This window comes from Dickeya aquatica, from assembly GCF_900095885.1.
In the GTDB taxonomy this organism is placed as follows: domain Bacteria; phylum Pseudomonadota; class Gammaproteobacteria; order Enterobacterales; family Enterobacteriaceae; genus Dickeya; species Dickeya aquatica.
In genome coordinates this window covers 3,343,454-3,400,947 of sequence record NZ_LT615367.1, presented here as the reverse complement: position 1 = coordinate 3,400,947, position 57,494 = coordinate 3,343,454, and the positions used below count along the sequence as shown (strand labels likewise).

The 57,494-nt window shown below is 52.8% G+C and carries 53 protein-coding genes, 1 tRNA gene and 2 pseudogenes (2 of these 56 running past the window's edge); 31 read left to right on the top strand and 25 right to left on the bottom strand.

Annotated elements, in window-relative coordinates; all coding sequences use genetic code 11:
- From DAQ1742_RS20970 to solL, 5 genes are all read left to right on the top strand, one after another.
- Nucleotides 1-2,465: the 3' end of a non-ribosomal peptide synthetase gene (locus DAQ1742_RS20970; protein WP_035340239.1), read on the top strand. It extends 3,262 nt beyond the left edge of the window; only the last 2,465 of its 5,727 coding nucleotides appear in the window; its start codon lies beyond the left edge, outside the window; the stop codon is at nt 2,463-2,465.
- A 141-nt stretch (nt 2,466-2,606) separates the two neighbouring features.
- Nucleotides 2,607-3,887: a solanimycin biosynthesis cytochrome P450 SolI gene (gene solI / locus DAQ1742_RS15500; RefSeq protein WP_035340241.1), complete on the top strand. Its 1,281-nt coding sequence runs from the start codon at nt 2,607-2,609 to the stop codon at nt 3,885-3,887.
- A gap of 96 nt (nt 3,888-3,983) precedes the next feature.
- Nucleotides 3,984-4,685, top strand: coding sequence for a solanimycin biosynthesis MBL-fold hydrolase SolJ (solJ, locus tag DAQ1742_RS15495; protein WP_035340243.1), 702 nt, complete (start codon nt 3,984-3,986; stop codon nt 4,683-4,685).
- A gap of 178 nt (nt 4,686-4,863) precedes the next feature.
- Nucleotides 4,864-5,406 carry a MaoC/PaaZ C-terminal domain-containing protein gene (locus DAQ1742_RS15490; protein WP_067486617.1) on the top strand — a complete coding sequence of 181 codons (543 nt, stop codon included), beginning with the start codon at nt 4,864-4,866 and terminating at the stop codon, nt 5,404-5,406.
- A gap of 101 nt (nt 5,407-5,507) precedes the next feature.
- On the top strand, nt 5,508-6,923 hold the full coding sequence (gene solL, locus DAQ1742_RS15485; RefSeq protein WP_035340245.1) for a solanimycin export family MATE transporter SolL: 1,416 nt from the start codon (nt 5,508-5,510) through the stop codon (nt 6,921-6,923).
- A 122-nt stretch (nt 6,924-7,045) separates the two neighbouring features.
- Here the strand turns inward: solL and DAQ1742_RS15480 are convergent, their stop codons facing one another.
- From DAQ1742_RS15480 to DAQ1742_RS15445, 8 genes are all read right to left on the bottom strand, one after another.
- Nucleotides 7,046-7,717, bottom strand: a complete 672-nt coding sequence (locus DAQ1742_RS15480; protein ID WP_035340247.1) for a cupin domain-containing protein — start codon at nt 7,715-7,717, stop codon at nt 7,046-7,048.
- Nucleotides 7,718-7,761: 44 nt separating this feature from the next.
- On the bottom strand, nt 7,762-8,343 hold the full coding sequence (locus DAQ1742_RS15475) for a type 2 periplasmic-binding domain-containing protein (protein ID WP_067486620.1): 582 nt from the start codon (nt 8,341-8,343) through the stop codon (nt 7,762-7,764).
- A gap of 533 nt (nt 8,344-8,876) precedes the next feature.
- Nucleotides 8,877-9,026, bottom strand: a complete 150-nt coding sequence (locus tag DAQ1742_RS15470; RefSeq protein ID WP_158513806.1) for a hypothetical protein — start codon at nt 9,024-9,026, stop codon at nt 8,877-8,879.
- 10 nt (nt 9,027-9,036) lie between these two features.
- Nucleotides 9,037-10,323 (bottom strand): beta-ketoacyl-ACP synthase II, encoded by a 1,287-nt coding sequence (gene fabF, locus DAQ1742_RS15465; protein WP_035340249.1) that lies wholly within the window; start codon nt 10,321-10,323, stop codon nt 9,037-9,039.
- A gap of 45 nt (nt 10,324-10,368) precedes the next feature.
- Nucleotides 10,369-11,175 carry an oxidoreductase gene (locus tag DAQ1742_RS15460; RefSeq protein WP_035340251.1) on the bottom strand — a complete coding sequence of 269 codons (807 nt, stop codon included), beginning with the start codon at nt 11,173-11,175 and terminating at the stop codon, nt 10,369-10,371.
- A gap of 39 nt (nt 11,176-11,214) precedes the next feature.
- A complete protein-coding gene (locus DAQ1742_RS15455) occupies nt 11,215-14,280 on the bottom strand; it encodes an efflux RND transporter permease subunit (RefSeq protein WP_035340254.1) in 3,066 nt (1,021 codons plus the stop codon).
- On the bottom strand, nt 14,277-15,392 hold the full coding sequence (locus DAQ1742_RS15450) for an efflux RND transporter periplasmic adaptor subunit (RefSeq protein WP_067486623.1): 1,116 nt from the start codon (nt 15,390-15,392) through the stop codon (nt 14,277-14,279). Before DAQ1742_RS15450 ends, DAQ1742_RS15455 begins: the two co-directional genes overlap by 4 nt.
- Before the next feature lie 95 nt (nt 15,393-15,487).
- Nucleotides 15,488-16,105 (bottom strand): TetR/AcrR family transcriptional regulator, encoded by a 618-nt coding sequence (locus DAQ1742_RS15445; protein WP_035340258.1) that lies wholly within the window; start codon nt 16,103-16,105, stop codon nt 15,488-15,490.
- Nucleotides 16,106-16,228: 123 nt separating this feature from the next.
- Here DAQ1742_RS15445 and DAQ1742_RS15440 point away from each other — a divergent pair, with 123 nt between their 5' ends.
- A complete protein-coding gene (locus DAQ1742_RS15440; RefSeq protein ID WP_035340260.1) occupies nt 16,229-17,710 on the top strand; it encodes an efflux transporter outer membrane subunit in 1,482 nt (493 codons plus the stop codon).
- 101 nt (nt 17,711-17,811) lie between these two features.
- Entirely contained in the window at nt 17,812-19,158 is a 1,347-nt protein-coding gene (locus DAQ1742_RS15435) for an MATE family efflux transporter (protein ID WP_232046523.1), read from the top strand.
- Nucleotides 19,159-19,219: 61 nt separating this feature from the next.
- Here the strand turns inward: DAQ1742_RS15435 and DAQ1742_RS15430 are convergent, their stop codons facing one another.
- Nucleotides 19,220-20,110 (bottom strand): LysR family transcriptional regulator, encoded by an 891-nt coding sequence (locus DAQ1742_RS15430; protein ID WP_232046522.1) that lies wholly within the window; start codon nt 20,108-20,110, stop codon nt 19,220-19,222.
- A 136-nt stretch (nt 20,111-20,246) separates the two neighbouring features.
- Between DAQ1742_RS15430 and DAQ1742_RS15425 the strand changes: the two genes are divergently transcribed.
- A complete protein-coding gene (locus DAQ1742_RS15425; protein WP_071604059.1) occupies nt 20,247-20,429 on the top strand; it encodes a 4-oxalocrotonate tautomerase in 183 nt (60 codons plus the stop codon).
- A gap of 151 nt (nt 20,430-20,580) precedes the next feature.
- Entirely contained in the window at nt 20,581-21,534 is a 954-nt protein-coding gene (locus DAQ1742_RS15420; protein ID WP_035340261.1) for a DMT family transporter, read from the top strand.
- Nucleotides 21,535-21,816: 282 nt separating this feature from the next.
- On the opposite strand, the gene DAQ1742_RS15415 is transcribed toward DAQ1742_RS15420, so the two are convergent.
- The 6 genes from DAQ1742_RS15415 to DAQ1742_RS15390 form a co-directional block, all read right to left on the bottom strand.
- Nucleotides 21,817-22,290 (bottom strand): hypothetical protein, encoded by a 474-nt coding sequence (locus DAQ1742_RS15415; protein ID WP_035340263.1) that lies wholly within the window; start codon nt 22,288-22,290, stop codon nt 21,817-21,819.
- A gap of 72 nt (nt 22,291-22,362) precedes the next feature.
- Nucleotides 22,363-23,319, bottom strand: coding sequence for an HpcH/HpaI aldolase/citrate lyase family protein (locus DAQ1742_RS15410; RefSeq protein ID WP_035340265.1), 957 nt, complete (start codon nt 23,317-23,319; stop codon nt 22,363-22,365).
- Nucleotides 23,319-24,398, bottom strand: a complete 1,080-nt coding sequence (locus tag DAQ1742_RS15405; RefSeq protein ID WP_035340267.1) for a cysteine protease StiP family protein — start codon at nt 24,396-24,398, stop codon at nt 23,319-23,321. The genes DAQ1742_RS15410 and DAQ1742_RS15405 overlap by 1 nt, the downstream gene beginning before the upstream one ends.
- A gap of 1 nt (nt 24,399) precedes the next feature.
- Complete coding sequence (locus tag DAQ1742_RS15400) at nt 24,400-25,173, bottom strand: HAD family hydrolase (protein ID WP_035340269.1); 774 nt, start codon at nt 25,171-25,173, stop codon at nt 24,400-24,402.
- On the bottom strand, nt 25,166-26,308 hold the full coding sequence (locus DAQ1742_RS15395) for a phosphoribosyltransferase domain-containing protein (protein WP_035340271.1): 1,143 nt from the start codon (nt 26,306-26,308) through the stop codon (nt 25,166-25,168). The genes DAQ1742_RS15400 and DAQ1742_RS15395 overlap by 8 nt, the downstream gene beginning before the upstream one ends.
- Nucleotides 26,305-27,387, bottom strand: a complete 1,083-nt coding sequence (locus DAQ1742_RS15390) for an ATP-grasp domain-containing protein (RefSeq protein WP_035340273.1) — start codon at nt 27,385-27,387, stop codon at nt 26,305-26,307. Before DAQ1742_RS15390 ends, DAQ1742_RS15395 begins: the two co-directional genes overlap by 4 nt.
- Nucleotides 27,388-27,711: 324 nt before the next feature.
- Between DAQ1742_RS15390 and DAQ1742_RS15385 the strand changes: the two genes are divergently transcribed.
- From DAQ1742_RS15385 to DAQ1742_RS20910, 7 genes and pseudogenes are all read left to right on the top strand, one after another.
- Nucleotides 27,712-28,299, top strand: coding sequence for a TerD family protein (locus DAQ1742_RS15385; protein ID WP_035340275.1), 588 nt, complete (start codon nt 27,712-27,714; stop codon nt 28,297-28,299).
- The gene (locus tag DAQ1742_RS15380) at nt 28,299-29,465 is read left to right on the top strand and encodes a TerD family protein (protein WP_035340277.1); all 1,167 of its coding nucleotides are present in this window, start codon (nt 28,299-28,301) and stop codon (nt 29,463-29,465) included. The genes DAQ1742_RS15385 and DAQ1742_RS15380 overlap by 1 nt, the downstream gene beginning before the upstream one ends.
- A 24-nt stretch (nt 29,466-29,489) precedes the next feature.
- A complete protein-coding gene (locus DAQ1742_RS15375) occupies nt 29,490-29,945 on the top strand; it encodes a tellurite resistance TerB family protein (RefSeq protein ID WP_035340279.1) in 456 nt (151 codons plus the stop codon).
- A 25-nt stretch (nt 29,946-29,970) separates the two neighbouring features.
- Nucleotides 29,971-31,014 (top strand): TerC/Alx family metal homeostasis membrane protein, encoded by a 1,044-nt coding sequence (locus DAQ1742_RS15370; RefSeq protein ID WP_035340281.1) that lies wholly within the window; start codon nt 29,971-29,973, stop codon nt 31,012-31,014.
- 52 nt (nt 31,015-31,066) lie between these two features.
- Nucleotides 31,067-31,645, top strand: a complete 579-nt coding sequence (locus tag DAQ1742_RS15365) for a TerD family protein (protein WP_035340283.1) — start codon at nt 31,067-31,069, stop codon at nt 31,643-31,645.
- A gap of 85 nt (nt 31,646-31,730) precedes the next feature.
- Nucleotides 31,731-32,306, top strand: coding sequence for a TerD family protein (locus DAQ1742_RS15360; RefSeq protein ID WP_035340285.1), 576 nt, complete (start codon nt 31,731-31,733; stop codon nt 32,304-32,306).
- A gap of 165 nt (nt 32,307-32,471) precedes the next feature.
- Nucleotides 32,472-32,582 (top strand): annotated as a pseudogene (locus DAQ1742_RS20910) (hypothetical protein); the annotation flags it as partial.
- Between the two features lie 84 nt (nt 32,583-32,666).
- On the opposite strand, the gene DAQ1742_RS15355 reads toward DAQ1742_RS20910, so the two are convergent.
- Nucleotides 32,667-33,332 (bottom strand): HAD family hydrolase, encoded by a 666-nt coding sequence (locus tag DAQ1742_RS15355; protein WP_035340287.1) that lies wholly within the window; start codon nt 33,330-33,332, stop codon nt 32,667-32,669.
- Nucleotides 33,333-34,799: 1,467 nt separating this feature from the next.
- Here DAQ1742_RS15355 and DAQ1742_RS15350 point away from each other — a divergent pair.
- Together DAQ1742_RS15350 and DAQ1742_RS15345 are read left to right on the top strand one after the other, a co-directional pair.
- Entirely contained in the window at nt 34,800-35,093 is a 294-nt protein-coding gene (locus DAQ1742_RS15350) for a type II toxin-antitoxin system TacA family antitoxin (RefSeq protein ID WP_035340289.1), read from the top strand.
- Complete coding sequence (locus DAQ1742_RS15345; protein WP_071604060.1) at nt 35,090-35,584, top strand: GNAT family N-acetyltransferase; 495 nt, start codon at nt 35,090-35,092, stop codon at nt 35,582-35,584. Before DAQ1742_RS15350 ends, DAQ1742_RS15345 begins: the two co-directional genes overlap by 4 nt.
- 85 nt (nt 35,585-35,669) lie before the next feature.
- Here DAQ1742_RS15345 and DAQ1742_RS15340 read toward each other — a convergent pair.
- Nucleotides 35,670-36,293 (bottom strand): annotated as a pseudogene (locus DAQ1742_RS15340) (IS256 family transposase); the annotation flags it as partial.
- A 51-nt stretch (nt 36,294-36,344) separates the two neighbouring features.
- Nucleotides 36,345-36,420, bottom strand: a tRNA-Phe gene (locus tag DAQ1742_RS15335).
- A gap of 661 nt (nt 36,421-37,081) precedes the next feature.
- On the opposite strand from DAQ1742_RS15335, the gene DAQ1742_RS15330 reads away from it, so the two are divergent.
- Nucleotides 37,082-39,235, top strand: coding sequence for an ornithine decarboxylase (locus tag DAQ1742_RS15330; protein ID WP_067486626.1), 2,154 nt, complete (start codon nt 37,082-37,084; stop codon nt 39,233-39,235).
- 67 nt (nt 39,236-39,302) lie between these two features.
- Here the strand turns inward: DAQ1742_RS15330 and ansP are convergent, their stop codons facing one another.
- From ansP to mutY, 4 genes are all read right to left on the bottom strand, one after another.
- Complete coding sequence (ansP, locus tag DAQ1742_RS15325; RefSeq protein ID WP_035340295.1) at nt 39,303-40,760, bottom strand: L-asparagine permease; 1,458 nt, start codon at nt 40,758-40,760, stop codon at nt 39,303-39,305.
- Nucleotides 40,761-41,178: 418 nt separating this feature from the next.
- The gene (gene mltC / locus DAQ1742_RS15320) at nt 41,179-42,261 is read right to left on the bottom strand and encodes a membrane-bound lytic murein transglycosylase MltC (protein ID WP_180706167.1); all 1,083 of its coding nucleotides are present in this window, start codon (nt 42,259-42,261) and stop codon (nt 41,179-41,181) included.
- A 54-nt stretch (nt 42,262-42,315) separates the two neighbouring features.
- Nucleotides 42,316-42,588 (bottom strand): oxidative damage protection protein, encoded by a 273-nt coding sequence (locus DAQ1742_RS15315; protein ID WP_035340299.1) that lies wholly within the window; start codon nt 42,586-42,588, stop codon nt 42,316-42,318.
- A gap of 2 nt (nt 42,589-42,590) precedes the next feature.
- Nucleotides 42,591-43,685: an A/G-specific adenine glycosylase gene (gene mutY, locus DAQ1742_RS15310; RefSeq protein WP_180706339.1), complete on the bottom strand. Its 1,095-nt coding sequence runs from the start codon at nt 43,683-43,685 to the stop codon at nt 42,591-42,593.
- 157 nt (nt 43,686-43,842) lie between these two features.
- Here mutY and trmB point away from each other — a divergent pair, with 157 nt between their 5' ends.
- From trmB to DAQ1742_RS15295, 3 genes are read left to right on the top strand one after another with little or no spacing between them, the layout of a single operon-like run.
- On the top strand, nt 43,843-44,562 hold the full coding sequence (gene trmB / locus DAQ1742_RS15305) for a tRNA (guanosine(46)-N7)-methyltransferase TrmB (RefSeq protein ID WP_035340301.1): 720 nt from the start codon (nt 43,843-43,845) through the stop codon (nt 44,560-44,562).
- Entirely contained in the window at nt 44,562-44,906 is a 345-nt protein-coding gene (locus DAQ1742_RS15300; protein ID WP_035340303.1) for a YggL family protein, read from the top strand. The genes trmB and DAQ1742_RS15300 overlap by 1 nt, the downstream gene beginning before the upstream one ends.
- Before the next feature lie 49 nt (nt 44,907-44,955).
- Complete coding sequence (locus tag DAQ1742_RS15295) at nt 44,956-45,699, top strand: YggN family protein (protein WP_035340305.1); 744 nt, start codon at nt 44,956-44,958, stop codon at nt 45,697-45,699.
- A gap of 90 nt (nt 45,700-45,789) precedes the next feature.
- Here DAQ1742_RS15295 and DAQ1742_RS15290 read toward each other — a convergent pair whose 3' ends face one another.
- The 3 genes from DAQ1742_RS15290 to mutH form a co-directional block, all read right to left on the bottom strand.
- Nucleotides 45,790-46,830 (bottom strand): NADP(H)-dependent aldo-keto reductase, encoded by a 1,041-nt coding sequence (locus tag DAQ1742_RS15290; protein WP_035340307.1) that lies wholly within the window; start codon nt 46,828-46,830, stop codon nt 45,790-45,792.
- 180 nt (nt 46,831-47,010) lie between these two features.
- Entirely contained in the window at nt 47,011-47,229 is a 219-nt protein-coding gene (locus DAQ1742_RS15285; RefSeq protein ID WP_035340310.1) for a YgdI/YgdR family lipoprotein, read from the bottom strand.
- Between the two features lie 226 nt (nt 47,230-47,455).
- Nucleotides 47,456-48,142 (bottom strand): DNA mismatch repair endonuclease MutH, encoded by a 687-nt coding sequence (mutH, locus tag DAQ1742_RS15280; protein ID WP_035345778.1) that lies wholly within the window; start codon nt 48,140-48,142, stop codon nt 47,456-47,458.
- Nucleotides 48,143-48,873: 731 nt separating this feature from the next.
- Between mutH and rppH the strand changes: the two genes are divergently transcribed.
- The 9 genes from rppH to ptrA all read left to right on the top strand — a co-directional run.
- A complete protein-coding gene (gene rppH / locus DAQ1742_RS15275; protein ID WP_035340312.1) occupies nt 48,874-49,401 on the top strand; it encodes an RNA pyrophosphohydrolase in 528 nt (175 codons plus the stop codon).
- A 14-nt stretch (nt 49,402-49,415) separates the two neighbouring features.
- Nucleotides 49,416-51,662: a phosphoenolpyruvate--protein phosphotransferase gene (gene ptsP, locus DAQ1742_RS15270; protein WP_035345780.1), complete on the top strand. Its 2,247-nt coding sequence runs from the start codon at nt 49,416-49,418 to the stop codon at nt 51,660-51,662.
- Between the two features lie 264 nt (nt 51,663-51,926).
- On the top strand, nt 51,927-52,787 hold the full coding sequence (gene lgt / locus DAQ1742_RS15265) for a prolipoprotein diacylglyceryl transferase (protein WP_035340314.1): 861 nt from the start codon (nt 51,927-51,929) through the stop codon (nt 52,785-52,787).
- A gap of 32 nt (nt 52,788-52,819) precedes the next feature.
- Complete coding sequence (thyA, locus tag DAQ1742_RS15260; protein WP_035340316.1) at nt 52,820-53,614, top strand: thymidylate synthase; 795 nt, start codon at nt 52,820-52,822, stop codon at nt 53,612-53,614.
- A gap of 179 nt (nt 53,615-53,793) precedes the next feature.
- The gene (locus DAQ1742_RS15255; protein ID WP_232046520.1) at nt 53,794-54,354 is read left to right on the top strand and encodes a prepilin peptidase-dependent protein; all 561 of its coding nucleotides are present in this window, start codon (nt 53,794-53,796) and stop codon (nt 54,352-54,354) included.
- Nucleotides 54,348-54,938 carry a prepilin peptidase-dependent protein gene (locus DAQ1742_RS15250; protein WP_035340317.1) on the top strand — a complete coding sequence of 197 codons (591 nt, stop codon included), beginning with the start codon at nt 54,348-54,350 and terminating at the stop codon, nt 54,936-54,938. Before DAQ1742_RS15255 ends, DAQ1742_RS15250 begins: the two co-directional genes overlap by 7 nt.
- Entirely contained in the window at nt 54,928-55,494 is a 567-nt protein-coding gene (locus tag DAQ1742_RS15245; RefSeq protein WP_232046517.1) for a YgdB family protein, read from the top strand. Before DAQ1742_RS15250 ends, DAQ1742_RS15245 begins: the two co-directional genes overlap by 11 nt.
- A complete protein-coding gene (locus tag DAQ1742_RS15240) occupies nt 55,478-55,882 on the top strand; it encodes a prepilin-type N-terminal cleavage/methylation domain-containing protein (RefSeq protein WP_232046515.1) in 405 nt (134 codons plus the stop codon). Before DAQ1742_RS15245 ends, DAQ1742_RS15240 begins: the two co-directional genes overlap by 17 nt.
- A 130-nt stretch (nt 55,883-56,012) precedes the next feature.
- A protein-coding gene (ptrA, locus tag DAQ1742_RS15235; protein ID WP_035340319.1) for a pitrilysin crosses the window boundary here: on the top strand, nt 56,013-57,494 show its 5' portion. 1,410 nt of this gene lie beyond the right edge of the window; only the first 1,482 of its 2,892 coding nucleotides appear in the window; the start codon lies at nt 56,013-56,015; its stop codon lies off the right edge, out of view.

Genomic DNA, 57,494 nt, shown 5'->3' with positions numbered 1-57,494 from the left:
AATTGCTCCAGCAGCCGCACATCGGCATTGACGATGACTTCTTTGCGCTGGGTGGGCACTCCATTCTGGCGACCGGATTAATCGCCCGTATCCGTGCCCGATTGGGGATTGAGCTGCCGGTGCGGTTACTGTTTGAAAACCCGACGGTGGCGAAACTGGCGAAACAGCTTGATGAACACGCGAAAGTGCGCAAACCGTTGACCCGCGTGGAGCCGCGACCGGATCCGCTGCCCATCTCTTACAGCCAGCAACTGATGTGGGTGGGGCATACTGTCCGTGGCGGTTCGTCACTCAATACGCCGATTGTCGTCTCGCTTGAAGGCGAACTGGATGTGGTTGCGTTAACGGCCGCGTTGTACGACCTGGTGGAACGGCATGAACCGCTGCGCACCCGGTTTGCGGTGGTGGATGGCCAGTCGGTTCAGGTCATCGAGCCCTTTGCTCAGGTTCACTTCGATGTTCCGTACACGCAGGTGGACGCCGGGCAAGTACCCCTGGCGGTGTTGACGGCGATTACCTCGCTATTCGACCTGTCGGTCGATTTGCCGTTCCGCCCGTCAATACTGCGGGTGGGGCCGCAAAAACATATTCTGGTGCTGCTGTTTCACCATATTGCCTGTGACGCCTTTTCACTGGCACCGCTGACGCGGGATATCACGCTGGCTTACACCGCGCGTCTTGCCGGTCATGCACCGCAGTTTACGCCGCTGCCTGCTCAGTATGCCGACTACGCCGTGTGGCACCGCGAGCTGCTCGGCGACCCTGACGATGCGAACAGCCTGTATGCCGAACAACTGGCGTACTGGAAAACCACCCTTGCCGGGGTGCCGCAAACGCTGGCGCTGCCGCAAGACTACCCACGCCCGGCTAAACCCAGCTACCGTGGCGAACTGGTGCCGTTGCAGATCAATGTCGATTTGCACCAGCGCCTGAGCGAGCTGGCCCGTGAGCGCAACATGACGCTCTCGATGGTGTTGCAGGCGGCGCTCGGCATCTATTACACCCAGCTTGGCGCAGGCACTGATATTCCGCTGGGCGCGATTTCAGCCGGTCGCAGCGATGAAGCGCTGCATAACCTGGTGGGGTGCTTCCTGACGCAGTGGGTGATGCGCGTTGATACCTCCGGCGACCCCACCGTGAATGAGGTGCTCGCACGGGTGCGCGCGCAGGCACTCAGTTCGTATGGGCATCAGGATATTCCTTACCTGAAACTGGTCAGTGAATTATTGCCGGAGCGCCCGCTGTCGCACTACCCGTTGTACCAGACCATGATGATCCTGCAAAACGCCCCCTCGGAAGCCCTCAACGTGCCGGGGTTGAACGCGCGGCTTTATCCGGTACACAGCGGGCATGCCAAGTGGGATCTCTATTTCACGCTGTATGAAGAATACAGCGAGACGGGGGAACCGCTGGGGATGGCAGGCATTCTGGAGTATGCCGTCGATCTGTTCCGTCGTGAAACCGCCGAGCGTATGGCGGCCGGTTATCTCGCAACGCTGGAGGCGGTGGTCGCCAATCCGAACGCGTCTATCCATCAACTGACTACGCCTGAGAAGGCAAACCCGGCGAAGGGGGCTGCACGCGCGGTGCAATCACCGGTGGTGGGCATGGCAGCGGATGATTTCAGACCACTTATCACCTTACAGCAGGGCGATAGCACCAGCATCCCGCTGTGTTGTGTGCCAGGCGCGGGGGCGAGCGTGACGGATTTTCTGCCGTTCATACAGGCGTTGCCCCGGGAGCAGACGGTCTATGGCTTCATGCCAAAAGGAGGGGATGGAGCCGGTGAACCTGACCCTTCGGTAGAAGCGGCGGCGCTGCGTAACCTGATGGCGCTTCATCAGGCTGGTATCGGTGAGAAGACGCCGATTCATCTGCTGGGTCACTCTTTTGGCGGGCAGGTGGCGTTCGAGATGGCGAGTCGGCTGGCGGCCCAAGGCGGTGTGGTGGCATCGTTGACGCTTATCGACGCCGAAGCCCCGTTGGGCCGCAACGCATCATCAGTGACGCCGGGCCTGGCTGCATGTATGCGCGAGTATGTCGAGAGTATCGGATTCACGCTGGAGATGGCGCTGGAAATAGACGAGTCGCTGTATGCCCGTCATGACATTGAGCAGATGTTATCGGCAGTACATCAGCACCTGAGCCGTGCCGGAAAAATCCCGGCCAGCTCGTCTGCCCGGTTACTGCAAGGGCCGTGGCAAACCTTTTATGCCGCCAGACAAACGCAGTACCGCCCGAGCGCGCGTTACCACGGCCCGGTGAACCTGATTCAGGTGCGTGACCCCTGGAAACAGCCTGATGCGGACAGTCAGCGTCGGTATGACGATGCGGCAGGCTGGGCCTACTGGATAGACAAACTGGAAACCCTCGCCGGGCCCGCGCAGCACTTTACGGTGCTCAAGGCTCCCCACGCGGCCGAGCTGGCGCGCGGGTGGCTTGAGTCGGCGGCGGTGAAGGAATAGCGGGGCGTGCCCCTGTACCGCAGAGGGGGACAGGATTGACCCCTTCTGCAACCTGGTGCTATCGCACGATTGACTCAGATTTTTGATGCTGATTCTCGACAGTGTGGTCGCACACTCTAAAAACGTAATGAGTGGATGAAAATGACGAAACAATTACAGGATGTGGTTGAGGATGTGAATGCTATCCCGTTAGAGAAATTGAACCCTGCACGCCGCGATCGCTTCGTGAATGCCACAGAATTACCGGTATTCGAGCGTCTGCGACGTGAAGACCCGGTTCATTTCACACCCGAAAGTGAGTTTGGGCCGTACTGGTCAGTGACCCTGTGGGACGATATTCGCGCCGTTGGTAATAACTACCGTGATTTCACTTCTACCCAGAATATCGACCTGAAGACTATTGAAGAGAAAGATAAACTTGAAGCGGCCATGCAGGCACTCGGCCATGAGCGGCGCAAGAATATCGGTTTTCTTACGATGGACCCGCCTGAGCATACCAAACACCGCAAGGCCGTTACCCCAGCGGTTGCACCCTCAAGCCTGTCGAAAATGGCCCCGATTATGCGCGAGCGGGCGGGCATCATTCTCGATAGTTTACCGACAGGCGAGCCCTTTGACTGGGTAGACCGGGTATCCAAAGAGATGACCGCAGCGGTGCTGGCAACGTTGCTTGATTTTCCGTTTGAAGCGCGCCGCAAGCTGACCTATTGGTCTGACGTACTGATGTTCGAGCCGGGACATGGCCCGGTCACAAGCTGGGAGCAAAAAGCCGAAGAGACGATTAAATGCTATCAGGTGTTTGAAGAACTCTGGGAAAAACGCCGCAATGCACCGCCAGGCTATGACCTTCTTTCAATACTGGCGCATCACCCGGATACGCGCGAGATGACCCTGGAGCAGTACCGTGGCACCATCGTATTGCTGATTATTGGCGGTAACGACACCACGCGTAACACCATTTCAAGCAGCCTGTATTTGCTCAATAAATACCCGGACGAATTTGCCAAGCTCCGGGCCAATCCGCAACTGGTGATGCCGATGGTATCGGAAACGCTGCGCTTTCATCCGCCGGTGAATTTTATGAGCCGTGTTGCCACTCATGATGTTGAATTGCATGGTAAAACCATCAAGAAAGGCGATCGCGTGGTGATGTGGTATACCTCCGGCAACCGCGATGCGCTGGCCATTGAAGAACCGGATACCTTTAGCATTGACCGCGAGCGTGCCCGTCGTCATCTCTCCTTTGGCGTCGGTATCCATACCTGCATTGGCAGCCGACTGGCTGAAATGCAATTAACGATTATCTGGGAAGAGATCCTTAAACGTTTTTCCAGAATCGAGGTGCTGGAGGAGCCGGAGCGCAATTACTCTAACTTTTTGCATGGTTTTGACAGCCTGAACGTCATCATCCACAAAGACTGAGTCTCCGGGGCAATATATTACCGTGAATATATTGCCGTGCCGCTGGAGCAATCAATAAGGGATGAACTGTGCCATTGAGGGTGTGGAGTCAGCGCGATGTGGCTGGAAAATAAAAGGGTGTCATCAGCCGATATTGCGGTAACGACGATAAAGGTGCGTCGCGGCCGCTTTATTAATAATAACTATATGGTGCTTAATCGCAGCACCGGGCAGGCATTGTTGGTTGATCCGGCATGGGACGTTGACCGGCTGGAAAGCGCGCTTGGTCATGCCAGGGCGCAACTGGCCGGAATATTGATAACCCATGCTCACCCTGACCATATTGATCTCGCGGGATACCTGGCTGACAAGCATGGCTGCCCGGTATGGCTGTCGCGCACGGAGGCGGCGTGTTCCGGTTTCACCACGCCGGCGGCGCGTTTGTTTGATGAACAGGCCTGGCATGTCGCGGGGATGCGGGTTCGCCCGATAATCACGCCGGGCCATACGCCGGGGAGTGTGTGTTATTGGGTGGGCGAGCATCTTTTTACTGGCGATACGTTATTTATTGAAGGCTGTGGGCTGTGTGCCAGTCATGATGATGCGGCACACTTATTTTCGAGTCTTGAACGCCTGAAGGTTATTTTACCTGGAAAGGTTCGTATTTATCCTGGGCATAGTTATCGGTATCAACCGGGTTTAACGTTTGAAGAGGTATTTCGTTATAACATTTATTTGTCTTTCGATAATCAGGAATTGTTTACAAACTTTCGTATGAGAAAAGGCCAAAATGAATCCGCATGGATGGCTTTTTCATAGAAAATTAACACCTGGAGTTGCTCGGATTTTATGAAGGAAAAGATGTTTAAATCTGGCGGCGATGGATAGATATCTCTTATTTTTACCGATGGCTGCTTATAGGGCGCACAGTGTATGGGAATAAGTCACTGTTAGCATGAGGCGGATATGTTCATGTCAGGAAGGGAGGCTCGTGAATATGCAAGATGAAAACTATTCAAGCGATTATGTCAATACGGCAGACGCATACCTAATAGAGAATGATATCGGGGAGACGACATTACCGAAACTGTATATGGATGACCTTAAGGTCGGCCAGGTTTTTTATAGTTCGGAGTATTACGTCAGCGCCGAGGAAATCACAGAGTTTTCAACCCGGTATGACCCGCAACCTTTTCACATGGATGATAGACTGGCAAAAGACTCTATCTTCAGGGGGCTGGCGGCAAGCGGCTGGCATACGGTCAGTATTACCATGAATCTGCTGGTAAAGTGTTTACCGCTGGCGCATGGCATTATCGGCAAAGGCGTGGAAAATATTACCTGGCCCCGACCGACCCGGCCCGGTGATGTATTGCGAATAAAAGCAAAGATTATTGATATCGATATTTCTCCCGCCAGACCAGACAGAGCTTTGATGCGTATTCATATTTCCACCATAGGTCAGGACAATAAAATACGACAGGAGTTACTCGGTAAGCTCCTTATCTTTAAGGGATGTGCGGTATCGAAGGCGATGTAGCACGCCACCGTAATGAAACAGTATGATGAGAAGGTTCATCGATATTTACTGTTTACATCACGGTCGGTTTCCCATTACTACAGACATTAAGGGATCAACTCTTGTCACCTGAAATCGATAATGAAAAATCCAATGCCTTATTACAAGGCTCGATATTACGCTCACTGGCCAAAATAGGTGTGCCGGTTATTTTGGCCAATCTTTTACAGTCAGGATACATCATGATTGATGCATTCTGGGTCGGGCGTTTGGGGGACAAAGCCGTGGCGGCGATATCGGTGAGTCAGCCCATCATCTTCCTGGCGTTTGCTTTAGGGATTGGGCTGAGTGTGGCGGGCACGACGCTGGTGGCACAATGTATCGGCGCTCGCTTATATCAGCGGGCAAACGATATTGCCGCCCAGGTGTTTACGCTGTCGCTGCTGTTTGCCATCCCGGTTACGGTGGCGGGGTATGTCTTCGCCCCCTGGATGTTACACGCGCTGGGTACGCAGAATGAGGTGTTTCCCTACGCGCTCGGCTTTTTGCGCGTCATCATCAGCGGCATGGTATTTACCTTTGGTTTTTCCATGTTGCAGTCGTTGATGAGAGGCGCAGGCGAGGTACGTATTCCGTTATTGATTACGCTGGGTACGCTGATTCTCAATGCCATCATGGATCCGCTGTTTATCTTCGGTTACGGCATGATTCCTGCCTTTGGCGTAGCCGGGGCGGCGATCGCCACGGTGATAAATCAGGGCATTGCGATGGTGGCGGGGTTACTGGTATTACGCTTGGGTCGCGTGGGCCTTAAGATCTCTTTTCGGGCAATGAAACCCAAAATGGAGAGGGTGAAATCCGTTGTTCGCTTAGGCATGCCCGCCTCCATTGAGCTCTGTGCACACGCTCTGGGCGCGAGCGGCATGATGACACTGGTGACCAGCCTTGGCACCGACGTTACCGCCGCATACGGTGTGGTGATTAATATCAATGCGCTGGTGATTGTGCCCGCGATAGGGATGTCAATTGCCACCGCGACGCTGGTGGGACAAAATGTCGGGGCCGGACAATCTGAACGCGCGCGGGCGATTGGCCGGCTCAGTGGTGCGATTTCGTTTCTGATACTGACCGCCATTGGCCTGCTGGGGGTTGTGTTTAGCCCTTATATCATCGGCACGTTTGCCCCCGACCTGCCGATGGTGATTATTCACGGAACGCATTTCTTCCACCTGATTGCCCCCAGCTATGGGTTAATTGGCTTGCAGATGGCGTTAAACGGCGCGTTTCGCGCCACAGGGCGCACCATGACGACAATGACGCTGGCGCTGGTTTCGCAGTGGCTGATTCAAATTCCGCTGGCGTGGGGGTTATCTCACTATACGTCGCTTGGCGTGTCCGGTTTGTGGTGGGCGTTTCCCATCACTAACCTGCTCATGGCGGCGCTGACAATCATGTTCTTTGAGCGTATTGACTGGCAACGCTCAAGGTTAATGCATTCGCCGGGTGCTACTGCGCAAAAACAACCCGATACTGTCTGATAGCCGAAGAGCATACCGCGCGTCATGCCCGGCCGGTGTGAAACTACCGGTACGCATTGCATGGGGACATCACCGCCGCAGGGAGGATGTCGGTATGCTTCTCGCTTTTCTTGCAAGACTTTTCACGCGGTTGCTGCGTTATTGTAACGTGGCGGGATAAAGATATTGATTACCTTCGCATTTTCATCGCTATTATTTACGGCGCTATGAAGTTCATTTTCAAGGCAAAAGTATGATTTGCCAAAGGTCATGGTCGTATTCATACCTTCAATGGTCATGTTATATTCGCCATCAAGACAGACCCCTATTTGTTCCTGCTTATGGCTGTGCTCTGGCATCATCCCGCCATTACAAGGTATGTTGACTAACATTATCTGCGCCCAATTGGCGTGAAAGAATTGAGCATCCATAACATCCATTAATTTTTCTTCTTTATGTAGGGTCTTAAAAAACCGATTCGCTAAAGAATAATCTTCACCTTCTTTGAACCTTTTAATATCGATGGCCACCACTTCCTCATCAGTCCTGTTTTCACCGCCATGTAATATATCTGGTGGTGAAACATAAATGGATTCCAGGGCAGACATAACCCTGGATTCGTCGCCAACCCTCATGTAAAGCTCGCCTTTGAGGATCATGCCAATTTGGGCTTGCTGATGGCTATGGACTTGTACCCTTGTTTTCGGTGGGATATAGCTGATTAAAATCTCGGTATCGCCACGGCGTGTACTATATTGGCGTATGCCATTTTCCCATTCAATCAGGGTGGGTTCAGGAAAAAATTCCTTTTTCATATGTAGCATCCTTTCGGGTTATTCGTTAATAAATGGTGGCGAATTTATACTCTGCCAAAGAGTGACCAGCTCATTGAAATTTTTTTAAACTCATACACAAATTTCAGACCAAATTTTTTCACGGCCTCTTCATTGGTGATCGCTAAATTGAACTCACCATTAGAAATCAATTCCGCCGCCTTGCTGGTGGAGTTGACGAGATGAAAATGTGTTTTTTTTCCCAGATAATTAGTGACTAATTCCAGAGGTGCGGAATGACTTACTATGACCTGTTCCTCTAAATCTTTGTTTTCAAATAAATAATCTTGTCTTACCGCGACGCCATACATCGGTGTGTCACATTGAAATATTTCTATCAGAGAGATAAGCGGATGCATATAAAAATCATTTATTTTTTTATAAGCATGAGGGCAAATGATATAATTTATTGAACCATCAAGCAGTTTTTCTTTGGCTTCTTCGAAAGTGTCATAGAGCGTTATTTCACATTTCGTATTATTGCTTTCCAAATGATTTTTTATGAATTTCTTAGCGACATATTCACTACTTGTTCCTGCCGGGCCGAGTGTACCAAGGCGGATGTGTAAATCACGAATGCTATTAATCCGATCGCTGACAATAAGCATGATAATAGATCCCTTCCATGAGACAGTAATGTAAGCATGATTTATAAACCTAATAGCATGAAATCACTATCATTGTTAATCTATTAAGTCAATGATGGAATTTTAACAATTAATTAAGTCTCGTAGTTGTAATTTATTATTTGTAATTGTAAGTGACCTTCTCTCAAAACCAATACCGTGCTAAATCAGAAATCTTCGTCTTTTATCTGACGCCAGATAAATTAATCCGGGGTTATATCAATTTAATGATGAGTGTGTTCTTTGATAATGAGGGCGTTCTTTGATAATGAGAGTGTTCTTTGATGGTGAGGATGTTCTTTGACGATGGTATTCCCCGCGCCAGCGATCGCGTTTCGTCCGTGCATCGTCTCTGACAGCAACCCGTGAATATTGCGCTATTCATCTCGCAGGCGGCTGTTAAATACCTCAATAAATGGGGTGGGGCGGTTTTTCAGGCCGGGAGAAATCCCGTTTTACCTCATGTGCGTATGCCCGGTTATCCCGATTTTTCTAAAATAGCGGCACTACCCTGCCTATCCCTGATCCGCATCGGCAAAGGCCTCGACAGCGGCTTTCGGGGCGCTGTCGAGACCGGTGAACACCAACGAAGTCAGGCCATGCAGTCTTGAGCGCATCAGACCTGATGGTGCCTGCTGGATGACCGCTTTACCGCTGTTTTTCAATTCACATTCTTCAATCCGCCTGCCAGCGGCGAAACAGCACACTGGCATTGACGCCGCCGAAGCCAAACCCGTTCGACAGCGCGTACTGTATCGGCATGGTTCGTGCGTGCGCAGCCACCAGATTCAGGCCACTGGCTAAGGCATCCGGGTGATGGAGGTTGAGGGTCGGGGGCACAATTTGATCGCGCAGCGCCAGCACGGTGAAGATCGCTTCAATGCCGCCCGCCGCCCCCAGTAAATGTCCGGTGCCGGACTTGGTTGAGGTAATCGCGACGCGGGATTGGGCACCGAAGACAGCGCGAATCGCACTCAGCTCTGCGCGATCGCCAACCTGCGTCGAGGTGGCATGTGCGTTGATGTGCTGAACATCGTCGGGGGTGATGCCTGCCTGCGATAGTGCCTGTTGTATAGCACGTTGAGCGCCCTCGCCATCTTCCGGGCCCGCAGTTAAATGGTAGGCATCGGCGCTGGTACCATAACCGACCAGTTCCGCCAGCGGGTGTGCGCCGCGTGCCAACGCATGCTCAAGGGATTCGATGACCAGCAGGCCTGCGCCTTCGGCCATGACAAATCCGTCTCTATCTCTGTCAAACGGGCGAGAAGCCTGCTCTGGCCTGTCGTTGAAGGCGGTTGAGAGTGCCCGTGCCGCGGCAAAGCTCCCGAGGGTGGTGCGGTGTAGCGCGGCTTCGGTGCCACCGCACAGGGCGATGTCTGCTTCACCGCTGCGTATTAACCGTGCCGCATCGCCAATAGCCTGCACACCGGCGGCGCAGGCTGTCACCGGTGCGCCGAGCGGCCCTTTGAAACCATACGCGATAGACACATTGCCTGCCGCCATGTTGGCAAGAAAGGACGGAGCGGTAAACGGCGACAGCCGACGCGGCCCGCGTGTGTCGGTCGTGCGCACCGCCTCGGCGATGGCCCCAAATCCGCCGACGCCAGAAGCAATGATGGTGGCCGTACGCTGCCGCTGGTACTCTTCGTCTGGCATCCATCCCGCCTGAGAGAGCGCCTCTTTTGCTGCCGTTAACGCAAACTCAATGAAACGATCCATTTTCTTACGTTCTTTGGGCGCAACAATGTCCTCTGCGCTATAGCCCGCCTGCGGATCGTTGTGACGGTCTGGCACCTGCCCGCCAATCAATACCCCGGTTCCCTCGGTAAATTCGGCAGGCAGTGTGCGAATCCCCGATTGCCCGGCCAGCAGACGGGACCACACGATGTCGCTGTCACAACCCAGTGGCCCGACAATACCGGTTCCTGTTACTACGATTCGTATCGAGTTTCCCGTACTCATGGCATCTTTACCTCTAACAGACTGATTAGGCGGCTAACCCGATGGTTAATTGAGCCCGAAGGTTTTACGTAAACTGGCATCAACCGGCCCGGCAGGCATGAAGCGGCGCAGTTTGCGCAACAACGAGGCCTGCCCTGACGGTGTGCGGCGCATCTGCCACGGCCCCAGCGCGGCATCGATAATCGTGGCCACGACTCCTTGTGGGTCAGGGGCGTTTTTCACGCTGTTGACTATCGCATGCGAGGCCAGCTCCCGCTCACGATCGTAACTGTCGATTCTGGCGCTGGTCTGCGGGGCATTGATATCCAGATTGGTTCGGGTGAAAGAGGGCTCAACCAGCGTGACGCGAATACCAAACTGGCGTACTTCGTGATCCAGACTTTCGGTTAGCCCTTCCACGGCGTGCTTGGAGGCGGAATACAACCCCATATAAGGCGCTGGCAGGAAACCGAGCACCGAACTGACATTGACTATCCGCCCGCGACCCTGCGCCCGCATCTGCGGCAGCACCGCCTGTACGGTGCGTAAAATACTGAACACGTTGGTATCAAACAGGGCGTGGGCCTCTGCCGGTGACGTTTCTTCTACTGCGCCGATCAGGCTTGTTCCTGCATTATTAATAAGCACATCAATGCGTTGAGCACGTTCAACGATAGACTGAATACCACGCAGTACCGAATCATCCTCGCGCACATCCATTTCGATAAGCGCCACGCCGGGCAACGGGCTGGCCGTATTAAGGTTGCGCACGGTGCCGAAGACCACGCAGCCCTGGCTGGCAAAGGCTTTTGCTACGGCACGTCCTATACCTGACGACACACCGGTGACGACGACAACGTTGGGTTTTGACATCACAAGTCCTCTTAAATCAGATGAATAGTGTCAAATGGCTCAAGGGTGACGGGTCACCTTGATTTTGAACCAGATGGCATACATGGCGGGCAGGAACACCAGCGTCAGGACAGTTCCGGCCAGCGTGCCGCCAATCAGCGTGTAAGCCAGCGTTCCCCAAAACACCGAATGGGTGAGCGGGATGAACGCCAGAATCGCCGCCAGCGCTGTCAGGATAACCGGTCTGGCCCGCTGCACGGTGGCCTCGACGACCGCCCGGAACGGGTCTAACCCGGCCTGTTCGTTGTGATGAATTTGCCCAATCAGGATCAGCGTGTTGCGCATCAAAATCCCCGATAACGCGATCAGGCCAACCAGCGCGTTGATGCCAAACGGCTGCTGGAAAAGCAGCAGGGTCGGCACCACGCCTATCAACCCCAGCGGGCTGGTGGCGAACACCATCACCATCGCCGCAATCGAGCGCACCTGCAAAATGATGATGAGCAGCGTGAGGGCTATCATGATAGGGAAAAGCGGCAGCATGGCTTTGGTCGCCTTGGCTGATTCTTCGATCGAGCCTGCCTGTTCTATGTGGTAGCCTGCCGGCAGACGCGCGATGACAGGTTGCAACTGCGTCATGATAGCGGTGGAAACGTCCGGCGGTTGCAGCCCGTCGGCGATGTCGCCGCGCACCGTGATGGTTGGCGTGCGGTCGCGGCGTCGCAGGATGGGGTCTTCCATGCGCACATCGACCGTGCCGACCTGAGACAGCGAAATGCGCTGCCCTGCCGTACCGACCAGGGTAAAGTCGGCGATTTTTGCCGGATCAAGACGGATGTCACCCGCCGCGCGGCCTGCCACCTGCACCGAACGAATATCCTCGCGCACCTCGGTAATCGGTACGCCGCTGAGCAGGAACTGCAACTGTAAGGACACCGAACTGGAGGTCAGCCCCACCGCCTGTAACCGGTCCTGATTAAGGGTGAAATGTAAGGTCGGTACGCGCGGCCCCCAGTCGGTGTTGACGGTGCGCATCATCGGGCTGGCATGCATCACCGCCCTGACGTCATCGGCGATGGTACGCAGCGTGTCCGGGTCTGGCCCGGTGATACGGTAGGCCACAGGAAACGGCGAAGGCGGGCCGAACACAATCTGAGTCACGCGTACTTGTGCCTCGGGTGCCAGTCCCCCGGCCACCGCCTCGCGCAATTTCAATTTGAGGGCGTCGCGCTCTTTGTCATTGCCTGCCAGTACCACGATTTTGGCAAACGACGGATCGGGTAATTCAGGTGCCATTGCCAGAAAGAAACGCGGCGCGCCCTGGCCGATATAGGCCGTTACGATACGGGCTTCTGGCTGTTTTGCCAGCCAGGCCTCGACCTTCGCGGTGGCGTTGCTGGTTTGCCCAATGGCGGTGCCATAGGGCATTTGTACTTCAACCAGCACTTCCGGGCGGTCAGAGGTCGGGAAGAACTGCTTTTTCACCACGGACATGCCAAGCACTGACACCACGAACAGGCTGATTACCGTGCTCGCGACCAGCCACTTGCGGGCAATAACGAACTCCAGCACTCGCCGAAAGCGGTTGTAGTGGCGGGTGTTGTAGATGGCATCATGCCCGCCTTGCACTTGCTTGATTTCCGGCAGCATCTTCACCCCCAGATAAGGGGTAAACGCCACGGCCACCACCCATGAGGCAATGAGCGCGATGCCGACAATCCAGAACATGTTACTGGTGTATTCGCCTGCCGTAGAGCGGGCAAAGCCATTGGGCATAAAGCCGATGGCGGTCACCAGCGTGCCGGAGAGCATTGGGGCGGCGGTGTGGCTCCAGGCATAGGCGGATGCTTTGATGCGGCTGTAGCCCTCTTCCATTTTCACCACCATCATTTCGATGGCGATGATAGCGTCATCCACCAGCAGACCCAGCGCCAGAATCAGCGAGCCGAGCGTAATACGGTCAAAGTTCTTGCCGGTAGCCGCCATGATGATGAACACGGCCGCCAGCGTCAGCGGTACCGCGGCGGCAACCACGATACCGACCCGCCAGCCCATGCTGACAAAGCACACAATCATCACGACAAGCAGGGCGACGAAGAACTTGATCATGAATTCGTCTACCGCTGAACTGATGTTAACCGCCTGATCGGTCACTTTGGTCAGCGTCATGCCCAGAGGCAGAGTCGCATTGATGTGGATGACTTCCGCTTCAAGCGCCTTGCCAAGAGCCAGCCCGTTCCAGTCATCGCGCATCACAACGCCCAGTAACAGCGCGGGTTCGCCGTTGTTGCGTACCAGAAAGGTCGCGGGGTCTTCATAACCACGCTCAACGGTCGCCACATCCGATAACTTCAGCGTCCGGCCTTGTGCCATAACAGGGGTTTGCCGGATTTTCTCCAGATTATCGAACGCGCCATCCACGCGCACGAAGACCTGCGGCCCTTTGGTTTCAATGGAGCCCGCTGGGGTCAGCACGTTCTGGTTGTTGAGTGCAGCGAAGATGTCCTGTGGGGTCATGCCCAGCGTAGCCAGCCGGTCATGGGAGAAAGAGACGAAAATCCGCTCGGGTTGCTCCCCGATGATATTGACTTTCTTCACCCCGGCAACGTGCAGTAGCTGCTGGCGCAGCCCTTCTGCATCACGTACCAGCAGGCGCTGTGGCTCGCCTTTGGCTTTCAGCGCAAACAGCGCGAATGTCACATCCGCATATTCGTCGTTGACCATTGGGCCGATGACGCCCGCAGGCAATTTCCTCGCCTCGTCCCCAATCTTCTTACGGGCTTGATAAAACTCTTCCTGTACTTGCGACGGCGGGGTGCTGTCGAGCAGGGAAACCATCGTGAAGGCCAGACCGGGCCGGGTGTAGGTTTCCGTACGATCGTACCAGCGCAGTTCCTGCATGCGCTTTTCCAGCGGTTCGGCAACCTGCTCTTGCATCTCCTGTGCCGTTGCGCCCGGCCAGGCGGTGATGACCGTCATCTGTTTGATAGTAAACGGCGGGTCTTCCGCACGTCCGAGCTGAAAAAACGCCAGAATACCGGCAACGGAGATAAGGAAAATCAGAAACAGCGTGATGGCGCGCTCACGTACGGCGAGCGCTGACAGGTTGAAACGGCTTTCGCTCACGGACGACCTCCTGCTACAGCACTCTTGGACGCTATCTCCGCGACCCGAACAGGCTCCCCCTCATGCAACAGGTGCACACCCAGGGCGACTATCTGTTCACCTGGCTTTATCTGTCCGGTGACGCGCGCGGTGTCGTCTCCCACATTCTGAATGGCGACCGCTCGCCAGGCTACCGTGGCCGGTTCGCCGTGAATGACCCACACGCCAGGCCCTTTACCGGCATCAAACAGTGCAGCCAGAGGCACCAGCGTGCTCTCTTGCGCGGCGCGCTGTTCTTTTGGGATCTGGATGGTCACCGTGGTGCCCAGCGGTGCGTTGGCCAACTCCCCTTGCAGCACATAGCGCGCCTCAAATGTGCGTGTCAGCCTGTCTGCGGTATTGGACAGTTGCCGGAGTGTGGCCGGAATACGAGTGTCTTCTTTGCCAAAGCGCGTTGCCAGCCCTGTTGAACCGAGCGCCGGGCGCAATGTTTCCGGTAACTGGATAACCGCTTCACGCTGCCCGGCCTGAGCCAGACGAACCACGGTTTGCCCGGCATTCACTACCTGACCTGGCTCCGCCAGCGTCTCCATGACGATGCCATCGCCATCGGCGAGCAGAACCGCGTAGCGGCTGGCATTATGGGCCACCTCGGCCTGGGCTTGTGCGGCACTGAGCTGGGCTTTTGCCGCATCTGCCGCCGCTTTTACCTGGTCATAGGCAGAGGCTGATATTGCACCGGTTCCCCGCAGACCGCGATAGCGCGCTTCGTCTTCAGCGGTTTGCTGCGCCCGTGCCCGGGCGGCGGATACCGCCTCTTGCTGGGCTCGCGCGGCAAGTTCCAAATCGACAGGATCAAGGCGCATCAGGGGTTGCCCACGTTTGACCGCTTGCCCGGTATCCACCAACCGCTCCAGCACCTTGCCGGAGACTCGAAACCCTAAATCGCTCTCGATTCTGGCAGCCACGGTGCCCGTGAAAGAGAGTGATTCAATGCCCGCCTCCTGAATGATTGCGGTACGCACCAGCGGTGCCTGAGTACGTGGATCGGATGGTGCTTTTTCACCGCAAGCGGCCAGGGCAAGCGGCAATGCGCAGATGACTGCAAATGAAAGGAGGCGGCGACGAGCCATAAGATGAGTCCCCTTGATGGATTAATCAGGAGACTTATCTTTAATCATGTGACCAATTTAGTCAATAGTCACTTAATGGTGCCGTTACCGCCGCGCTAGGGCGACAGGCTGCGCAGAACCAGGCTGGACAACTGCGCTGGCGCTTCCCCGGTGTAATCAAAACTGTGCTGTAACATCAGCGGATTGAGGTAAGGACGCATGACGAGGTAAATCGCAGCCGTCGCTTCATCAAGCGGCGTTTTGCGTTCAAAATCCCCGCTTTGTCGGCCCGCCAGCAAGATCTCCTGCAACAGCGCCTGAATACGCTCCTCGTAGGCTATCGCCGATTGCCAGCGTTCGCGGGCCGAAGACGCGGCTATTTCATACAGCTTCCTGTCCTGAAAAAATAACCGCAGGCTTGATTCGATGATGGCTTTAAACATCCGCCGCAATTTTTCCGGCGGCCGGTCAGCTTCGTCGATGGCGGCACGCACTTCAGCCTCTATCTTTCTCAGGCAGTTGGCGCAAATCATCTCACCAATGACCTGCTTGGAGGAGAAGAACTTGTAAATGTAAGCCTTCGAGAAGCCGATCGATTTAGCGAGGTCAGACACCGTTGTTTTTTCATAGCCATAGCGGCTGAAGTGCTCGGTTGCTGCACTCACTATCTGATCGCGTACATCATGGTCGGCCGGGCCCCGGTTCGACACGGGATAAGGATTTTCCTTACTCATCGTCTGAATTTACCCCTGACGTAATACATAGCAGGCAGTTTACCCGCTGACCTGCTCATTGACAATGAGTGACTAATTTGTAATATGGTCACAACTCGTCGCTGTGTCTCTATGGGAAAAAATATGTTATCTAAGCCCCCCTTCATCGTCCTTACCTTGGCCGGTCTGTTAACCGGCTGCGCGGTCGGCCCTGACTACACCCGGCCGACGCTACCCATGCAGGAAAAATACCTTGGTCAGGCGGACGTTAATCAACGACATGCAACTGATCATGCCGGGCTTCTGACGTGGTGGGCGAGATTTGGCGATCCGCAATTAACCCGATTTGTTACGCAGGCGCTGCAACAGAATCTCTCTCTCGCACAAGCTTCCGCTCGCGTCGGGCAGGCCCGTGCCGGGCTTGGGGCCGCATGGGCCGCACTGCTGCCTTCCGGCACGCTTTCTGCTCAGGCGAGCCGGGCTTACCAGTCTGTCGAGACTCCGTTGGGGAAAGCACTGAATTCGACACCCGGTTTTGATCGCTACGGCAATGCTTACGAGGCGAACCTCGGCGTGAGCTGGGAACTGGACGTGTTCGGCGGATTACGCCGTGGGCGCGAAGCCGCACTCGCCGAGTATCAGGCATCTGAGGCGGGGGCTGTGGCAACGCGTCTGGCCGTGGCGGCACAGACTGCTGACATCTATATCACGATCCGTGGGTTACAGGCTCGCCTGAGCGTTGCCCGCCGACAGATTCAGACGCAGCAGGAATTGCTCTCGACCATCAACCGCTTGTATGACAAAGGATTGGCGGCGGAACTTCAGGTAAGGCAGGCCGAAGGCGCACTGGCGCAGGTGCAGGCATCCGTGCCGGAGTTACAGACCGCGCTGGATGCGGCGATGAATGCACTGGATGTGATGCTGGGCTCAGCGCCTGGCACACACCGTGCTGTGCTGGCTGAGGCCAGCGCCATCCCCGTCGCGCCGCAACTCACTGCGACCGGCTCACCGGGCGAATTGCTCCGGCGCAGACCAGACCTGATTGTGGCCGAGCGCCAATTAGCGGCCTCCAGCGCCGGTATCGGCGTTGCGATGGCGGAGTATTACCCCAAATTTTCTCTCAGCGGGTTGCTCGGCAGCGCGACGACGGCGTCCGGTAACAATGTGTTCAGCGGTGGGGCCAGTCAATCGGCCGGTGTGGCAGGGCTGCGCTGGCGGCTGTTCGATTTTGGCCGCATCAATGCGCAGATTAATCAGGCCAAAGGTCAGCAGGCAGAGAGGCTGGCGGCGTATCGACTGGCGGTACTGCATGCCACGGAAGATGTAGAAAATGCTGTCTCGGCACGGGTCAACCGGGAAGCGCAGGCTGATGTGCTGACGCAAGGGGTGAATGCGTTAAGCCGGGCGCGTGATGTCGCGTTTGCCGCCTATCAGCAAGGCACCGTCAGCCTGATAGAGGTGCTGCAAGCCGATGACAATGTGCTGCGGGCCTCTGATGCGCGCCTACAGGCGCAAACCGAATCTGCCCGCGCTGCGGTAGCAGTTTTTAAAGCGCTTGGCGGCGGCTGGCAACCCGGTGACTCGGGCGCGACATCACCCGTCACGCCCGCCAGTCATGGCGTTTAACACGGATTCATCACCTGATAAATAACACTGAATATTGAGCCTGCATAATGACGACGCTATCAACGAATGTAAATCGGCCCCACGGGCCACCCATAAGACCCTTGACCACGGCTATGTTGTCCGGGCCAATCCTGACCGTCATGCTGCGTCTGGCACTGCCGACGGTTGCTGTGCTGGTGGTGCAGACGCTGGTGGGCGTAATAGAAACCTATTTTGTGAGTTCGCTGGGTGCCGATGTGCTGGCTGGCGTAGCCGTTGTCTTTCCGGTGTTAATGCTGATGCAGATGATGGCGAATGGCGGCATCGGCGGCGGTTTGTCTTCGGCTGTGGCTCGGGCATCCGGCGCGGGTCGATGGCAGGATGCTCAGGCGCTGGTGTGGCACGGTGTGATTATTGCGGCTGTGATGGGCGTGGCTTTTGCCGCTGCTTTGCTCATCGCTGGTGAGGCGCTATATCACATGATGGGTGTTAACGGGCCTGCACTTGCGGCGGCCTTGACCTATTCCGCTTTGGTATTTGCCGGTGCGCCACTGGTGTGGCTGGTGGCATTGCTGTCGGCTGCACTACGTGGGGTGGGCGATACGAAAACACCGGCGCGTATTACGTTGCTCGGGGGCGTCATGCTGCTGCCGTTATCCCCCGTGCTGATACTGGGGTGGGGGCCTGTACCGTCATTTGGCGTCGCCGGGGCGGGTATGGCGATCCTTATCTATTACGTTTTTTCTGCCTTATTGCTGGTCAGGCACATGCGCTCGGCGAACAGTGTTATCAGGCTATTGATGACGCCGCTAAGCGCACGATTGTTTAAAGATATTCTTGGCGTGGGTTTACTCTCGGCCATTGGCACGGTGCAAATCAATCTGACGGTTGCCATCGTGACTGCTGTCGTCGGCCGCTTTGGGTCTGATGCGATTGCCGGGTATGGCATTGCCTCAAGGCTGGATTATCTGCAAATTCCCCTGCTGTTTGGTCTTGGCACGGCCATCATGACCATGGTGGGAGTCAATCTTGGTGCGGGGCAAGTGCAACGTGCACAACGTATCGCCTGGGCAGGGGCCGCGGTTGCGTTTGCGTTTACAGAGATCATCGGGCTTGGCGTAGCCATATATCCACACAGTTGGCTGACGCTATTTAGTGACGATCCATCGATTCTGGCTGCGGGCACAAGCTACCTGCAAAACGTGGCACCGTTCTATGGCGCTATTGGCGTTGGCATGGCGCTCTACTTTGCCGGTCAGGGCGCGAAACGCGTACTCTGGCCGGTCCTTGCCGGAACCGCTCGCATGCTCATTGCCGCCTTTGCCGGGTGGCTGGCGGTGACACAATTTGGTGCTGAGTTGCCATCGCTGTTCAGGATTGTCGCGCTGAGCGCGTGTGTTTATGGTGCGATGACGCTGGTAGCCAGCGTTATCGCTGGGCGAGAGGCTGTTGTGCAATCGGGAAACTGAACGCGTCGTTACCACCGCTCATCCTGAGTATGCTGAAAGTGTAAGAGAGAGTGATGGACGTTTAATCAGCATTACGGTGCTGGTCAGAACCAAAGCGTTGGATGAGAAAATCGATCGCACTGCGTAATTTTATTGAGGGTCGGCTATCCTGATGATAAATCAGGTACATCGGTGTTGGTTTATATGACCAGTCAGGGAGCACCTGTACTAGCCGACCTTGAGATATATCTTCCATCAAAATCGATTCAGGTTGCAGGACAATGCCGCAGCCATTAAGTGCGGCAATCCTGAGTGCATTACCTTGATTAGACATAAAACGACCGTTAACAAAAGCCTGAAACACTTCGCCATCAGGCCCGATCAGATCCCAGCGGTACTGATGTAACCAATAAGATATCCCCAGACAACTGTGGTGAGTCAGTTGACTTGGGTGCTCTGGCACACCGTGTTGCTTGATATAGTCTGGCGATGCGGCCAATATCCGGCGATAGGGACGCAGCGGCCTGGCGACGACACCGGGCTGATTGACTTCACCAATCCGAATACCCAGCTCGTAATTCCCGTCAATTAAATTTGAAACCCGGTTATCCAACGTTAACATAATATCGACTTCTGGGTTTCTTGACATATACACACTCAGTTCTGGTACTAAGCGCTGGCTGCCAAAACTGACAGGTGAAATCATGCGAATCAAACCTTTGGGCGTTGCCTGTAATTCCATTGCACTATTTTCGGCAAGCGACACTTCAGCCAACACTCTTCGACAGCGATCAAAGTAGAGTTGCCCGACCTCCGTCATCTGTTGCCATCGCGTTGTTCGATGCAGTAAACGAGCACCAAGCCTTTGTTCAATCGCACGAATTTGCTTGGCAACCATGGTTGTTGATACGCCGCTGATATCAGCAGCAGCCGTAAAACTACCGCATTCAACCACCCTGACAAACATCTCCATTCCGGCAAACTTATCCATCATTAAGAACCTAGAGGTTTTAATTCAATTAACCTTTTACATATTTATCATTATGCCTGTTTAAGTAAAGATAAGTTTGTCGATGCTCAATCGGGTGTCCTGATAAATAAGGGTAAACATGCCAATCCTACGTTTAGAAATGCAGCCAGGTCGGACTGATGAACAAAAACACAATTTTGTACGCGAAGTGACTAACGTTGCGGTTGAAACCTTAAAATGTAAACCGGAGAGTGTTGATGTGATGATTATTGAGATACCAAAAACCCATTGGGCAAAAGGGGGAGAACTACCAACAAATTAGCCTCCCGCACAGATAAATATTGATAGCCAGCATTTGATTGCCGTGTTGGCTAATCAATGGGTTCGCTTTAGTCAAAATAGCTTCCATTCTAACGCTCATCCGAAAGACGTGATGGGTAATTTTTTATCATACATAACTGAGATATTTAAGTATGAAAAACGCTTACTCGAAAGGTGTGCTCTGCTGCCTCATCGCTACATTATCATGGGGGGCAACATTTCCAATTATGACCAGCGCTCTCGTGCGTTTTGACCCTTACACCTTCACCACGCTACGTTATGGTTTCGCTGGAATTGCATTATTAATTGCATTATATGTGCGCGAAGGAAAAGCTGGATTGAGTCTAAAAGGTGAACGCGTTGGTCTGGCCTGGTTATTAGGTTCTGCCGCATTTGTTGGGTTTGGTTTTTTCGTCTTTCTGGGCCAAAAAATGGCGGGGGAAAATGGCGCACTGACGACTTCAATTATGATGGCGACGATGCCAATGTTGGGTATTCTTGTTAATTGGGTGTTACGTAAGGTTGCGCCTCCTGCTATATCTATTGGGTTAATCATGATGTCATTTTTTGGGGTGATGACGGTGATTACTAAAGGGCATTATAGTAGTTTGTTTAATTCCCCCGCTAACTATAAAGCTAACCTTCTTATTATTTTTGGTGCGCTCTGTTGGGTTATCTATACGGTAGGCGCTTCATTTTTTCCTACCTGGTCTGCTATAAAATATACCGCATTGACAACATTTTTGGGGATGAGCAGTGTACTGGTTATTAATGGTGCTTTATATCTAAGTGGAGTAATACCAGTGCCATCAGTGAGTGATTTTTTATTTGTTATCCCTCACGTTGTTTACACAGCAATAGTGGCCAGTTTTATCGGGATACTTTGCTGGAATATTGGCAACAAAATTCTGACTCCATTAAATGGAGTCCTTTTTATGGATGTTGTACCCATTACTGCTTTCTCGATTTCAGCAATCATAGGTGTGGAACCTGGCATCCCTGAGATTACTGGCGCTTGTATCACTGGGTCTGCTCTTATAATTAATAATTTATACCTTAGATATCATAGTCCTAGAAATGTTGTCATCCCTGTGCGTAGTCACTGATTTGATTTTTATCCCCTCTGTTTTTTAAATGTGATTAACCGACGCTTTTGCAGCAAACAACAGTGTGCCGTTCATCAATCAGAGAAAGATGGCCTGGTGGAGCGGGGCTTTGTTGTTTAGCAGATGGACAACGTCACCAGCGTGACTGGCACTCGCGTGTATGTGGGCGTGACGTGAGGCTGTTCTTTGTCAGTTTTATCGAAACGCTGTGAACTGCGCTGCCACGCGCTCCCTTACTGATTTGTAGTGAAGGGAGGGGAGAGTCGATACCGGAAGGCCTCTTTAATTCGAGGTATTACGTTGTTCGACCGCAGCAGAGAGTTCCGCGATATAGCGCTCCACTAATAACTCAACGGCATCACTCCGCGTCATTTCGGTACGAATAGCAAAATGATCAATTTTTCGCAGGACTGACATGCGCAGAGAAAGCGAAACCGCTTTCTTTTTCTCCTTATCCAGAGAGACTCGGTTTACAACGTCACCGGTTTTAATATCGACACTCAGACTGAGAGTTTTATTCATTCCACGAATGGTTTTCTTATCAAGAATACCTGGCTCAATAAGCTGATAAGAGTGTGTGGCTTTACTGTATTTTATCTCGGCAGAGTACGTTTCTCGCAACTCCTTTAGCGCACGCGTTAAGGTTGGCTCAGAGCAGTCAAGCTGAGTGATAATTTTTTTTGTCGGCACGGGCTGGCCTGAGCCTAACAAAATCGCCAGTCGAAAAATACGTGCTTGTTTCGTGCTAAGTTGCATGATTAATGAGTGCCTGCGGTCAATTAAAGGGGTTTTGTCGCTTGAAAAATACAGTTCGGTGCTGTGTATCCCTCAGTGCTGGGTTGTGAGTGTTACCAGTCGTACCCCTTCCGGCGAATCTTCTGGTGCTATGCCATAAATCTGAGCCTGCTCAAGCACCCTTACCGCCCAGCGTCGGTGGGTGGCCGGTTCACACATCGCGCCTTGCGATTTAAACACCGCCTGAGTGGAGTTCAGAATGCGCAGCGCGTCTTCATGGTCGGCTGGCGTCACCATTAACGCTCGCTCAATTTTGGCAATCTGATTCGGGTGAATGGCGGTTTTGCCGACCAGTCCGTGTGCCATATCGAGCGCCAATTCACGCTCCATAATGTCATGGTCATCAATGTGCTCGCAGACTGGCGAGGTCAGGGCAAAATCGTGTTTTCCGAAAACGGCCACCAGCATCTTGATGACGTAGCCCATCGGGCTGTCATAAAGCGTCAGATTGCGTGGGCGACGCAGCGAAATGACGTTCATCAGGTCATTTCCGCCAATACGCAATGCAATGATGCGATCACGACAAGGGTGCCCGGCCAGGGTCGTGGCGAGCTTGCGCATGTGCATCACATCGAAGACATCTGCTGTTTCGAGTGTCGGCATCAGGCACAGATGCGTATCTTTCATGATGCCCCACCATTCCGGCAACGACGTGAGGGTAAACTTGGGCAGCACAAAGCCATCAATCGGTGATAAATCACAAGATGTCGTCAGGTCTTTACCCATTTGTATGTGGCGGGGGCGAATAAAGATGAGAGGCCATTGGGCACCTTGTCCCTCCGCCCGGGCAGACCGTAATGTCATCAGTATCTGCTTTAAATTATCCATCGACGCAGGGAGATCGTCTTCACTGACCGCGTCCTCAAGACAAATGACCACCGAACGCAGCCCTGCAATTTCATTATTCAGCACGCTGGTGGCGATGTCAGAACGCGTCGCAGGCATGTAGAGCGTGGCCCCTAGCCGGTAAGGCGATAGTCTCTTTGTCATCAGTGAACCTTTTTGATAATGGTGATGGCCCGATACTGCCCGATATGGTCACCCACCTCTGTGATAGTGATATTTTTTTCACGGGCTAAGTACACCAGCAGAGCAACGTCAGGGTCATGCACTGAACGGACAAGAACGTGCTCGGGGACGCGGCGTAAAACTGCCCGAGTGGCTTCTGCAATACCGGGTTTAATCCGATTAATACTGGAGATATTGTACTCTTTAGCCAGCGAACAGATTATCTGCTCACTTTGTGATTTCAACGCAACAAACTGCTCCGGCTGCCACTGACTGGCGGGGATAGCGTCCAAATCAAGCGCGTTTCGGCAATCCGCAACGGTATCGACCAACAGGCGGCTGCACTCGAACTGGCGCAGATGCTCGCACCGCACACAGCCATGCAATCCTTCTGATGACCAGATGGAACGAGAGATAAGCCCGGATACCGGGGCTCCCATAATACCGAAGGGGATTAGCCAGTCATCGTCACTGGCAGCGAGCCAGGATACACCGCAGGGATCCGCCAGAACAACGAGGCGAGGATCTTTCGGGTATCCTGAACGAGATGCCAGCGAGCGGCGAAGCTCGCCGGTAATCGCCCCTTTGCCCGTCCAGCCATCGACAAATACCACGCCTTCTGTGCCGTGTCGGCCCTCAATCCAGTCCATTGCCGTTTCATCAATGCCGCGATCCCTAATGATGCTGACACCATAGTGGTGCGACGGTTTGCCCATATCGCGCAGCGCTTGATGCAACATCACGCCAAGAGGCACACCGGCCCTTACCAGACTGACCAGGACAATCGGCGTATCGCCGAAGCGATTTGACAGCGCTTTGGCGAGCATCACTACCTCTCTTGCCAGGCGCGTCGCCCCTTGCTCCAGAGCGCGTGCAAACAAGTCAAGATGCCAGCGGGTTGGCTCTGGCTCCTGGCTTAACATCTCGGAGTAATGTTTGGCACCAGACTGAATGAGCTGTTCTTTTTGCTCTACAGGCGTCATTTCCATTTCAACCGGTTGAAGCAGGAAGTGAACGTCATCGGGCAAGTAAGAGCCGGAAAAAGGGGTAAATAACGGCATGTTATTTCTCTTTGAAAATGAGGTGGCTGATTTGTTGGGCAAATTGACTCTGTTGAGGCATGCCAAACCAGTTACACAGCTTCATGAAACGATGGTCACTCAGGCTGTCTCCCAGACCAATAACAGGAAAAACGCCGCGCTCGGCGCGAAGTTTTTTCAGCAGGTACTGGGTTGCGAGCCCTTTTTCTACCGGTGTCGGTAACCAGGCAATATTGTTGCTGTTGCGATGAATATAAAAACCGGCCGTCGGGAAGGTGGCTTCGATTTCATCGCCAAGGGCATAAAGCTCTGCCAGTCGGGTGCTGTCTGTGTGCTTCATCACCAGATACACCGGTGTATTGTCATATTCATAGTTGATTCGCGCCCACCCTTTCACACCGCGTTTTTCCATGAGTAAGGTAATGTCACGTTGTAAGGTAAGTAGTTGATCTCTATATGCTGATAGGTTAACCAACATCTGTGCCTGCCACTCATCGTCCGGTGTTCCATCCGGTGTCAGTATCACTGCACCGTGTGTCACGATGGCCCATGAGCGAAATGGAATGGTTACGCGGGCGATTTCTTGCGTCCCCCGTGCGGTGACTGGGATAAAATCTGCGTGTTCGAGCAGCCAGTCAACCAGCATAGACTGTTCTTCGGTCATAAAACTGCGGGCATTCATGGAACGGTCTAAGGCACCTGGACGGTAGGGTTCAAGCGCCAGTTCATCGACCATTTTTCGGCGAGTCTGGAAAAGGGTGTCGTCGAGATCCGAGAGAACCACTGGCTTATTCATAAACGATCACCTCTACGAGGGGCGCGACCGCATTTAAGGCGGCAAGTAAGGCCGGATCGACACTCTCTGCCGGTGTTTCAATACACAACAGAACGCGGTCAAATTGCTGATGGGCGACGTTATAGACAAAATTCGGGATACCCAGTCCGTAATTATCCGTAAAGGCAATCGCTGACTTGATGGCAAAACCGACGGAAATCGGGGATCGCGTCGTACAACTGAACCTGACCTCAGCCCCCTGGGTTTCCAGTCGCTCTGCCAGCAGTAATGGTTCCCAGACAAACTCCCCGGAACCCAGCACCAGGATTTTTTCTCCGGCTGATGCCGTCACGGTTGTGCCGAGATCGCTTGCCGATGACGACATACCCAGCCGTCCCCAGCTTTGTTTACCCGTTATCGCCACACTCCCTGCTGCGGTGACATTCACATTAGGCATAACAGGAACGGGGGCATCGGCTTTTTTCTCCCAGTGCCAGTTACCCTGCACGAGAGAAACCGGTGTAACGGGCAGCGGGCACCGTTCTGTGATGGTGTTTCCGCTCCAGTCCGTCAGCGTTACCGTGACGACGCGCTCTACTGTTGTCAGCTGTGCCTCGGTGCGCAGCGCCTCCAGTAGATTAATAAATGTCTTGCCCGTCGTCGCTTCGTCATCAATCAGCACCAGACTACGGGCGTTGCTGACATGCGCCCGAAGCACCGGGTCGGCCGGGTAGTAGAGCAGATGGTCCGTCGCGTGAGAGTGGTCTTCTTTAAACTCACACATCAGCTCGCCATCAACGGGATGACGGGTTGAGGTCAGGTAGACGGCGGCGTCGAAACGCGTTAATGCCTCATCAAAAACCCCGGCACCCAGCCCGACGGCCGTTTCCGCCATGCCGATAAACAGCACCGGCTGCGGTAAGTCAGCGGGAAGCTGCTGCGCGAGCTGCCGGTAGGCTGAACGCATCGTCGCGGGTGGAATCGGAATATGCCGCCCCAGCACTTTGCTGACAAACAGAAAAGCCCGATTGGGATTACGACGTTCGGCGATATCGAACAGTGAATCTAATGACAAGGTGCCACCCGTCGGAGTGACCGTGAGGGTGCCACCGGACAGTGCTTTGCGGTAGACAGGTAGTCCATTCAGCATGGTCATGCGCTCCCTTCGCTGACGTGCAGATTCTCAAGCGTTGGGTTGTACCGGATGACGTCGGTCATGGAACGGACAATCGCTGGCGAGAAACTGTCTGTGGCGAGCAATGTTGCCTGTGCTTCATCCATCAAACCAAGCTGGCGCAAGGCAAAGAGTGCGGGCAGGTTGACACCGCTATGGCGGGTATAACCGATACCGCCAGACGGCCGCATATTGATTTCAAGTAAAACCGGTTCGCCTTGATCGTTATTACGTGTCTGCACATTAACCAGTCCATCGGCTTGCATCATATGGGCGCATGCTTTACTTAGTTCATAGGCCGCACCCGATTGTTCAAGATATTGCAACGCACCTTCTTTACGGCGGGCGATGGCTGCAATAACGTTGCCTTTTTCCACCAGCATATCGACGGAATATTCAGGGCCTGGCAGGTACGGCATCAGAACCAGTGGTTCAAACGCCTCTTGCTGTTCCAGTGCGTGTAAATACACTTCCGGGTGCACTTTACGGCTGTCCGGGTGGGCAAACGCAGACATCGGTGTGGCGTTGTCATCAAAGCGCCAGAATCCCATGCCATAAATACCGGTGACTGGCTTCACGCAAAGTGATTTTTTATCGCCTTCGGATAGGCTGTTACGGGTTATCTGGTGACGCAGTTCTTCTGCACTTTCAATACGTAGTGACGGCACGACTGCCAGACCACGGGCTTGCATGGCATGAGCAAAGCTGACTTTGTCATCTGCCAGCTCAAACATTGTGATGCTGGTGGCACCTGTAGTCAGGGAAACACCCAGTGATTCAATTTGCTGACGATGAGTTTCAAACCACAGGCAGTTGCGACCAGTATGAAGGGCCTGAACACCGTATTGCTTTACGGTAGTAGTAATAAAATCCAGACGCTGTTCATCATCGGCAGGCTCAATCAGTGCAATATCTGCCAAAGAAAGTATTTCATTGCGATGGTGGCGATGAGAGGCAATAACGGTAACCGCTTTATTCGTATTTTTAAAAAAATCTTTAATGCCTAAAATAATATCGCGCTGCGAAGATAAACCTTCCATTAACCAGATTGTCTGACCCATTAGATTTAATTTTCCCGGAATGAGAGGGGAGAGAGAGTTTAACGTGGCAGTCTAGGGAGGTATGCTTTGTATGTCAATCATAACATGATTAAATCTGCCCTGTGTAAAGTTGAGGAACGCCCGGGCTGGGTATGCGGAGTTTATTGCGTCAATAAATGTAAATAAAAAAATAAATATACTTTTAAATCAATTATATATTTTGTTACCCTCTCTGTGGGTGTGAAATGTGGGTTGTTGTTAAACTTCGTCATGATATGATTTTTAAGTGCAAGAATTTTTGATTTAAAAAAATAATGACTTAACCTATCTCTGAAGGAATAAATAATGGTTTCATTAAGCAAAAACCAAACTGTTTCACTCAGTAAAGAAACGTCGTCATTAAACCAGCTTCAATTCGGTTTAGGCTGGGATCCTTTGAAAAAGAAAAAAGGATTTTTAAGTGGCCTTCTGGGTGGTGGCAGCGATTCCATTGATTTAGATGCAGGATGCGTTCTGTTAGACCGTGCCGGTAAAACTCTCGATACCATCTGGTTCCGTAAGCTGAAATCAAGTTGTGGTTCCGTTGTTCATCAGGGGGATAACCTGACTGGTGAAGGCGATGGCGATGATGAAGTGATCACCGTAGACCTGACCCGTTTACCTGCACAAGTTGAATACCTTGCCTTAACGGTAAACAGCTTCCGTGGGCAAACCTTTAATGAAGTCGATAATGCTTTTTGCCGCGTGGTCGATCAGTCCCGCAAAGAACTGGCCCGTTATCAACTGACCGAGCAGGGTTCTCACACTGGCATTATCATTGCGTCTTTAGCACGCAATGGCGGTAACTGGGACTTCACCGCTCACGGTAAAGCCTCAACCGGCCGAACGATTGACGATATGCATGCTGACATTATTGCCACGGTGGTGCGGTAATGACTATGACTCCAGGGGGCAATGCCCCCGTACCCTCACAGATCCTGACGGTGCGTGTTCTTTCTGGCATCCCTGTTGATGCCTCTTCGTTCCGTCTTTATGCATCAGGCAAAGTGCAGGGCGATTCGGATATGGTGTTTTACGGGCAGCCGGTCAATGATGATGCTTCTATAACGCTATCCGGTGCCGGTACAGATACCGCTTTTACCGTTGATATCAGCCGTCTGCGCCCGGAAGTGCAAAAACTGGCTTTCACCGCAACCTGTGATGGAAACATGACGCTCTCGGGTCTGAAACATCTCTCCATTCAGGTTGAACTTAACGGCGATGTTTTGTTGTCCGGTAATGTGGATGTGTCTGGTCGTCAGGAAGCGGCGCTGATCCTCGGCGAAATTTATCGTCGTAATGCAGAGTGGAAATTCCGCTTTGTCGCACAAGGTTTCAACGGTGGGCTGAAACCACTGGCGGAGCATTTCGGGGTAGACATTTCAGACGATACTACACCCGCCAGCACGCCGGCCCCTGCCAGCACGCCAGCACCAGAGCCTGCAAAAATCAGCTTGAGCAAAGTGTCTCTGACCAAAGAAAAGCCATCGATCAGTCTTGCCAAGCAGGATAATTTTGGCGAAATCAAAATTAACCTCAACTGGAATCAGGGCAGTGCGGCGTCAGGCGGCCTGTTCGGTGGTATGTTCAGTAAAACTAAAGGGGTTGACTTGGATCTCGGTGCGTTTATTGAACTCCAGGACGGCGACAAAAATGTTGTTCAGGCACTTGGAAACCGGTTTGGTCAGCTTAATGATGAACCTTTCGTCAAATTGCAGGGTGATGATCGTACCGGTCAGGTGTCTGACGGTGAATGGTTGCATGTCAACGGTCGTGAGTGGAAGAAAATCCGCCAGGTGCTTATCTATGCGTTCATTTACGAAGGCGTCGCGAGCTGGGATAAAACAGATGGTGTCGTCACGCTGCATATTCCCGGGCAGCCACCGATAGAAACACGTTTAACGGAGGGGTCTAACCGCCACAATATGTGCGCAATTGCCCGTCTGGTGAATGAAAACGGAGCCATCAAGGTTGAACGAATCAACCAGTATTTCAGTGGTCATCAAGACATGGATAAAGCGCTGGGCTGGGGCTTCCGCTGGTCTGCCGGTTCAAAATAATTGCAAAATCCTGAGGGTGAAATAATGGGTTTCTTCGACAAAGTAAAAGGCGCGTTCAATGCCAGCCGTGATGAACTGATCAAACAGGTTGGACGCTTTAAAAACAAAAAATTCATGCAGGGCACCGTGGCCGTTTGTGCCCGTATTGCGGTTACCAGTGATGGTGTGAGTTCGGAAGAAAAGCAGAAGATGATTGGCTTTCTTCAGGCATCGCCTGAACTGAAAGTGTTCGAAACCAAAGAGGTGATTGCGTTCTTCAATGAACTGGTGGCCAGCTTTAGTTTCGATTACGAAATCGGCAAAGGCGAAACCATGAAATACATTCTTGCCCTGAAAGATCAGCCCGAGGCTGCACAACTGGCTCTGCGCGTCGGTATTGCCGTAGCGAAAAGTGATGGCGACTTCGATCTGGCTGAACAGGCGGCTGTGCGTGAAATTGCACAGGCTCTGGGCTTTACTCCGGCTGAATTTGGCCTTTAATGACATTCTGGCTTAAGGGCTAATTATGGTATCTACGCATCTTGGTTTCCCGGCAGAGACGGTCATCGTTTTTGTCTTGCTGGCTGTCGGAGCCATCTTTATCGACCTGTTTATGCACCGTCATGACAAGCCGATTTCTTTAAAGAATGCTGCACTGTGGACCGTGTTCTGGATAGTGGTGGCGATGGCCTTCGCCGGTTTCCTCTACATTCATCACGGTGCTGAGGTTGCCAGCCTGTTTGTTACCGGCTATGCGCTGGAGAAAGTCCTGTCCGTGGATAACCTCTTCGTGATGATGGCTATCTTCTCGTGGTTTGCAGTGCCTGATAATCTTCGCCACCGTGTACTTTACTGGGGGGTCATTGGCGCTATTGTTTTCCGTGGGATCTTCGTAGCCATTGGTGCCAGCCTGCTGACGTTGGGGCCGTGGGTCGAAATCGTCTTTGCGCTAGTCGTCTTGTGGACGGCGGTCATGATGCTGAAAAGCAACGATGACGACGATGCCATTGAAGATTACTCTCAGCATATTGCTTACCGTCTGGTGAAACGCTTCTTCCCGCTCTGGCCGAAATTAAAAGGGCATGCTTTCCTGCTAACCCAGAAGGAAGTTGATATCGAGCTGGCAAAGCCTGAAAACAAAGACATCCAGGTTGGGCGTGTGGGTAAAGCCGCATTGTATGCGACCCCGCTGATGTTGTGCCTGGCCGTTGTTGAACTGTCGGATGTGATGTTTGCATTTGATTCGGTGCCGGCGGTTATCGCCGTGAGCCGTGAGCCCTTGATTGTCTATAGCGCCATGATGTTCGCTATTCTGGGCCTGCGTACCATGTACTTTGTTCTGGAAGCGCTCAAGCAGTACCTGGTCCACCTTGAAAAAGCAGTGATCGTGTTGCTGTTCTTCATCGGTGTGAAGCTGGGGCTGAATGCAAGCGATCATCTGTTGCATCATGGCTACAGCATTTCAGCCAATGCGAGCCTCTTCGTGGTGCTGGGCGTGTTGGCCGTGGGTATTATTGGCAGCGTGTTGTTCCCTGGAAAACCTGATGCTGAGGAAGGCAAAGAGGGGTAATTCCCCACAACCTTCACTTTAACTATTAACGTTAACAATCGAGGATAGGAATATGGGTGTTTCTCTTTCTAAAGGTGGGAATGTTTCTTTAAGTAAAGAAGCTCCAACAATGAAAAACATGCTTGTCGGACTCGGGTGGGATGCTCGCTCTACCGACGGTCAGGACTTTGACCTTGATGCTTCTGCATTCCTGCTCAATAGCGCGGGTAAAGTACGCGGTGATTCAGATTTCATTTTCTACAACAATCTGAAATCCTCGGATGGTTCTGTGCTGCACACCGGCGATAACCGCACCGGTGAAGGCGACGGCGATGATGAAGCCCTGAAAATCAAGCTTGACCAGATCCCGGCTGACGTAGACAAGATAGTTTTTGTCGTGACAATCCATGATGCAGCGGCCCGTCGTCAGAGTTTCGGTCAGGTTTCCGGTGCGTTCATTCGTCTGGTCAATGATGATAACCAGCAGGAAGTGGCTCGTTATGACCTGACTGAAGACGCGTCCACGGAAACTGCCATGCTATTTGGCGAGCTGTATCGCCACAACACGGAATGGAAATTCCGTGCCGTCGGCCAGGGTTACGCCGGTGGCCTGGCGTCTGTTTGTGCTCAGTACGGTATCAACGCTTCTTAATAGTTAAGCGTAACTTTTTTGGGACTAAACAGGCGGTGCCTGCCGCCTGCTTATTGTGAATCTTTCTTATTACAAGGGTTTAAAAATGGCTGTATCTCTGATTAAAGGCGGCAATGTCTCCTTAACGAAAGAAGCTCCGACGATGAATGTCGCTATGGCGGGCCTTGGCTGGGATGCTCGCGTGACGGACGGTACCGATTTTGACCTTGACTCATCGGTCTTCATGGTTGGGGAGAACGGTAAAGTCATTTCCGACGCGTCCTTTATTTTCTTCAATAACAAAACCAGTACCTGCGGTTCCGTAACCCACATGGGTGATAACCGTACCGGCGAAGGTGAAGGTGATGATGAACAGCTCAAAATTGATCTGGCTAAAATCCCTGCTGACGTGAAAAAGCTGGTGTTTGCTGTGACCATTTATGATGCAGAAGCGCGTAAACAAAACTTCGGTATGGTCAACAACAGCTATATCCGCATATTTAACAACGATAACGGCACCGAAATTGCGCGTTTCGACTTATCAGAAGATGCCTCTACCGAAACCGCAATGGTGTTTGGTGAACTGTATCGCCACAACGCCGAGTGGAAATTCAAAGCGGTAGGCCAGGGCTTTGCGGGTGGATTATCCGCACTGGCTTCACAGCATGGCGTGAACATTTAACGTTCATCTAAGCCTGATAGCCCCGCTGGTAAAACACCGGGGCTTTTTATAAAAAGTGACCTTTCCCGAATAGCATCAAACCGTTAGCGACAAGTTATGGTAGTGATGTGTCCTCCCTTGTGTTCATATCGGTTCCCGTAAAGCTGACGGACAGCCGTTCGCCGAATTGATAACACTCACATCTTCCCGAACGATGATTTTGCAACGATAAGCGATGAATCGCGCTACGAGGTGTTACTCAACGAATGGAGTGACTGGCATCCCGCGGCAAGAAAAGAAGGGATTCTCGCGCAGTGTGAAGCCTCCGATATCGGGGGCTTGCTAGTTTTAAGCGACACACTGAAATGGCTGCATGTTGTGTTATTTCAGAACGTCTTTGATTTTGGTAGCCGGGGGATTGCGTTTTTCCCAAGGGCGGTGAAAATGTCGCCAGTAAGGTTCCTGGGCTGCCGCCAGCATTTCATAATCACCACGGGTGTCACCCCATGCACGCAGATGATATGCAGACAGTGGCCCATACTCAGCCTCCAGTCTCGACACCTTCTGGGCACACCGGCAATTGTAGCCACTGATGCGGCCTGTCAGCACGCCATCTTTAACTTCTAAATTTGTCCCTATTAAACCTATTCCTAATTTTTCTGCGAAGGGTTTCAGCACTATTGCAGGCGAAGCCGAGCAGATTGTCACAATGGCTCCCGCGTTAACCTGAGATGCCACGCCAATGAGGCCGGAAGGGCGCATCAGACGGGTCCAGTATTGCTCACAGAAATCAACCGCTTTACTTTCAACCCAGCGGGCCTCAATGCCGGTAAGAAAGGTGTGGATCAGGGCCGCTTTAAGTTCATCCCGTGTCATCCTGCGCCCAATAAATTTGAGTGTGGGGATAACCAGACGGACAAGACGCCGGGCAAATACGCGTTTCCCAAAGGCAAAACACAAAAAAGGGACAAAGCTGTCTCGCTTGGTCAGTGTGCCATCAAAGTCAAAGACGGCGAGAGGTTGACTGGTCTTAATAATATTAACCATTACGTAATGTGCTCATTCAACTGTCACATGTGTACTGTTCCCACATCGGTAGATTTATTCTGTCTCACAAACTGCGCTGGCTCAACGCTAAATTTCTTTACCGACGTTGTTGCGGTTATTAGCCCCGCTGATTTAATGCGCCTGCCCGCGTCAATCTTTCTGCTGTTGAAAAATAGCCGAACCACCGTGGTAGCCTGGAGTGATGTCTACTATTCTTTTTTCGGGACAACCAAACAAGGATAATTAGCGATGTCAAAAAACAGCGGATCTTCAGCATCAAAGGGCAGTAGTCAGGGGCAAGGACAAGGACGTGGACCATCCAGCCATCCTGGTTCTGGTGGTAATTGGCCAAGTACAACAGGAAATCCATCTGGTAACAACCGTGGCAATGCTCCTTCAAAAGGGAAGTAATTCCATTTTGATAATTTGATAAAAAGCTGCGTTAACGACTTTTTTATCAGGTAGAAAGATTAGTGATATTTTTCGGTACTACTATTTTTCTGGGGGAGGGTGACCTGCCCCAGAATTAGATACAGCACTCAGGTGGTAATATCAGTTTGTTGAAAGCTAAATATCTCGTTTCGCCACTGTGCTGCAAACGCCGATGGTACCTGGTAATTCAGTGCTGAATATGGCCGATACTCGTTATCATCCTTTTTGCAATCACGAATGATTTTTCCGTAGTGAGAAGTCTTGCCGAGTCTGTTCCGATTAAGCCTGCACGCGACGGATTTGTATCCTCACACATAACGAAAACTGCGCCCTGCTGCTGGCCTGTTATCAGAACGTTCAACCCAGAACAACCTGAAATATTCCATTTTTATCATGTTCTTATGGAAAAACCATCTTCCGATGAGCGTTCTTTTCTTCGGGTTTTTAAAGCGTTTCACTTCCGGTATCGCCATGTAAGGAAAATTCTTTACGTCATATGTAGAAGGGAACGTCTGAAATGGCATGTTTGTGGCAGAGACTGCGGGCTTGAAACCTTGGCTATGGCAGAGCGGAAGAGTCAGATGATCTGTTCATTGAAAAAAATTTTCTTCATCAGGATGCTCTCTCGTTGCCGATGAGGACACGACTGACATGTGTTGCATTAATCAACGGGAAACGGGTCAAGACGATTTCAACGGATAGTAATTGACGTGGCTTATGGGATAAGGTGTAACGCTATAAAGCAAAACGGACGCCCAGAGGCGTCCGTTTCTAAATAAGTGGTACCCGGACTCGGGATCATTCAGCTTTCTATTAAGTTGAGATGTAGCGTAAATTTTAACCGTGGCTGTTGTCAAGACCCGTGGGTTGACCCGTATTTTTATAGACAGATCAGAATGATGGGTCACATGTAGTAAAGAAATACCCGGTTCGTTCCTTTGGTTCGATTCCCTATGATGCCGATAAATCGTAATGACATTAGCGTTACGGTTGCTGTATGATTAATATCCAGAGAGTAGGACGGAGGATAACATCATGCCAGCGACGAACAGCGTTTCTGTTAAACGCGAAACACTAAATTTACGCATCAAACCCGCCGAACGCGATCTTATCGATCGTGCAGCGAAGGCCAGAGGAAAAAATCGTACTGATTTTGTTCTTGAGGCTGCTCGCGCCGCCGCAGAGGAAGCGTTGATCGATCAGCGCATCGTCATGGCAGATCCTGATGCTTATCAGGAATTCCTCGTTCGTTTGGATCAGGCCCCTTCCCCGAATGCCGCGCTGCGAAAAACCATGCAAACCCCCGCACCGTGGGAACAGAAAAAATGATCTCTGCCCCTGAGCCACTCCACGCCGAACATGTACTTTCCTCATTCTGTTGCGGCGTGGAGTCTATGGATAACTGGCTAAAACTACGGGCGATGAAAAATCAGGTCACTGGCGCATCACGAACTTTCGTCAGTTGCGATGGCTCAAAAGTGTTGGCGTATTACTCATTGGCTTCCAGTGCTGTAGCAACGAATGTCGCTCCCGGACGCTTTCGCCGCAATATGCCTGATCCGATCCCGGTGGTGGTGCTGGGGCGTCTGGCGGTAGATAAATCATTACATGGTCAGGGTGTTGGCCGAGCGCTGGTGCGCGATGCCGGGCTGCGGGTGATTCAGGTGGCGGATACCATCGGTATTCGCGGGATGTTGGTTCATGCGCTGTCTGATGAAGCGCGGGAATTTTACCTGCGGGTGGGGTTTGAACCTTCGCCGATCGATCCGATGATATTGATGGTGACGCTGGGGGATTTGGTGGGGAGTTTATCAATTTGAAATTGAGATTGTGTCCGCGAATCATTAAAAAATGAATGATTCGTTTTGTAGGGATGCTTACACCAGCTTTTGCTGATTTGGGGGCCCAGATGCCCGCGAACGTATCCAGCGCCATTAGCGCCGCTTCCTCGGTTGGGGCCTGGTACACCGCTTTCAGCCCGCTGGTGACGCCCTTGTAATCCTTCCACGAGACATATTTCAGGCTGTTGCGCTCCATGTGGATGATGCACAGCTGGATATGTGTCTGCGGATAAACGCTGTTGATGGCCTCCGGGAAGCCCTTTAAACCGTCCACGCAGGTAATCAGGATGTCCTGAAGTCCCCGGTTTTTCAGCTCTGTGAGTACGCTCAGCCAGAACTTCGCGCCTTCGTTTTCAGCCAGCCACATACCCAGCAGCTCTTTCTGGCCTTCGGTGTTGATGCCCAGCGCGAGGAATACCGCTTTGTTGATGACGCTGCCGCCATAACGGACTTTTACCACGATACAATCAAGATAAACAATGGGATACAGTGAGTCTAACGGACGGTTTTGCCATTCTATCACCAGCTCTTTAACCGCATCAGTCACTTTGGATATCAGCGTGGGCAACACATCGGCATCGTACATCTCTTTGAATGTAGAAACGATTTCCCGCGTAGTCATGCCCTTGGCGTACAGGGACAAAATCTGGCTGTCCATCTGCGTAATGCGGGTCTGATTTTTCTTTATCTGTTCCCCGAAAGCAAAAAACCAGCCCGTAGGCTGGTTTTTCTGAATAAGTGGTGCCCGGACTCGGAATCGAACCAAGGACACGGGGATTTTCAATCCCCTGCTCTACCGACTGAGCTATCCGGGCAACGGGGCGCATTAAACCGTATATCGCGATGAGCGTCAACGAGTTTCTGTCGTAATCGTTGCGGTTGGTTTATTTTCAGTCAGTTGCCCTTGTTCTGCGCAGGCTCCAGCCGCCGGGTGAGGGTATCGGCTGGCCTAATGGTGCGCGGCACTGCGCCGATAAATACTGTCACATTCGTTGTCTTGAATTCGGTGAAGAATAATGCCACTATTGCGCGGTTTTTAGCTTACCTTCCACCTGCGGTTATTTAGAGGATTGCGGATATGTCAGATTCAATGCCCATGGTAAAGACACCGTGCGCCGGATCTCCGCTGTTGTTGCCGCATCCTGAACGCATTGCGTTAACCTCATCCCTGTTTTCCCGATTATCCCTTACCACCATGCGGTGAGGCGTGCTGACGCCCCCTGTTAGGCATGATTAAAAATAGAGCCAGCCGGTCTCTGATTTTACTGATGTCTATCGGACGGTGCTGTTCCCAGATGATGCGATGTTTACCTGTGCTGCTGGCGCGGGTCATACGTTCGTCGCGGTTAGCTGGCATGCTGTTCGTCGTGTTGGGCAGGAGTTAATGGGGTACGTTACGCTTAGCACGTAGCGTTATCTCTGCGCAGTGCCTTATCTGGCACGTACACTCATTCTTAACCGTTTGGGTTTGGTTACATGAAACAGTTAAAAATTGCGGCTAATGTGGCGGTTGCCTCCCGTCTTGTCACTTTGCGTCCGGTTGTGGCGCTCAGTCAGACCGATTTTACCGACATTGCCGCCGTGGTGGTGTCGGTTGAAGAGGCTCGCAGTGGCATTCTATCGGTGATGTATCACACCGGTTTTGGTATTCCGACATTCGTGGTACGCGAGCCCTGGCATACTCAGCAGGAAACATTGCCACCGGGTAGTGAATGGTTGTATCTGGATACAGACGGCGAACATGCGCTGCAACTGGAAAAGGCTGCCGCAGAGTATCAGGCGCGGTTATTGCCGCCGTTTTTTGATACGCTTGCAAAATATGTGGGGATGCGCAATACCACCTTTGCCTGTCCGGGGCATCAGGGCGGGGCGTTTTTCCGCAAGCATCCGGCAGGTCGTCAGTTTTTCGAGTTTTATGGCGAGAACATGTTCCGGTCAGATATCTGTAACGCCGATGTGAAACTGGGCGACTTGCTGATCCATGAAGGTGCCGCCAAGAAAGCGCAGAAATTTGCCGCGACCGTGTTCAACGCCGACAAAACCTATTTTGTGCTGAATGGCACGTCGGCGGCGAACAAAGTGGTGACCAACGCATTGCTCACGCGTGGTGACCTGGTGCTGTTCGATCGAAATAACCACAAATCCAACCATCACGGTGCATTGATTCAGGCCGGTGCGACGCCGGTTTATCTGGAAACGGCCCGTAACCCGTTTGGTTTTATCGGTGGCGTGGACGCACACTGTTTTGGCGAGCGCTATTTGCGTGAGTTGATCCGTGAAGTGGCTCCAGAACGTGCCGATGATGCACGGCCGTTTCGTCTTGCTGTGATCCAGCTTGGCACTTATGACGGTACGATTTATAACGCCCGGCAGGTGGTAGACAGCATCGGCCACCTGTGTGACTACATCCTGTTCGACTCCGCCTGGGTGGGATACGAACAGTTCATTCCGATGATGGAGCAGTGCTCACCGCTGTTGCTGGACTTAAACGAGAACGATCCGGGAATTTTTGTCACCCAGTCGGTGCATAAGCAACAAGCCGGTTTCTCACAAACCTCGCAAATCCACAAGAAAGATAACCATATTCGTGGGCAAAAACGCTTTTGTCCGCATAAGCGCCTGAATAACGCCTTCATGCTGCATGCCTCCACCAGCCCGTTTTACCCGCTGTTTGCGGCGCTGGACGTTAACGCCAAAATGCATGAAGGCCCGAGTGGGCGCAGGCTGTGGATGGAGTGTGTGAAACTCGGTATTGAAACCCGTAAACAGTTACTGATGCGCTGTTCGCAGGTCGTGCCGTTTGTACCGCCGAGGGTGGCCGGTCAGCGCTGGCAAGACTATGACACGGATGAGATAGCGCAAGATGTGCGTTTCTTTAGCTTCGAGCCTGGTGCCAACTGGCATGCTTTTGAAGGTTACGCCGACGGGCAGTATGTTGTTGACCCGTGCAAGTTGTTGCTGACCACGCCGGGTATTGACGCCGTAACCGGCGCTTATACCGAATTTGGCATTCCGGCCACCATTCTTGCCAATTACCTGCGCGAACACGGCATTATTCCTGAAAAGTGCGACCTGAATTCCATTCTGTTTTTGCTGACGCCTGCCGAAGATGGCGAGAAAATGGCGCGACTGGTGGCGGCACTGGTGCAGTTCGAGCAATTGATCGAGCAGAATGCGCCGTTAAGTGAAGTGCTGCCGAGCCTGTACCACAAGTATGAGCAACGCTATCGCGGTTACACGCTGCGGCGGTTGTGCCAGGAAATGCATGATTTTTATGTCAGTCATGACGTGAAGCGGCTGCAAAAAGAGATGTTTCGCAAGGCCTCTTTCCCTCAGGCCGTCGTCTTGCCGCAAGATGCACATACCGCCTATATCCGTGGCGATGTGGATCTGGTGCCGTTGGCCGAAGCGGAAGGACGTATTGCTGCTGAAGGGGCTCTGCCGTATCCGCCGGGCGTGCTGTGTGTGGTGCCAGGAGAAGTGTGGGGCGGAGCGGTGCTGCGCTATTTCCAGGCGCTGGAAGCCGGTATTAACCTAATGCCGGGTTTTGCGCCGGAGTTACAAGGTGTTTACAGCGTAGCGCAGGAGGATGGCAGCAAATGCCTGTGCGCGAATGTGATGGCCCGTTAACTGGCTTGTGGGGCACCCACCAAAGAAAAAACCGGGGATCCCCGGTTTTTTTATCGCCAATAACGTATCAGGCCGTTGTTTTTTCGTGCTCGGCTTTCAGCCGGTTGACCTCTTCTTTCTGTTTACGCAGCCCATACCAGCCAGCGACCAGTAACATGGCCAGCAGAGGAATGGTGGCGACCGTCCAGGTACCGTTCGGGTAATCCAGCGCCATTAGCACCAGCACACTGAGCAGAAAGGCCAGCGTCAGCCAGGAGGTGAACGGTGCCCACGGCATACGGAAAGCGACGGGAGCGGCTTTGCCTTGGCGAATAGCCTGACGCAGTTTCATTTGGCATAGGATGATGAACGCCCAGGAACTGATGATGCCGAGCGAGGCGATATTCAGCACAATTTCAAAGACCTGGGACGGCACAATGTAGTTGAGAAATACGCCAATGACATGAATGGCCACGGTCACCAGTATCCCGGCATAAGGCACGGATTGCGCGTTCATCCTGCCAACGAAGGCCGGGGCAGACCCGCCTTGTGACAGCGAACGCAGGATGCGCCCGGTGGAGTAGAGGCCGGAGTTAAGGCTGGAGAGTGCCGCCGACAGCACCACAATATTCATGATGGTGCCGATGTAAGGCACGCCAAGTTTACTGAAAAAGGTGACAAATGGGCTCTGCCCGGCCTGATAGGCATTCCACGGCAGCAGGCACACCAGCAACACCACCGAGCCGACATAAAACAGCCCAATACGCCAGATAACGCTGTTAACCGCTTTAGGCAGCGTTTTTTCCGGGTCTTTACATTCACCCGCTGCTGTACCAATCAGTTCAACACCGGCAAAAGCAAAAATCACCCCTTGAATTAACACCAGTGCGGGCAATAAGCCGTGGGGAAATAACCCGCCGTTATCGGTTATCAAGTGTAATCCGGGAATATTGCCATCCAGCGTTTTGCCGGTGCCGAGAAAAATCGTGCCCACTACCAGGAACAGGGAGATTGCGGCGACCTTGATAAGCGCAAACCAGAACTCCATCTCGGCGAACCATTTCACGCCAATCATGTTCATGGTGGTGACGATGGCCAGTGCGGTGAGTGCGAACACCCATTGCGGCACATCAGCAAAGGTGCCCCAGTAGTGCATATAGAGCGCGACGGCGGTGATATCAACAATGCCGGTCATCGCCCAGTTGAGGAAATACATCCAGCCGGCAACATAGGAGGCTTTTTCACCCAAAAACTCGCGGGCGTAAGAAACAAAGCTGCCACTGGTGGGGCGATGCACGATAAGTTCACCGAGTGCGCGCAAAATAAAAAATGAAAAAATACCGCACAGCAGATACACCAGTGCCAGCGCCGGGCCAGCCATTTGCAAGCGGGCTCCTGCACCGAGAAATAAACCGGTACCAATTGACCCGCCAATGGCAATCATCTGTACCTGACGATTGCCCATACTTTTGTGGTAGCCCGTCTCGTGTGAATCGAGCCAGCGTCGCTTGGCGTGGTGTTCGCTCTGGTTTTTATGTTGAGTCATTGCCTGTTTGATTCCCTTGTCTGTCATTCAGGAGAATGAGTGGCTGTTTTATCACCGCATCAGGTTATCGTGCGGTGTTACAGCCTGACTTATTGAGTGGATGGGTTTGTTCCTTGTTACGCCTGCCTTCCCGGCGGAGTAAAAACGCCAGCGATGCTACCGTTTCCTGAGGCCAGAGGCAAAAATTCCCTGCCTGAATCCCGTGATTTTGTTTTGCTTTTATCCGTTATTTTTGCATTTTTATTGTTTTTTTGTCTGTTTATATATTTTTTACTGGTTATTAGTCCTGCCCAAAGCGTTTGATATAGTGTTTGCTTATGACTGTAACCAATCGTTTGCTATGGTTATTTTTCGAGCAGGCGGGCGGGTGATAACGATAAAAGGGAGAGGCGGTGATGCCTCTCCCGACAGGGACTCGCTAGCGGCTATACGCGCGGTAATTTTTCTGAGCTGTGTTCACTTTGTATAAATAATGACGTGATTCGGCAGAAGGATGTCGCGTGGTCAGCGTTTGGTAAATCTCGTTGGGTGACATGCTATTAATGATGCCAAATGCCGTGTCTTTATCATTGGAGAATACCCGCAGCACGCTACCCGCACCGCCGTTATAGGCCGTTATCATGGCATAGCGCTGTGAGGTGGGGTTTTGAATACCGGCGAGATAGATGTTTTTCAGCATCGACAAATAGGCGGTGCCGGTGTCGATGTTGCTTTCCGGGTCGAACAGATAGCTGCGGCTCGGTTGCCCCCATTTGCCTTTCATTTTGAACACATCACGCCCGGCGCTGTGTTGCACCACCTGCATTAATCCCAGCGCATCAGAGCGGCTGACGGCATACGGGTTAAAGCTGGATTCAGTTTGCATGATGGCGAGGATCAATGAGGCATCAATGCCATAGCGTTCAGAAGCCTGACGTACCATCGGCAGGTATTTATGCGCGCGTTTATCCAGATGGTTTGGCACCAGTTGCATGGTGACAGACCAGGTAACCCGCATGCCCGAGGTACGGCGTTGCAGTTTATTCTGAATCAGATAGTCGGCGAAGCTTCCGGCGCGCCCTTCCCAGCGAATCGGTTGCCCGGTGTTATCCAGCACCTGGCCATATAACAGCGGTTCCCGGCTTATCTGGATGTCGTTGGCGTCTGAATATAAATCGGTGTTGCTGGCGTTATCACCCATCAACAGTGTGGTCACGATGGCCTGACGTAAGCTTACCTGATAATTGGTTGATGAAATGGTCTCGATGGTGATGGTGCCGGCATCAAAGTTGACGTGACTACGCGTCAGGTATTGGTCGGAGTATTTTACGTAGTCTTTGGGGCCGGCTATCAGAACCTCGTTTAATCCCCAGATGTTTTCAATATTGTTGGCAAACTGCCCCATAAGAATATCAAAGGCATTGGTATCTTTGACTAACGCCTCATTGTATTCATTGTTTTTTTTGCCAGAGCAACCGACCAGCAAAGGAGCAATAAACAGCAAAACGAACAGTTTCTTCATCGTATAAAGCCGTAAGGGGTCAGGGACGCATCAGGGCCTGATGGCCCTTGTCAGTTAATGTTGCGGTGGGGTATAGCCGTCGATATGCACGTCCTTGCCTTCAAACAGGAACTGCACCATCTCTTGCTCCAGCAGTTTGCGATGTTCAACATGCATCATGTTGAGTTTTTTCTCGTTGATAAGCATGGTCTGCTTGGCCTGCCACTGCGCCCAGGCCTCTTTGGAAATTTCACTGTAAATGCGCTTACCCAGTTCGCCGGGGTAGAGTTGAAAATCAAGCCCTTCGGCATCGCGCTGCAAAAAAGTACAAAAAATGGTTCTGCTCATGCTTATTCCTTAGTGTCCTGATGCTGTTTGTCGGTATCAGCGAAAAGAGAGGCAGGCTGAGTCAACTGGCGTAATAACCGCTCAACCGGTGCGGCCAGCCCGACTGACGGCGGCTGCGCTAAGTTATACCAGAGACCGGCACCCTCATCCATGCAGGCAGCCGCATCAGGCAGTGCCATCCACATTGGCACAATATCAAGATGGAAATGACTGAAGGTATGACGAAAGGCGATACCCTGACGTAATTTTTCTGGCTTTATACCGCGCAGGTGCAACCAGTCGACCAGTTTTTCAGATGTTTCAAAACTGGGGAAAACAGTAGAGCCCCCCCATAATCCCACCGCTGGCCGCTGTTCCAGCCAGACATGCTGCCCTTGCTGGATCAATAAAAACAGGGCCTGCTTTTCAGGCAGCGTCTGCCTGGGCTTCTTGCCGGGATACTGGCTCCAGCTCTGCCCGGCATAGGCCTGGCAACCGCTGGCAAGCGGGCAGAGTTCGCATTTTGGGCGAGAACGGGTACACACCATCGCGCCTAAATCCATCATCGCCTGATTGAATTTTTCGACGCCCTGAGCGGGTGTTACGGTTTCGCTCAGTGTCCAAAGCTGCTTTTCCACCTCTTTTTTCCCCGGCCAGCCCGCGATAGCGTAGCAGCGCGCCAGCACACGTTTGACGTTGCCATCAAGAATCGGGTAGTGCTGCCCGAGCGACAGCGACAGAATTGCACCCGCGGTTGAACGCCCGACGCCGGGAAGGTCGGCGACATCATCAAAGCGGGTAGGAAATTCGCCGCCGTGCTGGGACATCACCCTTTGGGCCGCTTTGTGCAGATTACGGGCGCGTGCGTAGTAACCGAGCCCGGTCCACAGATGCAACACATCATCGAGCGGGGCGGCAGCCAGATCGGCGACGGTTGGAAAACGCGCCATAAAACGCTCAAAATAAGGGATCACGGTGCTGACCTGTGTCTGTTGCAGCATCACTTCGGACAGCCAGACTTTATACGGCGTTTTTTCGTGTTGCCAGGGCAGGGTTTTGCGGCCGTAGCGGTCATACCACTCCAGCACCTGTTGCGCGAACGGTTGCGCTTGCATCATAGAGGTGTTGTTATCCGGCAGGTAAAAATTTGATAGCGATTCCAGCACAGAGTGAATGTACTGTAAACCGGAACTTTCCACCTGTGGCTACTTGCTAAACACCCGTATCCTTGGATAATGCGCGTTTTCAAAACCCACTAGACTGACTGAACGCACTATGATCAATAACGTCATCTCCCCGGAATTTGATGAACACGGACGCCCGCTGCGTAAAATTCGCAGTTTTGTGCGTCGTCAGGGCCGCCTGACTAAAGGGCAGCAGCAGGCGCTGGATAGCTTTTGGCCGGTCATGGGGGTTGAATACCAGCCTGAAGCGCTGAACTTCGCCAGCCTGTTTGGGCAGGATGCGCCCGTTATACTGGAGATTGGCTTTGGCATGGGGGCTTCGCTGGTTACGATGGCGCAGCAGCACCCGGAACAGAACTTTATCGGTATTGAGGTGCATCTGCCGGGCGTTGGCGCGTGCCTTGGCGCGGTGCAGGAGGCGGGTGTCAGTAATCTGCGCGTCATGTGCCATGATGCCGTGGAAGTGCTGGATAACATGATCCCCGATGGCTCACTGGCAATGGTGCAGCTGTTTTTCCCTGACCCGTGGCACAAAGCACGCCATAACAAGCGTCGTATTGTCCAGATTCCTTTTGTCGAGCAGGTGCAGCGTAAACTGGCTATCGGCGGCGTGTTCCACATGGCGACAGACTGGGAGGCGTATGCTCAGCACATGCTTGACGTAATGCGTGCTGTCGAGGGATATCACAATTTATCCGTCACGGGTGATTATGTGCCGCGTCCTGCATCGCGGCCATTAACCAAATTTGAAGCGCGCGGCCAGCGATTAGGGCATGGCGTATGGGATCTTATGTTTGAGAGGAAGCAATAATGGCTATAAATCGCAGTCGTCGTTTACGTAAAAAACTGCACATTGATGAGTTTCAGGAATTCGGTTTTGCCGTGAGCTGGCGCTTTGCGCCGCAGACGAATGTCGCAGACATTGACCGCCTGCTGGATGTGTTTGTCGATGACGTCATCGAACCGAATGGGTTAGCCTTTGAAGGCAGCGGTTACTTGCAGTGGCAGGGATTGGTGTGCATGCAAAAATTGGGTAATTGCACCGATGCGCATCGTGAGCTGGTGAAAAACTGGCTTGACGCCCATCAGTTGACAGACGTGACCGTGAGCGATCTGTTCGACATTTGGTGGGATCTCCCGGCTAATCTTGCTTAAAACACCCGTTTCCCCGGCCTGATATCAGGCCGTTTTTTCAGGAGTCTTTATGGTGTTGCATCAACATAAAACGGCATTGCGTAACGTATTTATGGCAACCCTGATGCTGCTGGCCGGACAGGTACAGGCTGCGTATCAGTGCAACGTCAATCCTCAGGATGACATTACCATTACCCCACAAAGCGTTAGCTTAACCGGCGTAAGCGGCGATGTGCAGATTTCGCCCCAAGGCGATGTGCAGCGTTATGGTCGCTCGGTGTCGCTAACGGCGACGCAGCGCCAGCAGGCGCAGGCTTATCAGGCTGAGTTGCGCCAGCAGTTACCGTGGATTGACGACGGGGCCAGGCAGCGTCTGGAGCGTGCGCGACAAGCGCTGGATAAGGTGATTGTGCAGCAGCTCGGTGCTGACAGCCGTGTCCGTGGCCGTCTGACCTCGCTCGATGAGCAGCTAAAGCAGCAGATGAGCCGGATTATCGAACACCGTGCGGATGGGCTGGCGTTCCACCATCAGGCTATTCGTCAGGTGGAGCAAGAAGGCCGTCAGATTGTCGAGCGAGCGATGGGCGGCGTGTTGCAAGATAGCCTCAATGAAATGGGCGTTAAGCAGATGAGCGGCAGCGGTGGCGGCAACCCGTTGCAGGCGATGATGGGCAATCTGGGCGGCTTGCAAAAAGCGATTCAGGCCGAATGGAGTAATCAGGAATCTGATTTCCAGCGTTTTGGTCATGACGTCTGTAACCGGGTCACGGCACTGGAAAACCAACGTATTCAGTTGTTGCAAGGCATGAAATAAAACCTCATGCCTTGAGGCCAACGGCATGGGCATACCGTACCGTGTTGGTGTCGCAGGCAGGCCTCACAGAGGCAAAGCCTGCGGTAAGATTTAAGGGGCAGGGATGGTAAAGCGGCGGTGAATGGCTTCCAGTTCGGCCAGCAACTCGTCACCCAGCGTGACGTTCAGGCTGTCTAAATTAGTTTGTAATTGAGCCAGTGTGGTTGCACCCAGCAGCGTACTGGCGACAAACGGCTGTTGGCGTACGAAAGCCAGCGCCATTTGTGCCGGGTCGAGCCCGTGTTTTTGCGCCAGAGCAACATACTCGGCAATCGCTTGCTGAGTGTGGGGCGCTGAATAGCGCACAAAACGGCTGAATAGCGTGTTACGCGCACCGGCAGGTTTCGCGCCGTTCAAATATTTTCCGCTCAGGGTGCCAAAAGCCAGCGGCGAGTAGGCCAGCAATTCCACCCCCTCATGCTGACTGATTTCCGAAAGGCCGACCTCAAAACTGCGATTCAGCAGGCTATAGGGGTTCTGGATGGAAACAATGCGGGGCAGGTCGTGCTTTTCCGCCAGTTGCAGGTAGCGCATCACTCCCCACGGGGTTTCGTTTGAGACGCCAATATAGCGGATTTTACCGGCCCGAACCTGTTCGCTCAGGGCTTCTAAGGTTTCAAGCAGTGTGACAACGGGTTTTTCGCTGGTGTATTGATAATTCAGCTTACCAAAGCAGTTGGTTTGACGTTGCGGCCAATGCACCTGATAGAGATCGATATAATCGGTATTCAGGCGCTTTAAGCTCTCATCCAATGCGGCGCGGATATTTTTGCGATCCAGCGCCTGCTGTGGTCGCACGCTGTTGTCACTCGCCCGTACCGGGCCTGCTACCTTGCTTGCAATGATCAGCTTTTCGCGCCCGCCACGGCTTTTCAGCCAGGAACCGATATAACTCTCTGTCAGCCCTTGTGTTTCTGAACGCGGTGGCACCGGGTAGATTTCTGCGGTATCAATCAGGTTGACGCCGCTGGCGACAGCAAGATCCAATTGAGCATGCGCATCCGCTTCGCTGTTCTGTTCACCAAAGGTCATGGTGCCAAGCGCCAGCGTACTGACTTCCAGACTGCTGTGGGGAATACGATGATAGTGCATTGCAGTTTCCTTTTTATTCTTCTAAATAAGGTCGGTGCGTAAGGCACCTCACTGGCGACTATAACCAAGCCGAGGCGAGGGGGAAGTTTCTTTATGCCGGAAAAACGAGGTGGAAAGCGGTGAAAGCGCCGGGCCTGAAGGTGTCTGGCGCGCCCAGGGAAAATGCAGTGTGGCCGTCTGTCAGCGTTCAATAACCTGAGAAACGCTATCAGGGTGGAGCTGGTGACGGGAACCATCTTCATCAGTATAACTGAGCAGGCCGGTAGCCGGGTCAAGCGCGGGTTTTCCCTGCGCCAGTAGCATCTGCCCCTCTTTGGTGGCGATGACGTAGTGACGGGTACAGCCACAAAGCAGGAAGACAGACGTCAGGGCTAAGACGGTGATAAGCCGGGATCGCATACTGAGTTTACCTGTGATTTAGCAAAAAAATTGAACCTCTTGCCAGTTTAGCAAAGCCTTATCAGCCTGTGGCTAGGATTTTGGTCAAAAAAATTAAAAAGATACGTAAGGACATATAGAGAAATAGCACGTTAGTTATTTCCCTATGAAATAGGGGTGATTTTTAGCAGGATTGTCTTGGTGATTCAGGGCTTTTTGCACTGATAAGGTTGAGTGCTCAGGCGCGTTACAGCAAGAAATGGCGCGCCAGCAATGGTGTGGTAAAGGTTTTCTTGAGATAAAAGCCACGCGGTAGCGTCAGGATAGGCTGGCCATGTTCGCCAATGGCTTCGGTTAATACGCGGCTATTGGCGGCCTTGGGGCGCAACTGTAATACTTCACCATGACGAGCGGTAATACTTTCCACTTTACCCAGAACAATCAAGTCCATCAGCTCTTCCCAATCCTGACGTAACCGCCTCTCTTCCTCTTCATTTGGGCTCCACAGCAAAGGGGCTCCGATATGGCGCTCTCCCAGCGGGATGGCCCGTGAGCCTTCAACCGGGATCCACAGCACTTTGGCAAGCTTGCGACGTACATGACTGCTCTGCCAGGTTACGCCGCTATTTCCGGTCAGGGGAGCAACACAGACAAACGTGGTTTCCAGTGGACGGCCTTGTTCATCAATTGGGATAGTTTTTAGTTCTACGCCGAGCTCGGGGAAATCTTGTTCAGGCTTACTGCCTGCGCTGGCACCGAGAAAACGCTCCAGTAATGTACCAATCCACCCTTTGTCGCGCTTGAGATTGGCTGGCAGTGGCAGGTGGGCAAACTGGGCCAGTTCGGCAAGCGAGTAGCCTGCCAGTGCTTGTGCGCGCCGCAATAGCGCCTGTTCGTTGTCTGGTGCCTGTTGGTGGAGTCTTGGGGTGTTCATGCCGAACCCGTCTATTGAATGTGATTTGATTAAAAATTGAGCGCCAATAAGGCGGGCTTTTACCCGGCTACCCGATATGGTGCTGAAAAATAATAATAGCATGATTATGCTGTGATTTTTTTTCTTTGCCGTGGAGCGAAAATCAGAGTCTCCGGTTTTGTTCATGACAAGCCACCGACAATGAACAGGATTTTACACTAGGTTATCCACAGATTTTTGGGATAACCGGGATAACCGGGGATCACTGTTTTGATTTACAGCCTTGACGAGGGGCAGATTTGCTGGTTTTGGTGATTTTTTGGCTGCTTTTACGCCATGGCCTGTGGATAACGGCTTGGTCGTGCGATCTTTAGCCATTCTGAATGTTGCGCCCGATCACAGTTAAGGTAGCCGGTGGAAAACGTCGTCAGGAATCGTTTAATTGTTTGAAAGAAAATAGCTATTTTTAATAGCTGTGGATAAGGGGAATTAAGTTAAAACAGGTTTTACTCACTTTTTCATGATGTTCTTCACAAAGATGTCCACAGAAAAAGTGAATAAAATGCCCTATTCACTGGCCGCATGTTTATAACTTGGCTGACATCTGTGGGTTAACCGTGTTTTATCAGGAGAATGGTCACGAGCCTCGCAATCGGGGCGCTTCTCGGGGGATGTAAAGCGGGAGTTTACCGCCTGTCAGGAGTGTGAAACAATCGGGCCATCTTTACATTCTTGTTTATTGAGGTAGTCCGGTGATCGACGATGATGGCTACCGCCCGAATGTTGGTATTGTCATTTGTAATCGGCAGGGCCAGGTCTTGTGGGCTCGTCGCTACGGCCAGCACTCCTGGCAGTTTCCCCAGGGGGGGATAAACCCCGGAGAAAGCGCGGAACAGGCCATGTACCGTGAACTGTTCGAGGAAGTGGGATTGCGGAAAAAGGACGTTCGTATTCTGGCTTCCACGCGAAGCTGGCTGCGCTATAAATTGCCAAAACGTTTGGTGCGTTGGGATACAAAACCGGTCTGTATCGGCCAAAAGCAGAAATGGTTTCTGCTACAGTTAATGTGTAATGAGTCCGATATTAATATGCAAAGTAGCGGTACGCCGGAGTTTGACGGCTGGCGCTGGGTAAGCTATTGGTATCCGGTGCGTCAGGTTGTGTCATTCAAACGTGATGTTTACCGAAAAGTAATGAAAGAGTTTGTCACCGCCGTTATTCAGCTACAGGAGAATTCGGCAGTCAGACTGCCCTCTGGTACCCGACGAAAACGAGGATAATCCGATCTATCATGATGCTCACGCGACTGCGAGAAATTATCGAGAAGGTGGCTGCCGCAGCCCGGTTGAGTGATGCATTAGAGATTTTGGTCAATGAAACCTGCCAGGCGATGGATACCGAGGTGTGCTCCATTTATCTGGCAGATAATGACCGCCAATGCTATTACCTGATGGCAACACGCGGGCTGAAAAAGCCGCGTGGCCGCACGATAACGCTGGCGTTCGGCCAGGGGATCGTCGGCCTGGTCGGCGAACGTGCCGAGCCTATCAATCTGGCTGATGCTCAAAGCCATCCCAGTTTTAAATTTATTCCCGCCGTGCGCGAGCAACATTTCCGCTCATTTCTGGGTGTGCCGATTATCCACCGGCGTCAGTTGCTGGGCGTGCTGGTGGTGCAGCAGCGTGAGCATCGCCAGTTCGATAAGAACGAAGAGTCATTTATGGTGACGCTGGCGACCCAAATGGCAGCCATCTTGTCCCAATCGCAGATGAAAGCGCTGTTTGGTCAGTACCGGCAAACACGGATAAAAGCGATGGTTGCCTCTTCCGGCGTGGCCATCGCGCCGGGCTGGCAGGATCGCAGCCAGCCATCGCTGGAACTGGTGTTCCCCGCCTCCAGCCTCGATAGCGATCGTGAACGATCCCGTCTGGTGATGGCGATGGAAGAGGCGGCTGCCGAATTTCGCCGCTTTAGCAAACGCTTTAGCGCCAGCGCGCAAAAAGAGAGCGCCGCTATCTTCGATTTCTACTCCCACCTGCTCAACGATGCGCGTCTTAAGCGTGACCTGTTTCAGGAAGTTGACACTGGCAGTGTGGCGGAATGGGCAGTAAAAGTGGTGATCGAGCGCTTTGCCGCCCAGTTTGCCAGCCTGCAAGATACTTACCTGCGCGATCGTTCCAGTGATTTACGTGCTCTCGGGCAACGCCTGCTGTTTCATCTTGATGATAATGCACAAAGCAACGGCCAGTGGCCGGAACGCTTTATTTTGGTTGCCGATGAGCTAACGGCCACCTTGCTGGCAGAAGTGCCGCAAGAGCGCCTGGCGGGCGTGGTTGCCTATGACGGTGCGGCCAATTCCCACGCGGCCATTATGGTGCGAGCGATGGGGATCCCCACCCTGATGGATGCGGATATCCAGCCTGAGTTGCTGCATCAGCGGTTACTGGTGCTGGATGGCTACCGGGGAGAGCTGCTGGTTGACCCGGAGCCCGTGCTGGTGCAGGAATACCAGCGTCTGCTGAGTGAAGAAAACGAGCTGACCCGGCTGGCGGAAGATGACATGGAACGCCCGGCCGTGCTCAAAACCGGTGAGCGCATGGAAGTGATGCTCAATGCCGGTTTGAGCGCCGAGCATGAAAAACGCTTTATCAATCAGGTTGATGGCGTGGGCTTATACCGCACTGAAATCCCGTTTATGCTGCAAAATGGTTTCCCTTCGGAAGAAGAGCAGATGACGCAATATGAAGGGATGCTACGTTTATACCCGTCGCGCCCCGTCATGCTGCGCACGCTGGATATCGGTGCTGACAAACAGTTGCCTTATTTACCCATCAGCGAAGAGAACCCTTGCCTTGGCTGGCGAGGTATTCGCGTCACACTCGATCAGCCGGAAATCTTTATGATTCAGGTGCGCGCGATGCTGCGCGCCAACGCGCAGATTGGCAATCTCCGTATTCTGCTGCCGATGATCAATAGCCTCGATGAGATAGATGAGGCAAAACGGCTGATTGAGCGGGCTCAGGCAGAAGTATCAGAAACGCTGGGATTCCCCGCTCCACGACCGCGGATCGGCATCATGCTGGAAGTGCCGTCGGTGCTGTTTTTACTGCCGCATTTGTCATCACGTATTGATTTTGTCTCGGTTGGCACCAATGACCTGACCCAGTATCTGCTGGCAGTCGATCGCAATAATCCTCATGTGGGCGCACTTTACGACAGCCTCCACCCCGCCATGCTGCACGCCTTGAATATGATTATCACCCACTGCCGGGAATATCAGTTGCCGGTGTCGGTGTGTGGGGAAATGGCGGGCGAGCCGATGGGGGCATTGCTGCTAACCGGACTTGGCTATCGCACGTTGAGCATGAACGGGCGCAGTGTCGCTCGTGTTAAATACCTGCTGCGGCGTATCGGTGCTGATGAATCGCACCAACTGGCACAAAAAGTCCTCGGTGCACAAACTGCCAGCGAAGTCCGGCAATGGGCGTCAATTTTTATTGAAGAACGCGGCCTGGGCGGTCTTATCCGTGGTGGGCGCTGAAAGTCTTATCGTGCCTGATGTTGCGCGCTCTGTGGTTTGGGTAATCCCGGAATGCTTACGCTCTTGACATGTCAAGAGCGGCAGGCCCGGTATCATAATGTTTACAGTTCTTTTATCCCGTCGTCGCCACCTGTGTTGACCAGCTATGCTATTATGCGCAACCGCACTCGGCAGACAGTTGCCAGGTGTGGTGAACGCGCTAAATCGCCCCCGATATCAGGGACTAGGCGGCAATAAAAGCAATAATCAATGTGGTGAACGACGATGACGAGCTATCTGGCATTTCCCCAGTTTGATCCGGTGATATTTTCAATAGGGCCGGTTTCCCTGCACTGGTACGGACTGATGTATTTGGTCGGGTTTGTTTTTGCCATGTGGCTGGCAGTGCGCCGGGCTGGGAAAAGCAATAGCGGCTGGCGCAAAGAGGAAGTGGAGAACCTGCTCTATTTCGGTTTCCTCGGGGTGTTTGTTGGCGGGCGGCTCGGGTACGTACTGTTCTACGCATTTCCCAATTTCCTGGCTAACCCGCTCTACCTGTTCCGGGTGTGGGATGGCGGAATGTCCTTCCACGGTGGCCTGCTTGGGGTTATCACCGTGATGTTGTGGTTTGCTCATCGTACCCGCCGCAATTTCTTCCATGTATCTGATTTTATGGCACCCTTGATCCCATTTGGGCTGGGAGCCGGTCGTTTGGGCAACTTCATCAACGGTGAACTCTGGGGCCGTGTCACCACAGATACGCCCTGGGCGATGTTATTCCCCTCTTCTCGTGGTGAAGATATGGCGCTGGCGGCGGCAAATCCGCAATGGCAGGCCATCTTTAATCAGTACGGTGTACTGCCGCGCCATCCATCGCAGCTCTATGAGCTGGTGCTTGAAGGTGTGGTGTTGTTTATTATCCTGAATTTTTTTATTCGCAAATCCCGTCCGATGGGCAGTGTTTCCGGTTTATTCCTGATTGGCTACGGCGCGTTTCGTATCATCGTTGAATTCTTCCGCCAGCCGGATGCCCAACTGGGGCTGTTTAGCGGCATCAGCATGGGGCAGATCCTGTCACTGCCGATGGTGCTGGCTGGGGTGCTAATGATGGTGTGGGCATACCGCCGTCAACCGGCCCGGTCATGAGTATTGATCCAAAATTAAGTTGATGAGGTGGTATGAAACAGTATCTGGAACTGATGCAAAAAGTGCTCGATGAGGGAATACCGAAAGATGACCGCACCGGCACCGGAACGTTATCTATTTTCGGGCATCAGATGCGTTTCAATCTGCGCGATGGCTTTCCGCTGGTCACGACCAAGCGCTGTCATTTACGTTCGATCATTCATGAGCTGTTATGGTTTCTGAACGGTGATACCAATATCGCCTACCTGCGAGAAAATAATGTCTCTATTTGGGATGAGTGGGCAGACGAAAGCGGCTCTTTAGGCCCGGTGTATGGCAAGCAGTGGCGCGCCTGGGGAACCGCTGACGGCCGTCAGATAGACCAGCTACAAACGGTTCTGGCGCAGCTAAAACAAGACCCGGATTCGCGCCGCATTATTGTTTCGGCCTGGAACGTCGGTGAGCTGGATAAAATGGCGCTGGCACCTTGTCATGCGTTCTTCCAGTTCTACGTTGCTGATGGAAAACTCTCCTGCCAGCTTTATCAGCGCTCTTGTGATGTGTTTCTCGGCTTGCCGTTTAACATCGCCAGCTATGCATTATTGGTGCATATGCTGGCACAACAGTGCGATCTGGAGGTGGGGGATTTTGTCTGGACCGGCGGAGACACGCACCTTTACAACAACCATCTGGAGCAGGCGCGTTTACAACTCAGCCGTGAACCGCGTTCGCTACCCCGTCTGGTGATTAAACGTCGTCCTGCATCGCTGTTTGACTACCGCTTTGAGGATTTTGAGGTTGAAGGTTATGACCCGCACCCGGCGATTAAAGCTCCGGTAGCCATTTGACAGATGCAGACTTGCCGCCTTACCGGGTAAGGTTATCGCACGGTTCGTTCCAGTCTTAACTCTATACATCATCCCCTGTCAGCATCGCTGGCGGGGGATTTTTTTATCCCCTTATTTCCTCGTATTTTTGCGTGCCTCTGCGCAATTTTTTGGCTGTTTTCTGTGGTGGCAGTGGTTGTTTGCGAAATGCTACGCAACCTGATGCAACGGCGCTGGTCATGCCGCTGGGGCGTTTTAGAATAGCGGCCATGAGCGATAACAACCGACAACAATATGGGTTTAGCCTGACGGAACTGATGCTGGTTATCACCGTGATAGCTATGCTGGCCGGCGGCGGCTTGCGAAGCTGGCTGGCTTACCGCCAGTCACTGCAATTAGAGCAACATGCTCGTCAGCTCCTTAGCGTCTTAACCGCAGTACAGACGCAGGCTAACTGGCGCAATCAGACGATGGCGCTATGGGTACAATCCTCTGCCGACGCGTGGTGTCTCGTGTTAACCGATGCTCCAGCGCACTGTGATGCGGCTGAAAAAACGGTGTATTACCGTTACCTCAAGGAGGTTGAACTGCTGGAAACCACCAGCCCGCGCCTGGTGTTTTATGGTTTACGCAATGCCGCGCAGTCCGGGCATTTGACGCTGCGTAGCCCGGCAGGGCGGGTGCGGCTGGTGATATCAGCCCGAGGGCGTTTGCGACTGTGCAGCGAAGGCTTTTCTGTACAGGGGATCCCTATATGTTAAGTCACCTCCGGCGAGGAGCCGCCGGTTTTACATTACCGGAAATGATGCTGGCAATGGCGGCAGGCAGCCTGGTCATGCTCTCGGTTGCCCAGATTCTGCCATTACTGCGCGCCCGCATTCAGGAAAATACCAGCCAGTTGCGTCTTGAACAGCTGTTTAATCAGGTCATGCTGGGTATTGAAAAAGACATCCGGCGTGCGGGTTTCTGCCATGGGGACTGTCAGGGGCGAGCGTTGACATTGCAACTCGATGGCGAAGGCCAGGTCAGTTGCCTGAGTCTGACATACGACGTTAACCGCAATGGCCGCTGGGAGAGTGGTGCTGATGCAGACCCCGAGTTTTTTAGCTATCGCCTGCGAGAGAATGCCCTGGAGGTGCAAACGGGAGGGCCCGCTTGTCAGGGAAACCGCTGGGAAAAACTACTGGATCCGGCAGAAGTCATCATCACACAGTTCCGTGTTTTACCGTTATCGTCGGGTGTATTACCGCGTTATCGGCTTTTACTGGAAGGCTATTGGGTTGGACGGGCAGGAAAACGATGGCGCTCAGAGAGCCTCGTGACAGGGAGGAACCATGCCAGATAGCGACATTACTCATCAGCCCATCACACACGAGGGCGGTATCAATAAAAAAAGTAAGGCAGAACAACGCTTTTCTATTCAGTCAGAGCAAGGCAGTATTCTGGCGATTGTTATGCTGGTGATGGTTGTCGGGTTATTGTTGTTGTCAGGCTTGCAGCGTCAGTTAGATAGCCAGTTAAAACTTGGCATAGATGAACAACGCTTTTGGCAGGCATTTAATCTGGCTATGTCATCGCTGAACTGGGGAATGAGCCTGCGCTGGCCGCCTGATAATGAGTGGCAGTGCCAGTCTATGGCTGCGCGAGCGCTATCTGCCTGTTTGCATATACCTAAAAGCCAGCCTGTGGCAGATGATAATCGTCTGGCTGCCAGCGGCAACTCACGTATGGGGCTGCTGCGTGGAGAAGGGCGGCTTGATGGTAGTGCCGAGCCACTTGTGGTGTATCACCGGGTAGCGGTTCAGATACAGCATTCGGCAGTACAGATTCAACCGCTGGTGGGCGGCTGGCTGGATGTCTGCCCCGAGTCAGAAGAGTCAGTTTGTGCGCCAGCGCGTTAAGGGCGTAGTATTGCGCCCGCCGCGTGTCGCTGGCTTTAGTTTGCCGGAAACATTGGTTGCTGCGTTGGTCTTTGCCGTGTTGCTCTGCGGGTTGTTGCAATATCATCAGGTACTGGTGCAATCACTGGTGCACCAGATGCAGCAACGTCAGGCATGGCGGTTTGCTCATCAGCAGCTTGATGCCGAAGAGAGGCCAGAACTCGCGCAGACGTTTGCCTTGCCACCAGGCTGGCGTATTAGCCGAATTGAACAAAACCACCCACCGGTGTGTCGAAGCGTGACGGTAACAATCGAGACGCCTTACCGCTACCAGGCTTCGCTCGAACGCTGGTTTTGCCATAACCCTCTCGATACGGTAACGTCCACGGCCAGCCGGTATACCGCATGATGGGTAAGAGAGGCACCGGTTTTGCGCTCACGGTGCGGATATCTGTGCGTTGTCGCTTCAGCGAGTGGTCTGGCGAGACTCATCTTTTGTATGGTTTTTTTGAAACGATGGACATTTCTGGGAGAAATGAATGCGGAAAGTATGTGGTTGGTTAAGCGTAGTGCTGCTCTTTTTCTGGTTTCCGTTCAGTTATGCGGCCGATGGCTGGCAACCTCTCCCCCAGACAATTCGCAAGAGTGAAAACGATACACGGCAGTATCAGGCAATACGCCTTGATAATGATATGACCGTGTTGTTGATATCAGACGAGCAGGCTGCTCACTCGCTCGCTGCGCTGGCGTTGCCGGTCGGCTCGCTTGATAACCCACCGCAACAGCCGGGGCTGGCACATTATCTTGAACACATGTTGTTGATGGGCTCTACGCGCTATCCACAATCAGATGGGCTGGCCGAATTTCTGAAAATGCATGGCGGTAGCCATAATGCCAGCACGGCCTCTTATCGCACGGCATTTTATCTGGAAGTGGAAAATGATGCGTTGCCGATGGCCGTCGATCGCCTGGCGGATGCGATAGCCGCACCGTTGCTTGACCCGGTCAATGCGGACAGAGAGCGTCATGCGGTGAACGCCGAACTGACGATGGCCCGTGCCCGTGATGGGTTACGTATGGAGCAGGTTGAAGCTGAGACCATTAACCCTGAACACCCAGGAGCCCGTTTCGCTGGCGGGAATCTGGAAACACTCAGCGATAAACCAGACAGTAAACTGCATGATGAGCTGGTACGTTTTTACCAGCGTTACTATTCAGCCAATCTCATGAAAGGGGTGATTTACGGTAAGTCGCCGTTGCCTGAGCTGGCGGCAATCGCGGCATCGACATTTGGGCGTATAGCTAATCATGAGGCCAGTGTGCCGCCCATTAGTGCACCAGTGGTAACAGAGGAACAGCGCGGCGTGTTGATTCATTACGTCCCGGCACAGCCACGTAAACAGTTGAAGATAGAGTTCAGGATAGCGAACGACAGCCAGGCATTTCGCAGTAAGACGGATACCTATATTAGTTATTTGATAGGAAATCGCAGTCCTAATACCTTGTCTGACTGGTTGCAGCGTCAGGGGCTGGCCGAGTCGATACGTGCCAGTTCCGATCCTATGTCTGAGCGTAGCAGCGGGGTTTTTAATGTCAGTGTGGATTTGACGGATAAAGGCCTGGCGCAACAGGATGACGTGATTGCTGCCGTATTCCAGTATCTGGAGAAAATCCGTCAGGAAGGGATCCAGCCGGGCTATTTTGATGAAATATCTCGGGTGCTGGGCATTGATTTTCGCTATCCCTCCATGAGGCGGGATATGGACTATGTCGAGTGGCTGGCCGATAGCCTGCTGCGTTTACCCGTAGAATATATTCTGGAAGGCCCCTATGTGGCCGATCGGTTCGACCCTGCGGCAATTCGCCACAGACTGGCGGCGATGACACCGCAAAATGCGCGCATCTGGCTGATAAGCCCGGAGCAACCCCATAATAAAAAAGCCTATTTTGTCGATGCACCTTACCAGGTGGATAAAATCGGCGATCAGCGCTTTAGCCGCTGGCAGCAGATGGCTGCGTCG

Excerpts from the sequence above, each read along its gene's own strand:
- DAQ1742_RS15410 (WP_035340265.1), bottom strand. The coding sequence starts at position 23,319 with ATGACAAAGAGACTATCGCCTTACCGGCTAGGGGCCACGCTCTACATG.
- ptsP (WP_035345780.1), top strand. The coding sequence starts at position 49,416 with ATGCTCACGCGACTGCGAGAAATTATCGAGAAGGTGGCTGCCGCAGCC.
- DAQ1742_RS15420 (WP_035340261.1), top strand. The coding sequence starts at position 20,581 with ATGAAAAACGCTTACTCGAAAGGTGTGCTCTGCTGCCTCATCGCTACA.
- DAQ1742_RS15370 (WP_035340281.1), top strand. The coding sequence starts at position 29,971 with ATGGTATCTACGCATCTTGGTTTCCCGGCAGAGACGGTCATCGTTTTT.
- trmB (WP_035340301.1), top strand. The coding sequence starts at position 43,843 with ATGATCAATAACGTCATCTCCCCGGAATTTGATGAACACGGACGCCCG.
- DAQ1742_RS15440 (WP_035340260.1), top strand. The coding sequence starts at position 16,229 with ATGTTATCTAAGCCCCCCTTCATCGTCCTTACCTTGGCCGGTCTGTTA.
- DAQ1742_RS15345 (WP_071604060.1), top strand. The coding sequence starts at position 35,090 with ATGATCTCTGCCCCTGAGCCACTCCACGCCGAACATGTACTTTCCTCA.
- DAQ1742_RS15375 (WP_035340279.1), top strand. The coding sequence starts at position 29,490 with ATGGGTTTCTTCGACAAAGTAAAAGGCGCGTTCAATGCCAGCCGTGAT.
- thyA (WP_035340316.1), top strand. The coding sequence starts at position 52,820 with ATGAAACAGTATCTGGAACTGATGCAAAAAGTGCTCGATGAGGGAATA.
- DAQ1742_RS15490 (WP_067486617.1), top strand. The coding sequence starts at position 4,864 with ATGCAAGATGAAAACTATTCAAGCGATTATGTCAATACGGCAGACGCA.
- DAQ1742_RS15400 (WP_035340269.1), bottom strand. The coding sequence starts at position 25,173 with ATGAATAAGCCAGTGGTTCTCTCGGATCTCGACGACACCCTTTTCCAG.
- DAQ1742_RS15285 (WP_035340310.1), bottom strand. The coding sequence starts at position 47,229 with ATGCGATCCCGGCTTATCACCGTCTTAGCCCTGACGTCTGTCTTCCTG.
- DAQ1742_RS15430 (WP_232046522.1), bottom strand. The coding sequence starts at position 20,110 with ATGGAGATGTTTGTCAGGGTGGTTGAATGCGGTAGTTTTACGGCTGCT.
- mutY (WP_180706339.1), bottom strand. The coding sequence starts at position 43,685 with ATGATGCAAGCGCAACCGTTCGCGCAACAGGTGCTGGAGTGGTATGAC.
- fabF (WP_035340249.1), bottom strand. The coding sequence starts at position 10,323 with ATGAGTACGGGAAACTCGATACGAATCGTAGTAACAGGAACCGGTATT.
- DAQ1742_RS15395 (WP_035340271.1), bottom strand. The coding sequence starts at position 26,308 with ATGACCATGCTGAATGGACTACCTGTCTACCGCAAAGCACTGTCCGGT.
- solI (WP_035340241.1), top strand. The coding sequence starts at position 2,607 with ATGACGAAACAATTACAGGATGTGGTTGAGGATGTGAATGCTATCCCG.
- DAQ1742_RS15390 (WP_035340273.1), bottom strand. The coding sequence starts at position 27,387 with ATGGGTCAGACAATCTGGTTAATGGAAGGTTTATCTTCGCAGCGCGAT.
- mutH (WP_035345778.1), bottom strand. The coding sequence starts at position 48,142 with ATGAACACCCCAAGACTCCACCAACAGGCACCAGACAACGAACAGGCG.
- DAQ1742_RS15460 (WP_035340251.1), bottom strand. The coding sequence starts at position 11,175 with ATGTCAAAACCCAACGTTGTCGTCGTCACCGGTGTGTCGTCAGGTATA.
- DAQ1742_RS15350 (WP_035340289.1), top strand. The coding sequence starts at position 34,800 with ATGCCAGCGACGAACAGCGTTTCTGTTAAACGCGAAACACTAAATTTA.
- ansP (WP_035340295.1), bottom strand. The coding sequence starts at position 40,760 with ATGACTCAACATAAAAACCAGAGCGAACACCACGCCAAGCGACGCTGG.
- DAQ1742_RS15405 (WP_035340267.1), bottom strand. The coding sequence starts at position 24,398 with ATGCCGTTATTTACCCCTTTTTCCGGCTCTTACTTGCCCGATGACGTT.
- DAQ1742_RS15250 (WP_035340317.1), top strand. The coding sequence starts at position 54,348 with ATGTTAAGTCACCTCCGGCGAGGAGCCGCCGGTTTTACATTACCGGAA.
- solJ (WP_035340243.1), top strand. The coding sequence starts at position 3,984 with ATGTGGCTGGAAAATAAAAGGGTGTCATCAGCCGATATTGCGGTAACG.
- mltC (WP_180706167.1), bottom strand. The coding sequence starts at position 42,261 with ATGAAGAAACTGTTCGTTTTGCTGTTTATTGCTCCTTTGCTGGTCGGT.
- DAQ1742_RS15355 (WP_035340287.1), bottom strand. The coding sequence starts at position 33,332 with ATGGTTAATATTATTAAGACCAGTCAACCTCTCGCCGTCTTTGACTTT.
- DAQ1742_RS15330 (WP_067486626.1), top strand. The coding sequence starts at position 37,082 with ATGAAACAGTTAAAAATTGCGGCTAATGTGGCGGTTGCCTCCCGTCTT.
- DAQ1742_RS15365 (WP_035340283.1), top strand. The coding sequence starts at position 31,067 with ATGGGTGTTTCTCTTTCTAAAGGTGGGAATGTTTCTTTAAGTAAAGAA.
- DAQ1742_RS15315 (WP_035340299.1), bottom strand. The coding sequence starts at position 42,588 with ATGAGCAGAACCATTTTTTGTACTTTTTTGCAGCGCGATGCCGAAGGG.
- DAQ1742_RS15450 (WP_067486623.1), bottom strand. The coding sequence starts at position 15,392 with ATGGCTCGTCGCCGCCTCCTTTCATTTGCAGTCATCTGCGCATTGCCG.
- DAQ1742_RS15380 (WP_035340277.1), top strand. The coding sequence starts at position 28,299 with ATGACTATGACTCCAGGGGGCAATGCCCCCGTACCCTCACAGATCCTG.
- DAQ1742_RS15385 (WP_035340275.1), top strand. The coding sequence starts at position 27,712 with ATGGTTTCATTAAGCAAAAACCAAACTGTTTCACTCAGTAAAGAAACG.
- DAQ1742_RS15360 (WP_035340285.1), top strand. The coding sequence starts at position 31,731 with ATGGCTGTATCTCTGATTAAAGGCGGCAATGTCTCCTTAACGAAAGAA.
- DAQ1742_RS15245 (WP_232046517.1), top strand. The coding sequence starts at position 54,928 with ATGCCAGATAGCGACATTACTCATCAGCCCATCACACACGAGGGCGGT.
- DAQ1742_RS15290 (WP_035340307.1), bottom strand. The coding sequence starts at position 46,830 with ATGCACTATCATCGTATTCCCCACAGCAGTCTGGAAGTCAGTACGCTG.
- DAQ1742_RS15415 (WP_035340263.1), bottom strand. The coding sequence starts at position 22,290 with ATGCAACTTAGCACGAAACAAGCACGTATTTTTCGACTGGCGATTTTG.
- DAQ1742_RS15425 (WP_071604059.1), top strand. The coding sequence starts at position 20,247 with ATGCCAATCCTACGTTTAGAAATGCAGCCAGGTCGGACTGATGAACAA.
- DAQ1742_RS15295 (WP_035340305.1), top strand. The coding sequence starts at position 44,956 with ATGGTGTTGCATCAACATAAAACGGCATTGCGTAACGTATTTATGGCA.
- DAQ1742_RS15445 (WP_035340258.1), bottom strand. The coding sequence starts at position 16,105 with ATGAGTAAGGAAAATCCTTATCCCGTGTCGAACCGGGGCCCGGCCGAC.
- DAQ1742_RS15475 (WP_067486620.1), bottom strand. The coding sequence starts at position 8,343 with ATGCTTATTGTCAGCGATCGGATTAATAGCATTCGTGATTTACACATC.
- DAQ1742_RS15300 (WP_035340303.1), top strand. The coding sequence starts at position 44,562 with ATGGCTATAAATCGCAGTCGTCGTTTACGTAAAAAACTGCACATTGAT.
- DAQ1742_RS15480 (WP_035340247.1), bottom strand. The coding sequence starts at position 7,717 with ATGAAAAAGGAATTTTTTCCTGAACCCACCCTGATTGAATGGGAAAAT.
- lgt (WP_035340314.1), top strand. The coding sequence starts at position 51,927 with ATGACGAGCTATCTGGCATTTCCCCAGTTTGATCCGGTGATATTTTCA.